At 70.5% G+C, this 57,149-nt stretch carries 48 protein-coding genes and 1 pseudogene (1 of these 49 running past the window's edge); 33 read left to right on the top strand and 16 right to left on the bottom strand.

All coding sequences use genetic code 11. The features are described from left to right. The 4 genes from FMQ63_RS02160 to FMQ63_RS02145 all read right to left on the bottom strand — a co-directional run. Positions 1-975 carry the start of a hypothetical protein gene (locus tag FMQ63_RS02160; RefSeq protein ID WP_011551141.1) on the bottom strand. The gene continues 3,396 nt to the left of window position 1, outside the view, so the window shows 975 of its 4,371 coding nt (coding positions 1-975); it begins with the start codon at positions 973-975; its stop codon lies beyond the left edge, outside the window. A gap of 75 nt (positions 976-1,050) precedes the next feature. Then, positions 1,051-1,770 (bottom strand): hypothetical protein, encoded by a 720-nt coding sequence (locus FMQ63_RS02155; protein WP_011551142.1) that lies wholly within the window; start codon positions 1,768-1,770, stop codon positions 1,051-1,053. 264 nt (positions 1,771-2,034) lie between these two features. Further along, on the bottom strand, positions 2,035-3,729 hold the full coding sequence (locus FMQ63_RS02150; RefSeq protein ID WP_011551143.1) for a hypothetical protein: 1,695 nt from the start codon (positions 3,727-3,729) through the stop codon (positions 2,035-2,037). Between the two features lie 90 nt (positions 3,730-3,819). Continuing rightward, entirely contained in the window at positions 3,820-5,166 is a 1,347-nt protein-coding gene (locus FMQ63_RS02145) for a bifunctional glycosyltransferase/class I SAM-dependent methyltransferase (protein ID WP_011551144.1), read from the bottom strand. A gap of 205 nt (positions 5,167-5,371) precedes the next feature. Here FMQ63_RS02145 and FMQ63_RS02140 point away from each other — a divergent pair, with 205 nt between their 5' ends. From FMQ63_RS02140 to FMQ63_RS02120, 5 genes are read left to right on the top strand one after another with little or no spacing between them, the layout of a single operon-like run. Next, positions 5,372-7,564 carry a polysaccharide biosynthesis tyrosine autokinase gene (locus FMQ63_RS02140; RefSeq protein ID WP_020478169.1) on the top strand — a complete coding sequence of 731 codons (2,193 nt, stop codon included), beginning with the start codon at positions 5,372-5,374 and terminating at the stop codon, positions 7,562-7,564. Further along, on the top strand, positions 7,561-8,811 hold the full coding sequence (locus FMQ63_RS02135; protein ID WP_011551147.1) for a glycosyltransferase: 1,251 nt from the start codon (positions 7,561-7,563) through the stop codon (positions 8,809-8,811). The genes FMQ63_RS02140 and FMQ63_RS02135 overlap by 4 nt, the downstream gene beginning before the upstream one ends. Next, positions 8,808-9,944, top strand: a complete 1,137-nt coding sequence (locus FMQ63_RS02130; RefSeq protein ID WP_011551148.1) for a glycosyltransferase family 4 protein — start codon at positions 8,808-8,810, stop codon at positions 9,942-9,944. The genes FMQ63_RS02135 and FMQ63_RS02130 overlap by 4 nt, the downstream gene beginning before the upstream one ends. After that, complete coding sequence (locus FMQ63_RS02125; RefSeq protein WP_011551149.1) at positions 9,941-11,401, top strand: hypothetical protein; 1,461 nt, start codon at positions 9,941-9,943, stop codon at positions 11,399-11,401. Before FMQ63_RS02130 ends, FMQ63_RS02125 begins: the two co-directional genes overlap by 4 nt. Continuing rightward, complete coding sequence (locus tag FMQ63_RS02120) at positions 11,370-12,512, top strand: glycosyltransferase family 4 protein (protein ID WP_020478170.1); 1,143 nt, start codon at positions 11,370-11,372, stop codon at positions 12,510-12,512. The genes FMQ63_RS02125 and FMQ63_RS02120 overlap by 32 nt, the downstream gene beginning before the upstream one ends. A 13-nt stretch (positions 12,513-12,525) precedes the next feature. Here the strand turns inward: FMQ63_RS02120 and FMQ63_RS02115 are convergent, their stop codons facing one another. The 5 genes from FMQ63_RS02115 to FMQ63_RS02095 all read right to left on the bottom strand — a co-directional run bounded on the left by FMQ63_RS02115 (position 12,526) and on the right by FMQ63_RS02095 (position 18,099). Continuing rightward, entirely contained in the window at positions 12,526-13,677 is a 1,152-nt protein-coding gene (locus FMQ63_RS02115) for a glycosyltransferase family 4 protein (protein WP_011551151.1), read from the bottom strand. A 21-nt stretch (positions 13,678-13,698) separates the two neighbouring features. Further along, entirely contained in the window at positions 13,699-14,934 is a 1,236-nt protein-coding gene (locus FMQ63_RS02110; RefSeq protein ID WP_011551152.1) for a glycosyltransferase family 4 protein, read from the bottom strand. 163 nt (positions 14,935-15,097) lie between these two features. Next, entirely contained in the window at positions 15,098-16,276 is a 1,179-nt protein-coding gene (locus FMQ63_RS02105; RefSeq protein WP_011551153.1) for a glycosyltransferase, read from the bottom strand. Further along, entirely contained in the window at positions 16,273-17,421 is a 1,149-nt protein-coding gene (locus FMQ63_RS02100) for a glycosyltransferase family 4 protein (protein WP_011551154.1), read from the bottom strand. Before FMQ63_RS02100 ends, FMQ63_RS02105 begins: the two co-directional genes overlap by 4 nt. A 9-nt stretch (positions 17,422-17,430) precedes the next feature. After that, the gene (locus FMQ63_RS02095) at positions 17,431-18,099 is read right to left on the bottom strand and encodes a bifunctional 2-polyprenyl-6-hydroxyphenol methylase/3-demethylubiquinol 3-O-methyltransferase UbiG (protein WP_011551155.1); all 669 of its coding nucleotides are present in this window, start codon (positions 18,097-18,099) and stop codon (positions 17,431-17,433) included. Positions 18,100-18,293: 194 nt separating this feature from the next. Here FMQ63_RS02095 and FMQ63_RS02090 point away from each other — a divergent pair, with 194 nt between their 5' ends. From FMQ63_RS02090 to FMQ63_RS02080, 3 genes are read left to right on the top strand one after another with little or no spacing between them, the layout of a single operon-like run. After that, a complete protein-coding gene (locus FMQ63_RS02090; protein ID WP_011551156.1) occupies positions 18,294-19,814 on the top strand; it encodes an oligosaccharide flippase family protein in 1,521 nt (506 codons plus the stop codon). 20 nt (positions 19,815-19,834) lie between these two features. Continuing rightward, on the top strand, positions 19,835-20,785 hold the full coding sequence (locus FMQ63_RS02085; protein WP_011551157.1) for a glycosyltransferase family 2 protein: 951 nt from the start codon (positions 19,835-19,837) through the stop codon (positions 20,783-20,785). A gap of 1 nt (position 20,786) precedes the next feature. Next, entirely contained in the window at positions 20,787-21,701 is a 915-nt protein-coding gene (locus FMQ63_RS02080) for a glycosyltransferase family A protein (protein WP_011551158.1), read from the top strand. Between the two features lie 11 nt (positions 21,702-21,712). Here FMQ63_RS02080 and FMQ63_RS02075 read toward each other — a convergent pair whose 3' ends face one another. Next, positions 21,713-22,258 carry a DUF2780 domain-containing protein gene (locus tag FMQ63_RS02075; RefSeq protein ID WP_011551159.1) on the bottom strand — a complete coding sequence of 182 codons (546 nt, stop codon included), beginning with the start codon at positions 22,256-22,258 and terminating at the stop codon, positions 21,713-21,715. 194 nt (positions 22,259-22,452) lie between these two features. Here FMQ63_RS02075 and FMQ63_RS02070 point away from each other — a divergent pair, with 194 nt between their 5' ends. After that, positions 22,453-23,475 (top strand): ROK family protein, encoded by a 1,023-nt coding sequence (locus FMQ63_RS02070; RefSeq protein ID WP_011551160.1) that lies wholly within the window; start codon positions 22,453-22,455, stop codon positions 23,473-23,475. Between the two features lie 160 nt (positions 23,476-23,635). After that, positions 23,636-25,537, top strand: a complete 1,902-nt coding sequence (locus tag FMQ63_RS02065) for an LTA synthase family protein (RefSeq protein ID WP_225909756.1) — start codon at positions 23,636-23,638, stop codon at positions 25,535-25,537. Here FMQ63_RS02065 and FMQ63_RS02060 read toward each other — a convergent pair. Next, on the bottom strand, positions 25,491-26,621 hold the full coding sequence (locus FMQ63_RS02060; RefSeq protein WP_011551162.1) for an acyltransferase: 1,131 nt from the start codon (positions 26,619-26,621) through the stop codon (positions 25,491-25,493). The genes FMQ63_RS02065 and FMQ63_RS02060 overlap by 47 nt on opposite strands. A gap of 73 nt (positions 26,622-26,694) precedes the next feature. Between FMQ63_RS02060 and FMQ63_RS02055 the strand changes: the two genes are divergently transcribed. From FMQ63_RS02055 to FMQ63_RS02045, 3 genes are all read left to right on the top strand, one after another. Further along, positions 26,695-27,840: a glycosyltransferase family 4 protein gene (locus FMQ63_RS02055; protein WP_011551163.1), complete on the top strand. Its 1,146-nt coding sequence runs from the start codon at positions 26,695-26,697 to the stop codon at positions 27,838-27,840. 128 nt (positions 27,841-27,968) lie between these two features. After that, positions 27,969-29,456: an MraY family glycosyltransferase gene (locus FMQ63_RS02050; RefSeq protein WP_011551164.1), complete on the top strand. Its 1,488-nt coding sequence runs from the start codon at positions 27,969-27,971 to the stop codon at positions 29,454-29,456. 381 nt (positions 29,457-29,837) lie between these two features. Further along, complete coding sequence (locus tag FMQ63_RS02045; RefSeq protein ID WP_011551166.1) at positions 29,838-30,545, top strand: nucleotidyltransferase family protein; 708 nt, start codon at positions 29,838-29,840, stop codon at positions 30,543-30,545. Between the two features lie 200 nt (positions 30,546-30,745). Here FMQ63_RS02045 and FMQ63_RS02040 read toward each other — a convergent pair whose 3' ends face one another. After that, a complete protein-coding gene (locus FMQ63_RS02040; RefSeq protein WP_020478171.1) occupies positions 30,746-33,505 on the bottom strand; it encodes an FG-GAP-like repeat-containing protein in 2,760 nt (919 codons plus the stop codon). A gap of 179 nt (positions 33,506-33,684) precedes the next feature. On the opposite strand from FMQ63_RS02040, the gene FMQ63_RS02035 reads away from it, so the two are divergent. The 3 genes from FMQ63_RS02035 (at position 33,685) to FMQ63_RS02025 (ending at position 37,248) form a co-directional block, all read left to right on the top strand. After that, on the top strand, positions 33,685-34,656 hold the full coding sequence (locus tag FMQ63_RS02035) for a nucleotidyltransferase family protein (RefSeq protein WP_026113882.1): 972 nt from the start codon (positions 33,685-33,687) through the stop codon (positions 34,654-34,656). Between the two features lie 103 nt (positions 34,657-34,759). Next, positions 34,760-36,058: a UDP-glucose/GDP-mannose dehydrogenase family protein gene (locus tag FMQ63_RS02030; protein WP_011551169.1), complete on the top strand. Its 1,299-nt coding sequence runs from the start codon at positions 34,760-34,762 to the stop codon at positions 36,056-36,058. 2 nt (positions 36,059-36,060) lie between these two features. After that, positions 36,061-37,248, top strand: a complete 1,188-nt coding sequence (locus tag FMQ63_RS02025) for an acyltransferase (RefSeq protein ID WP_011551170.1) — start codon at positions 36,061-36,063, stop codon at positions 37,246-37,248. 79 nt (positions 37,249-37,327) lie between these two features. On the opposite strand, the gene FMQ63_RS02020 is transcribed toward FMQ63_RS02025, so the two are convergent. After that, the gene (locus FMQ63_RS02020; RefSeq protein ID WP_011551171.1) at positions 37,328-37,618 is read right to left on the bottom strand and encodes a hypothetical protein; all 291 of its coding nucleotides are present in this window, start codon (positions 37,616-37,618) and stop codon (positions 37,328-37,330) included. A gap of 99 nt (positions 37,619-37,717) precedes the next feature. Here FMQ63_RS02020 and FMQ63_RS02015 point away from each other — a divergent pair, with 99 nt between their 5' ends. Together FMQ63_RS02015 and FMQ63_RS02010 are read left to right on the top strand one after the other, a co-directional pair. Then, positions 37,718-38,335, top strand: coding sequence for a hypothetical protein (locus FMQ63_RS02015; RefSeq protein WP_011551172.1), 618 nt, complete (start codon positions 37,718-37,720; stop codon positions 38,333-38,335). A 102-nt stretch (positions 38,336-38,437) separates the two neighbouring features. Continuing rightward, on the top strand, positions 38,438-41,056 hold the full coding sequence (locus tag FMQ63_RS02010) for an O-antigen ligase family protein (RefSeq protein WP_171452208.1): 2,619 nt from the start codon (positions 38,438-38,440) through the stop codon (positions 41,054-41,056). 21 nt (positions 41,057-41,077) lie between these two features. Here the strand turns inward: FMQ63_RS02010 and FMQ63_RS02005 are convergent, their stop codons facing one another. Beyond that, complete coding sequence (locus tag FMQ63_RS02005; protein WP_171452209.1) at positions 41,078-41,614, bottom strand: aminoacyl-tRNA deacylase; 537 nt, start codon at positions 41,612-41,614, stop codon at positions 41,078-41,080. Between the two features lie 232 nt (positions 41,615-41,846). Here FMQ63_RS02005 and FMQ63_RS02000 point away from each other — a divergent pair, with 232 nt between their 5' ends. Together FMQ63_RS02000 and FMQ63_RS01995 are read left to right on the top strand one after the other, a co-directional pair. Beyond that, positions 41,847-42,416: a TIGR02269 family lipoprotein gene (locus FMQ63_RS02000; RefSeq protein WP_011551175.1), complete on the top strand. Its 570-nt coding sequence runs from the start codon at positions 41,847-41,849 to the stop codon at positions 42,414-42,416. A 31-nt stretch (positions 42,417-42,447) separates the two neighbouring features. Next, positions 42,448-43,173, top strand: a complete 726-nt coding sequence (locus FMQ63_RS01995) for a double-CXXCG motif protein (RefSeq protein ID WP_011551176.1) — start codon at positions 42,448-42,450, stop codon at positions 43,171-43,173. Between the two features lie 28 nt (positions 43,174-43,201). On the opposite strand, the gene astB is transcribed toward FMQ63_RS01995, so the two are convergent. Beyond that, positions 43,202-44,524, bottom strand: coding sequence for an N-succinylarginine dihydrolase (gene astB, locus FMQ63_RS01990; RefSeq protein WP_011551177.1), 1,323 nt, complete (start codon positions 44,522-44,524; stop codon positions 43,202-43,204). A 17-nt stretch (positions 44,525-44,541) separates the two neighbouring features. On the opposite strand from astB, the gene FMQ63_RS01985 reads away from it, so the two are divergent. The 11 genes and pseudogenes from FMQ63_RS01985 (at position 44,542) to FMQ63_RS01935 (ending at position 53,712) form a co-directional block, all read left to right on the top strand. After that, positions 44,542-45,495 carry a lysophospholipid acyltransferase family protein gene (locus FMQ63_RS01985; RefSeq protein ID WP_011551178.1) on the top strand — a complete coding sequence of 318 codons (954 nt, stop codon included), beginning with the start codon at positions 44,542-44,544 and terminating at the stop codon, positions 45,493-45,495. Positions 45,496-45,507: 12 nt separating this feature from the next. Then, on the top strand, positions 45,508-46,059 hold the full coding sequence (locus tag FMQ63_RS01980; protein ID WP_011551179.1) for a hypothetical protein: 552 nt from the start codon (positions 45,508-45,510) through the stop codon (positions 46,057-46,059). Further along, positions 46,056-46,682, top strand: coding sequence for an LptA/OstA family protein (locus FMQ63_RS01975; protein WP_011551180.1), 627 nt, complete (start codon positions 46,056-46,058; stop codon positions 46,680-46,682). Before FMQ63_RS01980 ends, FMQ63_RS01975 begins: the two co-directional genes overlap by 4 nt. Next, positions 46,679-47,422, top strand: coding sequence for an LPS export ABC transporter ATP-binding protein (lptB, locus tag FMQ63_RS01970; RefSeq protein ID WP_011551181.1), 744 nt, complete (start codon positions 46,679-46,681; stop codon positions 47,420-47,422). Before FMQ63_RS01975 ends, lptB begins: the two co-directional genes overlap by 4 nt. A gap of 248 nt (positions 47,423-47,670) precedes the next feature. Beyond that, complete coding sequence (rpoN, locus tag FMQ63_RS01965; RefSeq protein WP_011551182.1) at positions 47,671-49,188, top strand: RNA polymerase factor sigma-54; 1,518 nt, start codon at positions 47,671-47,673, stop codon at positions 49,186-49,188. Positions 49,189-49,251: 63 nt separating this feature from the next. Then, entirely contained in the window at positions 49,252-49,902 is a 651-nt protein-coding gene (locus FMQ63_RS01960) for a GNAT family N-acetyltransferase (RefSeq protein ID WP_011551183.1), read from the top strand. Positions 49,903-49,915: 13 nt separating this feature from the next. Then, complete coding sequence (locus tag FMQ63_RS01955; protein ID WP_216608532.1) at positions 49,916-50,701, top strand: hypothetical protein; 786 nt, start codon at positions 49,916-49,918, stop codon at positions 50,699-50,701. A gap of 18 nt (positions 50,702-50,719) precedes the next feature. Beyond that, positions 50,720-51,028, top strand: a pseudogene (locus FMQ63_RS38630) (SDR family oxidoreductase); the annotation flags it as partial. A 212-nt stretch (positions 51,029-51,240) separates the two neighbouring features. Next, positions 51,241-51,906 (top strand): ribosome-associated translation inhibitor RaiA, encoded by a 666-nt coding sequence (gene raiA, locus FMQ63_RS01945; protein ID WP_011551185.1) that lies wholly within the window; start codon positions 51,241-51,243, stop codon positions 51,904-51,906. Between the two features lie 465 nt (positions 51,907-52,371). Then, complete coding sequence (locus tag FMQ63_RS01940; RefSeq protein WP_011551186.1) at positions 52,372-52,833, top strand: PTS sugar transporter subunit IIA; 462 nt, start codon at positions 52,372-52,374, stop codon at positions 52,831-52,833. Between the two features lie 33 nt (positions 52,834-52,866). After that, positions 52,867-53,712 carry a hypothetical protein gene (locus FMQ63_RS01935; RefSeq protein WP_026113883.1) on the top strand — a complete coding sequence of 282 codons (846 nt, stop codon included), beginning with the start codon at positions 52,867-52,869 and terminating at the stop codon, positions 53,710-53,712. Here FMQ63_RS01935 and dtd read toward each other — a convergent pair. Beyond that, positions 53,709-54,170 carry a D-aminoacyl-tRNA deacylase gene (gene dtd / locus FMQ63_RS01930; protein WP_011551188.1) on the bottom strand — a complete coding sequence of 154 codons (462 nt, stop codon included), beginning with the start codon at positions 54,168-54,170 and terminating at the stop codon, positions 53,709-53,711. The two genes, FMQ63_RS01935 and dtd, sit on opposite strands and share 4 nt — an antisense overlap. A 185-nt stretch (positions 54,171-54,355) precedes the next feature. On the opposite strand from dtd, the gene dacB reads away from it, so the two are divergent. Both dacB and FMQ63_RS01920 read left to right on the top strand, forming a co-directional pair. Continuing rightward, the gene (gene dacB / locus FMQ63_RS01925; protein ID WP_011551190.1) at positions 54,356-56,602 is read left to right on the top strand and encodes a D-alanyl-D-alanine carboxypeptidase/D-alanyl-D-alanine-endopeptidase; all 2,247 of its coding nucleotides are present in this window, start codon (positions 54,356-54,358) and stop codon (positions 56,600-56,602) included. Positions 56,603-56,812: 210 nt separating this feature from the next. Continuing rightward, on the top strand, positions 56,813-57,149 hold a 337-nt coding region (locus FMQ63_RS01920; RefSeq protein WP_141276534.1), incomplete at its 3' end, for a single-stranded DNA-binding protein.

Here is a 57,149-nt window from a genome sequence, read left to right as displayed (position 1 = left end):
GAGCGTCCAGCCCTGACGTGGCGCGAAGCACTCCGCCGATTCCGATTCGTGGCACGACGTCTCGTCGTCGTCCGTGGAAAGGAAGACGAGGTTGCCGATACCCCTGTTGCCATTGAGGGCATGCCGGGGCTCCAGCAGGTTCGGGATGTGCGGGAACAGGCCCTGGTCGCTGAAGTAGGTGTCGATGATGCCGGAGGTGACCGCGCTCTGCTGCAGGTTGTCTCGTCCGTGGTAGGGGTCATACGCGAACAAGGCGCTGGTGAAGTCGCGCACCGCGCGGCCCACCACGCCGCCCGTCGAAGGCCGCGTGGGGTAGTCAGCGCGCCCCTGCCACCTGCGAGGCCCCGTGTTGGCGGTGTAGTTGCTGCCGGAGTTGCACGGGCCCATCAGCAGGTCGGGCTCGCGCAGCGTTACCGTCCCCGCATCGCCCCAGCGCCGGTGGGTGAACGTCCGGTTGGGACAGCGGGGCGCCACGCCGATGTAGCGCGAGGGGTTGATGTTGTAGAGGTCCTCGTGGAAGTCGGGCACGCCGTTGTTGTTCTTGTCCAGCAGGCGGTCGTCATCGGAGTTCTCTCGCGTGCCGTTGTCGTCGATGTATTCGGCGTCGATGAGCTCGTCGTAATAGAACCAGCCCAGCGTGCTGGAGGCGCCGCTGCCCGCGCGGTCATCGACGATGAGCGCGGTGAGCTCCTGCTCGAAGGGCAGGATGATTTTCTCCGGGTCCAGGACGTTGAGGTTGGTGTTGAGCCGCAGCTTGGGCGGGTTGTCATCTGTGACGATGATGGCGCTGGGGATGCCCGCGTCCCTGCTGAAGTCGGGTTGCTTGTCCTGGTCCGTGGTGTCGATGCACAGCGCGAGGCTGCTGGCGCCACCATCTGTGCCGCCACTGCCCGTGTCGCCGCCGGGACTTTGGGCGAGCACGGCTCCCGCGGCGGCCACGGCCACCGCGGCCATCCAGGTTCGAGTCCAGCGCATGATGTCCCCCCTGGCGGCCGGTGCTTCAGGGCCGCCCGATTCAGGTGCAACGGATTGCGGTCGAAGGCTTGGGAATCAGAATGTCGGAAGGCCGCTGCTGGAGGTGCCGGTGCCCCGGCAGCCCATCTTCGTGCCGTAGCTGCACGCGAGCCCTCCCGGGGTGCTGCTGTGCTCCAGGAGTGAGCGGACGATGGTGCGGTAGGGGAGGCCCGGGCCCGGGGGTTGGACCTCGCCCACCGACACCAGCCAGATGCGGCCGTTGGCGTCGGCGTTGCGGTCGGCGTCGTCGTCGTCCTCCACGACGAAGACGCGGAAGGAGACGCTGCGAGCCTCCGGATAGGCGCGGATGGGCTCGCCCTCCACGTCGTTGATTTCGACGGAGGCGCCCGGCACGGTGTCGTCGATGGCCGTGCCACGCGCCAGCGTGTACGGCGTCTGGGGAATGAGCTCTCGCCAGGGCACGCCGCCCGCGGCGACGTCGGGCAGGCCCTGCTCGGCCACGACCTGCAGGCGCTGCAGGACATCCTGGCTGTAGCTGCCAACGCCTCCCGCGACGGGGTTGTTCATCATCGCCAGGACGACGGCGCGCCCTTCGGCCATGCCCGCCTCGGCGGCGAAGAGGGCTTCACGCGAGCGGCGCTCATGGGATTGGAGCGTGCTCTCCGTGGTCACCGCGCGGAGGGACACGAGCACGCCCGCGGTGACGAGCGCGATGAGGCCCAGCGCCAGCAGCAGGGTGAACCCTCTCCGCGCGCCAGAGGCGTGTGCGGGCTTGCGGGTCGGATGACAGCGCACCGGGGACTCCTTGCCCTGAAGGGCAGCAGGGAAGCGCAGGTGTCTGTCTCAGCAATCCTCAGGCCCGCTCTCGCGGTGCAGCCATGTCAATGCATCCAGCCGCTTGGCCAGGGCCCTGGGTAAAGCCTGACACGGAGTCACACGACACGGATTGCGGACCTCGCAAAACTTGCGAGTCAGCGACAAAGTGGGACGGACCGTGAGGCTCATCCCAGAGGGCGAGACGGGTGGATGCTCCGTGACAGTCTCACGGAGCGTCGTGTTTCAGCCGCGCCCGCGAGGCCAGAACGTCACGTCGCGTTCCGGGGCGTTCAACCAGACGGACTTGAGGAAACGCACGGCGTTGCGGTCCGCGGTGTCATGCCGGCTGGTGAAGACATGCGCCGTACCCAGCAGCAGCAGCACCGCCAGGGATGCCCCCAGCGCGGGCGCCGCGGGCCACGTCTGGCCGGGCTTCCGCGCCAGGCTGACGAAGACCCAGGCGGCGGTGCCCAGCAGCAGCCCCGCCAGCACCCCACCCGTCAGTCCCGCCGGCAGCCCCAGGAAGGTCAGCACGCCGGGCGGGAAGTAGCCCGCACGCAGCAGCGGCAGCGCCAGGGCGCCCACCGCGTTGGAGACGTCATCGGGGATGTAGTTGATGAAGGTGGCCACGCCGGTGGTGACGATGGACACCGCGCACAGGAGCGCGGCCACGCCCAGGGCCCACGCGCCCTGGCCGGCCGCGCGCAGGCGCTCCAGGAAGAGGCCGGCGGGCAGCAGGAGGAAGGGCACCAGGCCGGTGAGGTGACGCGGCCCCGTCGTCCAGCCCCACGAGTCGTAGGAGAACGACGAGGTGAAGTACGTGTAGCCCAGGAGCAGGGCCAGGCTCAGCCACGCCAGCGCGCGGGCTTCCGGCGACTGGCTCCGGCGGCGCCACACGAGCACCAGCCCCGGCAGCGCCAGCAGGAGGAAGGGCGCCAGGGTGAACAGGCCCCGCAGCGGGGAGAAGAAGGACAGGGCGAAGGCGCGCGGGTCCGGCGTGCGGATGCCCAGGAAGCCGCCCAGGTGCCAGGGCTGGTAGCCCGCGTCGTTGAGGTACTTGTAGCCGCTCGTCAGCGGGTGGCCGAACGTCACCTGGTGGTAGGCCATCAGCGCCACCAGGAAGGGCAGGGCGCCCAGCGTGGCCAGCCCCGCGGCCCGGCCCAGGCGCGCCCAGCGAACACGCACAGGCGCGTCCTGGAAGGCGATGGTGAGCACCGCGTACAGCACCAGGCCGAGCGCGCCCAGCGCGCCGGTGTACTCGGCGGCCACGGTGGCGCCCGCGAAGGCGCCCGCCAGGACGTAGCCCCGCTCGCGCCATTCGCCACGCGCGCAGCGCCACAGCGCGTAGAAGCTGGCGAAGAGCAGCACCGCCGTCGTCTGGTGGCTCATGAAGAGCAGCGAGTAGCTGAAGGCCAGCGAGCCCAGCCCGTACGTCACTGTGAGCGCGTCCGCGACGAGCGGCTCCAGGGACGCGCGCAGGTAGCGGCGCACCAGCCACAGCAGGCCCAGCGTGGGCAGCACGGTGAGCAGCAGGCGCGAGAAGAAGACCAGGGGCACTTCGGGCACGGCATGCCGGTGGCCGCCGCCCACCGCGCGCAGCGCGGCGTAGAGGGGCACGGCGGCGAACGACAGCAGCGGCGCCTTGCTGGGGTAGTACTTCCCGTCCTTCACGGACAGGTCACCGACCTTGCCGTAGTCGTTCAGCGCCTGGTTGATGTGCAGGGTGCCGTACTCCACCAGCGCGCGCGTCTGCCACAGCCGGCACAGCTCGTTGGGCGAGCGCAGGCCTGGGTGGTACGGGAACAGCAACACGTACAGCGCCGCCAGGGCGGCCCATACGGCGCGCGGCGCGCCTCGGGACGGCAGGGCCTGGCGCTCGGGAGTGGGGGCCGTGGTGGGCTCCGGGGGCGCGTCGGCGGGCAAGGGCGTGGAGTTCATGGCGGCGGGGCCCTGCTCTCGGGCGAGGCCGCCTGGGAAGGCGGCTGCGATTCAATGGACAGCCGGGGTGTCACGCGTGGCGGCGGTGCCTCACGCATCGCCCCCGGTGGCGCGGGCCACGGCGAAGAGGCTCATGCCCACCGGCAGCTTCACGTGCGACTCCGCCCGCGCAATCAGGGGCGCCAGCGTGTCGTAGAGCTTGAGCTGGAGCTTGGGGACCGAGCGGCGGCGCAGCAGGCGGCTGTTGACGAACCATCCCGGCAGGCCGGCCAGGTTCATCCACTCCAGGGTCTCCACCTGGAAGCCGTTCTCCTCCAGCACCGCACGCAGCGTGGAGGGCGTGTAGCGGCGGTAGTGGCCCACGGCCTCGTCGATGGCGCCGAAGAGCTGCTGGAGCGCGGGCACCAGGATGACCACCCGGCCTCCGGGCGCCAGAATCTGCTTGAAGCGCCGGACGGCGGACGCGTCATCCGGGATGTGCTCCAGCACGTTGGAGAGGACGATGGTGTCCAGCCGCTCCGTCTTGAGCGATTCCCAGTCCGCCAGGGCCACGTCGGACAGGTACGGCCGGATGTGCGGCTTGCCGCGGAAGAGGTTCTTCAGGCGGTCCACGTAGAAGCGGTCCACCTCCAGCGCGATGAGCAGCTCCAGGCCCGACTCCAGCTCGCGGGTAATCGTGCCGATGCCGGCGCCAATCTCCAGCACCCGGCGGCCCAGGTGCTCGCGGAAGCGGCGGCCCAGCCACTGGTTGTAGTGGACGGCCCCGTCCATGCGCTCCAGCGTGGTGTAGCCCTCATGCTGGTTGTCCGCGTCGTCGCGCACCGTCGCGTAGCGGACCAGCGTCTTGAGCCGGGACAGGTGCGCCGCGGGCGTCCGGCGAGGCACTGCGCCAGGAGGCAGCGTCACCTCGGTGAGGCGGAACAACTGCGCGGCCAGCTTCACCACCAGCTCCGCGTCCACCGCGTCGTCGTCGCTGGTGAGCGTGACGGAGCGCAGCGCCTCGGTGCGGAAGGCGCGCAGACCGGTGAGCGGGTCCGTCAGCGGCACGTCGGTGACGAAGCGGGTGACGTGGCCCAGGGCCCGGTCCGCCAGCAGCTCCGGCGCCAGCCCCTGCGCCGTGCGCAGGCCGAAGACAGCGTCCGCGGTGTCCGCCTGGATGGGGCGAACCAGCGCGTCATAGACGTCCTGCGAATACGAGGTGTCCGGATCCTGCAGCACCGTCACCGCGCCCGACACCTTCTCCAGCGCGGCGCGGATGGCCGCGCCCTTGCCACCCGGTGCCGTGAGGACGTGCACGTTGGGCGACGAGGCGGCGTCGACGGAGCCCTCTCCAGCGAGGACGACCTCCGCGCCAGGAGGCAACGCGTGGGCGAAGCGGGAAGCGGCAGCCGCGGTCTCGGGCGTGAAGGGGAGGACGAAGGAAAGCGGTGGCGTCACGCCGGGCTGACTAGCACAGGCGGCTCGGCCATGCGCGCCAGCGTCCGCGATGAAGCGTGGATGGAGGGCATCCAGGCGACCGCGGAAGGATGGACAACCCCGCGGGGACACGGCACGCTCGTCGCGGTCCCCAAGCGTGTGGGTGTAGGTCGGCGGAGTGCCGCCAGGCCGTGGAGTCGCTCTGGAGACGGCAGGGAGACGTGACGTGGATGGAACCGGTTTCGACCCGGCCGGCGGCGCCGGTGGCCTGACGCCCGCGGGCCTCATGCAGTATGTGCGCGCGGTGTGGCGCCGCAAGTGGGTCGTCCTTGGCGTGGCGGTGGTGGTGGCGGCGCTCACGGCCGCCCACACGCTGCGCCAGCCCAAGGTGTACTCGGCCAGTGCCTCGCTCATCATCGACGTGATGGCGCCTCGCTTCCTGGATGGGGAAGTGAAGGAGGTGATGGGCGAGGAGCGCAGCAACTACTGGTTCAACAAGGAGTACTACGCCACCCAGAGTCAAATCATCACCTCGCGCGCGGTGGCGGGCCGGGTGGTGGACAAGCTGGGCCTGTCCACGGACGCGGACTTCCTGGGCATGGCGCACATCACCGACGAGAAGACGCGCCTGCAGGCGATGCAGGGCGCGGACGCGGTGGCGCTGGTCCAGTCGCGCATCCGGGTGATTCCCGCGAGGGACTCGCGGGTGATGAACATCGCGGTGGATGACTTCGACGCCAGGCGCGCCGCGCTGCTGGCCAACGAGGTGGCCGCCGCGTACATGGCGGAGAACCTGGCCCTCAAGCTCCGGACGACGGAGGACGCGCGCGACTGGTTGGAGATTCGTCTGGCCGAGCTGGAGTCGCAGTCCAAGACGAGCGAGCTGGCCGTCTACGACTTCAAGAAGGACGCGGACATGCTGTCCACGTCGCTCGAGTCGAGGATGAGCATCGTCAGTGAGCGCATCAACAGCTTCAACCTGAAGCTGACCGAGGTGCGCATCCAGATTGCCGCTCAGCAGGCGCGGGTGGAGGCCATCCACCGGCTGCGCAAGGCATCTCCGGAGGATGAGACGTGGGCGGAGGCGCTGTCGGGCGCCTCGGACGGACCCATCCAGGACCTGCGGCGCAGCTACACCGAGCTGCGCATGACGTGCGCGGAGCTGGGCGAGCGCTACCTGTCCGAGCACCCGAAGCTCCTGGAGTGCAACCGCAAGCTGTCGGTGGTGCGCGAGGACTTCCTCAAGAGCCTGAGCAACGTGGTGCGCAGCGCGGAGACGTCGCTGGCGGAGTCGGTGGCGCAGGAGAAGAACCTGGTGCGCCTGCTGGACGCGGAGAAGTCGGAGGCCTTCCTGGTGAACAAGAAGGCCATCGAGTTCGACCGGCTCAAGCGCGACTCGGACAACAACCAGCGCCTCTACGAGCTGGTGGCCAGGCGCCTGAAGGACATCGAGCTGTCAGGCATGCTGCGCACCAGCAACGTGCGCGTGCTGGACCCGGCGCGGCCCATCCTGGTGCCGGTGAAGCCTCACGTGCGCCGCAACCTGGCGGTGGGGCTGGTGATGGGGCTGCTGGCGGGCCTGGGCGTGGTGCTGCTGCTGGAGCTCCTGGAGAACAGCGTGGCCACGCAGGCGGACGTGGAGGAGCGGCTGGGGCTGGCCTTCCTGGGCGTGATGCCGCGGCTGGACGGCAGCAAGGCGCCGCGCGAGCGGGACCTGCACGTCCACCGCGAACCCAAGTCGACAGCGGCGGAGTGCTGCCGCGCCATTCGCACCAACCTGCTGTTCATGTCGCCGGACAATCCGTTCAAGACGCTGGTGGTGACGTCCAGCGGGCCGCAGGAAGGCAAGTCCACCACCTGCATCAACCTGGGCGTGGCCATGGCCCAGAGCGGCAACCGGGTGCTGCTGCTGGACACGGACATGCGCCGGCCGCGCCTGCACCGCGCCTTCGGAGTGCCCAACGAGCTGGGCATCTCCTCGCTGGTGGTGGGTGAGGGCACGCTGGACGCGGCGGTGAAGAGCACCGAGGTGCCCGGCCTCTTCGTGCTGCCGTGCGGACCGCTGCCGCCCAATCCGGCGGAGCTGCTGCACACCCAGGCCTTCACGGACCTGCTGAAGGCCGCCTCCGAGCGCTTCGACCGCGTCATCCTGGACAGCCCGCCCATCAACGCGGTGGCGGACGCGGCGGTGCTGGCCACGAAGTGCGACGGCGTGGTGCTGGTGCTGAAGGCGGCCAAGACGAACCGCGAGTCGGCGCGGCGTGCGCTGCGCTCGCTGGCGGACGTGCAGGCGCGCATGTACGGCGCCATCCTCAACGACGTGGACCTGTCGGCGCCGCGCTACGGTGATTCGTATCTGGGCTACCAGGGCTACGGGCAGTACGCGGAAGACTCCAAGGATGGGGTGGCGCAGTCGTGAACGCGCCATCAGCGGGCGCGGGTCTGCGGGTGCTGCACCTGGGCAAGTTCTATCCTCCCGCGTCGGGCGGCATGGAGGCCCACGTGCAGACGCTGGCGCGCGCCCAGGCGGCGCTCGGCGCGCAGGTGGAGGTGCTGTGCGCCAACCATGCCGCGGACGGCGCGGGCACCAGCCACGAGTTCCAGGGCCGCAGCCCCACGTGTGAGACGTGGGACGGACCGGTGCGCGTGACGCGCCTGGGCCGGCTGGCCTCCGTCGCGCGCATGGACGCGATGCCGGACCTGCCGCGCATGCTGGGACGCGCGTTGTCGCGGGGCGTGGACATCGTGCACCTGCACACGCCCAACCCGACCTGGGTGCTGGCCCTGGACGTGGTGCGCCGGCTGCCTCCTGTCTTCATCACCCACCACAGTGACGTCATCCGGCAGAGGGTGGCGGGCGCGCTCTTCAAGCCCTTCGAGGCGCTGCTCTACGCGCGGGCACGGCGGGTGCTGGCCACCAGCGAGGCCTATGTCTCAGGCTCACCGCTGCTGCGCGCCTTTCGCGGCAAGGTGCGGGCGCTGCCGCTGGGGCTCGACCTGGCGCCGTACCTCCATCCCTGCGCCGCCGCGCGTGAGGCGGAGGCCCACTGGCGGGCACAGGCCGCGGGCGCGCCGCTGTGGCTCATGGTGGGGCGGCTCGTCTACTACAAGGGCCTGTTCACCGCGCTACAGGCCCTGCGCCGGGTGCCGGGGCGGCTGGTGGTGGTGGGGCAGGGGCCGCTGGAGGCGGAGGCTCGACGCCGGGCGCGCGCGCTGGGCGTCGCGGACCGGGTGACGTGGGCGGGCTATCTGCCTCCGGACTCGCTGGTCGGTGCGCTGCATGCGGCCACCGCGCTCTGGTTCTGTGGCAATGCCCGCAGCGAGGCGTATGGGCTGTCGCAGGTGGAGGCCATGGCCAGCGGTCTGCCCGTGCTGAACACGGCGATTCCGCACTCGGGCGTCGCGTGGGTGAGTCTGCATGAGCAGACGGGGCTGACGGTGCCGGTCGGCGACGCGGAGGCCCTGGCGGCGGCGGCGCGGCGACTCCTGGAGGAGCCCGGGTTGGCGCAGAGGCTGGGGCGCGAGGCTCGGGAGCGGGCCGTGGCGGAGTTCCGGCATGACGTCATGGCCTGGCGCAGCCTGTCCCTGTACTCGGAGGCGCTGGGGCGGCCCGCGCCGGTGATGGCGCCCGACGTGGCGCTGCTGCGCTTGACGGGGAGCGTATGAGCCATCCCCTTCGCGTGCTGCACATCTCCAGCGGCAACCTCTACGGTGGCATCGAGACGCTGCTGCACACGATGGCGCGCGAGCGGAACCTTCGCCCGTCGCTGTCACATGCCTTCGCGCTCTGCTTCGAGGGCCGGCTGGCTCGGGAGCTGCGCGACGCGGGCGTGGAGGTGCATGTGCTGGGGCCCGCGAAGACAGGCCGGCCCTGGTCCGTGTGGCGCGCGCGGAGCGTCCTGCGCGAGCTGCTGCGCGGCGGGCGCTACGACGTCGTCATCTGCCACGCCATCTGGCCTCAGGCGCTGTTCGGGCCCGTGGTGCGCACGGCTGGCGTTCCCCTGGCCTTCTTCCAGCATGACGCACTGACGGGCCAGCATTGGCTGGAGCGGTGGGCGCGTGTCACGCCGCCCGACCTGGTGCTGACCAACAGCCGCTTCGCCGCGGGCACGCTGGTGTCCGTCTATCCCCAGGTGCCTTGGCGTGTGACGCACTGTCCGCTGCCCATGCCACCGCCGGCGCTGGGGGCGTCCGAGCGCGCGCGCCTGCGCACGGAGCTGGGGGCCTCCGAAGGGGACGCCGTCATCTTCCACGCCAGCCGGATGCAGGAGGGGAAGGGCCAGCGCTTGTTGCTGGAGGCGCTGGGCCGGCTGCGAGCGGTGCCGGGCTGGTGCGTCTGGTTCGCTGGCGGCGCTCAGCGTCCGGACGAGGAAGCCTATCAGGAGGGGCTGCGGGCGCAGGCGAAGCACCTGGGGATCGAGGGGCGGCTGCGACTCCTGGGGCAACGCTCGGACGTGCCGCGGCTGCTGCGCGCCGCGGACATCCACTGCCAGCCCAACTCGAGGCCGGAGGCGTTCGGTCTCGTCTTCGTGGAGGCGCTCCAGGCGGGTCTGCCCGTGGTGACCACGCCGATGGGGGGCGCGCTGGAAATCGTGGATGCCTCCTGCGGGGTGTTTGTCCGCCCGGAGCCGGAGTCACTGGCCCTGGCCCTGGGACGGCTCATCGAGGACCCCCAGACGCGTGCCCGGCTGGGCGCGGCGGGGCCCGCGCGTGCCGCGGCGCTGTGCGATGCGGGAGGCTTCCTTCGCGGCATGGAGGAGGCGCTGCGCGCGCTGTCCGAGCAGGAGGTGCCGGTGTGAGGGCGCCCCAGCTTCAGGGCCCCGGCGTGCTGAATCGCCGGTTCGTGCGCCGCGCACCGGGGGCCGCGCTGGAGGCGGTTCCGGAGGGGGCCTCGCCCACCGCGCCCGTCGCTCGCGGTGCGCGCATGGGCGGCGGCCTGCTGGCGTCGAGCCGCCTGGTGCCGCTCTTCGTCTGTCTGCTCATCTGCTGTCAGCTCGCGCTGCTGGTGGAAGCCATCGCGCCGCTCCGCGTGGCGGTGCGCGTGCTGGCCTTCGGCGTCAGTCTGCTGCTGCTGGCGCTGGTGCGGGGACGGAGTCTGAAGCACCCGGCGCTTCCCTTCATCCTGGCCGCGCTGGGCATCACCGCGCTCCAGCTCTTCAATCCTGGCACCGGTGCCCCGTTGGCGGCGCTGGCGCAGTTGGGCATCCAGCTTGCCATCGCCGCGCCACTGCTGTGGGTGACCCGGCTGGCCATCGACCCGAAGACGTTCCGTCGCACGCTCGCGCTGCTCTTCTTCTTCAACACGGCCAGCGCGGGCGTGGGCGTGCTGCAGGTCTACTTCCCCGGACGCTTCCAGCCCGCGCTGTCAGCCGCGGTGCAGGGCCAGGGCGAAGGTTATGTGAGCAGCCTCAAGTTCGAGACCTCGGACGGCGTGCGCGTGTTCCGGCCCATGGGCCTGACGGACATTCCGGGCGGCGCGTCCACTGGCGGCTTCTATGCGGTGCTGCTGGGCGGCGGGTTCCTGCTGTCATCCCGTCGCGGGCTGACGCGCGTGTTGAGCGTGGGCGGCATTCTGGTGGGGCTCTTCGGTATCTACCTGTCGCAGGTGCGCGCCACCGCCGTCATGCTGGTGGTGTGTCTGGTGGCCCTGGCGGCGGTGCTCCTGGTGAGTGGCCGCGTGGGACGGTTCCTGGCCCTGCTGGCGGTGATGGGCACCGCGGGGGTGGCCACCTTCGGTTGGGCCGTGGCGGTGGGCGGCGACGCGGTGATGAGTCGCTGGTCCACGCTCTTCGCGGCCAGCCCCGACGAGGTGTACCACCGCAACCGCGGCTACTTCCTGACGGGGACCTTCGCGGACGTGCTGCCTGAGTATCCGCTGGGCGCGGGCCTGGGCCGCTACGGCATGACGAATGCCTACTTCGGCGACAACAGCGACCGCGAGCGCCCGCCGTTGTGGGCGGAAATCCAGTGGACCGCCTGGGTCTACGACGGCGGCATCCTGGGCGTGCTGTTCTACCCGCTGGGCGTGCTGATGTCGTTGCTGTGGGCCTTTCAGGTCGCGCGCAGCCGTGACGGTCCGCAGGACGAGTTCTGGCTGTGGGGCAGCGTCCTCTTCGCGTACAACCTGGGCGCCTTCGCGCTCACCTTCAGCTATCCGTTCTTCATGAGCCAGACGGGCATGGAGTTCTGGTTGCTCAACGCGGCGCTCTTCGGCGCCCTGGCCCATGCGAAGACCGTACACCCTCATCGCCGGTGACTTCGTGGACACCGGAGGCATGGACCGGGCCAACCTGGCGCTGGCGCTCTGGCTGGCGAAGCAGGGGTACCCCGTCCGGTTGGTGGCACACCGCGTGGCGGAGGTCCTCCTGCGCCATCCCAAGGTGCGCTTCGTGCGAGTGCCCAAGCCCGCCAATGCGTATCTGCTCGGCGAACCGCTGCTGAGCGCGGTGGGCCGGGCCTGGGCGCTGCGTACCCGCGCCGAGGGAGGCCGCGTGGTGGCCAATGGTGGCAACTGCCCGGTGGCGTCCGCCAACTGGGTCCACTACGTCCACGGCGCCTATACCTCCGAGCCCAGCGGCGGCGTGCTGCGCCAACTCAAGGGCCGCGTGAGCCACCGGTACTACGTGCGTTCGGAGCGGCAGGCCCTGCGGCGCGCGCGCGTCATCATCGCCAACTCGGAGCGCACGCGGGATGATGTGGTGGCTGCCACGGGCGTTCCTGCGTCCCGGGTGCGCGTCATCTATCTCGGTGGAGATGCGGAGCGCTTTCGCCCGGTAACAGCCGAGGCGCGCCGTGAGGTCCGCGCGTCCCTGGGGTGGCCGGAGTCTCGGCCCGTGGCGCTCTTCGTGGGCGCGTTGGGCGACCGCCGCAAGGGCTTCGACACCCTCTTCCAGGCGTGGCTGCGGCTGTGTGCACGTGCGGATTGGGGCGTGGACCTCAAGGTCGTGGGCTCCGGCGCGCAGCGGGATGCGTGGGAGCGCGAAGCCGCGGACAGAGGCGTGGGTGAGCGCATCCAATTCCTCGGCTTCCGTGACGACGTGGCGCGCTTGCTGTCGGCGGCGGACGTGCTGGTGTCGCCCACGCGGTATGACGCATATGGGCTGAACGTCCACGAGGCGCTGTGTACCGGGCTGCCTGCGTTGGTGAGCCGCTCGGCGGGCGTGGCGGAGCGCTACCCGGAGGCGCTGTCGGGCCTGCTGCTGGACGCGCCGGATGACGTGGACGCGTTGGTGCGGCGCCTGGAAGATTGGCGCCAGCACGCCGCGGCCTGGGCGCCTCATGTGGCCGCGCTGTCGGAGACGCTCCGGGCGCAGACATGGGACACCATGGCCGAGGCCATCGTGGACACGGTGGAGCGAGAGGGCTGAGGCGCCTGTTTCGTCAGCCGCGCTGCTCCAGGACTTCGGTGAAGAAGTCCAGGTGTGCCTTCGCCACCACCGGCCACGAGAAGCGGGTGACGGCGCGCTCTCGGCCCCGTGTGGCCAGTTCTTCTCTGCGCTGGGGACTCTCCAACAGGTTGGCGATCGCCTGCGTCCAGGCGGACACAGACGCCTCCGGCAGCACGATGCCCGCGTCGCCCATGGTGCGCGGGACTTCGCCCGAGTCACTGCCGAGCACGGGCACGCCACACGCGAAGCCCTCCGCCAACATGCGGCCGAACTGCTCCCGCCATTGGCGCGTCGTCTGACTGGGGGCGCACAGCATGTCCATGGCGTTGAGCGCACGTGGCACGCCTGCGTGGGGCACGCCGGTGAGGACTCGCACCGAGTGGGTGTGCCGGGCCGCCCAGTCACGCAACGCACCTTCCATCGGGCCTCCGCCCACGAAGAGCGCGCGCCACGGAGTGTCGAGCGCGTCGAGCGCATCCATCAGCAGGGGCACGCCCTTCTCCGGGACGAAGCGGCCGAGAAACCCCACCACGGGTGGGCCTGATGTCTCCCACCCGAGCTCGCGCCGCAAGGACTCGCCCGCGGCGCGATCCGGTTGGAACAGGTCCGCGTCCACGCCCATGGGAATGGCGCGCGCGGGACGCTCCGCATAGCCGGGACGGGTGAGGAGGTTGTCCCTCACGGTTTCACCCCAGGCCACCCAGCCGGAAGCGCGCTGGACGACGAAGCGCTCCGCCTGGGCGAAGGGCGGCGGGTAACGCTTGGACAGGTTCTGCGCGGTGCTGAAGACGAGCGGGACGTGACGCGGTGTGAGCAATGCCAGCTCCAGGCCGGCCAGCACATAGGGCTCTTCCCACACGTGCACCAGGTCCGCGCCGCGAGCGAGGTGAGCATGCACCTCCGGACCGTAAAGGAAGGTGTGGAGCGAGCGACTGAAGAAGGCGCGCACGCCTTCCGTCCTGGCGGGCTCGTCCGCTTCGAGTTGCAGGGCGAGCGGGCTCAGGTCGCCGTGGAAGAAGCGGGGTGCCACCGTGGTGACATCCCATGCGCCCGCGCCCACGCGCATCATCTCGTTGGCGAGGCGCCGGTTGAGGCCGACGACATAGGAGTGGGAGAGGGTGATGAGCCGGCGTGACTGCTTCAAGGGATGAGGGCTCCACTACTTTCAAATGGGGGGACTGCTCCGCACGAGCGTGCGGTAAAGGGTGAGCACCTCGCTCGCGTAGCGTTCGCGCGAGAAGCTCGCCGCCGCGGTGAGTCGCGCGGCCGTGCCCAGCCGGGCTCGCAGGGCTGCATCCTCCAACAGCGTTCGCAGCGCCTGGACCAACGCGTGCACATTGCCCGGAGGTATCAGCAGCGCGTCCGTGCCATTCGTGAGTGCCTCCGCCGCACCGCTCGCGTTGGAGACGATGGCGGGCCGCCCGCAGGCGAGCGCCTCCGCGATGGTGAGGCCGAAGGGCTCCCGGCGGGTGCTGGCGTGAACGAAGACGTCCAGGGCCCGGTACACGGAGGCCGGGTGGGGCTGGAAGGGCACCAGGCCCACGCGCTCCGCCAGGCCGCGTGAGGCGATGAGCCGGCGCAGTTCATCCTCGGAGAACTGCGAACCGGGCGTCTGATACAGCGGCGCGCCCACCAGGTAGAAACGCACGGGCAGGGCGGGGTACAGGCGCGTCAGCGTCGCCGCGGCTTCGAGGAAGACGTCCTGGCCTTTCCATCGGGCATAGGTGGCCACCAGTCCCACGCGGAGCGTGCCCTCTGGGGCTTCGGGCAGACCGGCCAGACGGTCCAGTTGCGCGCCGTCCGCGGGGCCGGGGGAGAAGTGCGTGGTGTCCACGCCGTTGTAGACGACGTGCACGGGCACTCGGAACAGCACCTGGCGCGTGTCGTCGCCCACCGCCCGCGAGTTGGCGATGGCCGCCGATGCCAGGGGCGACAGCAGCCTCAGCGCGCGGCGGACCAGAGGCCGTTCGCCCAGGAAGTCGTGAATGTGCCAGACCCGCTTCAAGGGCAGGCCCGCGGTGGCGGCGCTGAGCAGGTGCGTCTTGATGCCGTTGGAATGCACCAGGTCGGGGCTGATGTCGGCGACGTCCCGGCGGAGCGCGCGTCCATGGTCCACCAGCAGTCCGGATGTGGGCGCCAGCCGACGGGCGAAGCGCAGCGCTTCCAGCGGACCGTGGCCTCGCAATGCGGAGTCGCCCAGCGTGGACAGGTGCTCTGGCAATGGCAGCAGCCGAGCATCCACGCCCAACGCGCGCGCTTCGTCGAGCAGCGGCCCCGCCGTTCCGGCCAGCAGGTGGAGCGACAGCGCTGAGTCCTGCTGCTTCAGGCACGCCATCAAATCGAGGAGCGCGCGCTCGGCTCCACCAAGGATGCCCACGGGATTGAGGAAGAGGATGCGCACGGCGGACGGACCGAAGCAAACACCTCTCCTCGGGTCAAGGCACGTTGCTGGGGCTTGAGGCACTGGCAACGCCGCCGCGCACGGTGTTCGCGCGATGACCATGGGCATGTGCGTATCGCCAAGGGCGAGCGGAACGCTCCGGGTCGGGTGGAGCCTGCCGACCTCACGGCGTGGAGGCACCGAGCAGCCGCAGGTAGGCGTCCAGCACCGTCCGCGCATGCGCGGACCAGGTGAAGCGCGAGGCGCGGGTCAGCCGTGCCTCGCGCGAGGGCTGTGTGTCATGGCCGGCGAGCAGCGCGGTCACGGACTCCACCCACGCCGGCACGTCCCCCACGGGGCAGTAGGTGCAGGCTTCTGCTCCGACCTCCCGAAGCACGGGCAGGTCGCTGGCCACCACGGGAGCACCACAGGCCAGCGCCTCGATGACGGGGAGTCCAAAGCCCTCCGCCTCGCTCGTCACCAGCACGGCCGTCGCGCGCCGGTAGAGGCCCGCCAGCGTGGCACGTTCCTGCCGAGGCGGCTGAAGCAACGCATCGCCAATACCCAACGCCTCCACCTGCGCGCGCTGTGTGCCGTTCAGCGCGCCGCCCTGCTGCACCAACCGAAGCTCCGGGTAGCGCGCGCGAAGCGCGGCGAACACGGCGAAGAGCACGTCCAGGCGTTTGCGAGGAATCGCGCTGCCGACGTGGAGCAGGTAGGGCCGGCCCCCCAGCGGTGCGAGCACGGCTTCGCTGGCATCGGGCGCTCCGGGTGTGGGGACCGGGCGGTATTCGGGGGACACGCCATACGGCGCCCAGACGAGCCGCGACTCCGGCACCAGGCCATGCGCGAGCAGCTCCATGCGCACCGCCTGGGTGCTGTGGAACACGATGGCCGCGCGCTCCAGTCCCGCGAGCTGGGCACGGGCCATGGCGCGGAACCACGCTGGACGCGGCTCGCGCCGAGGCTCCAGCACGGAGCGGAACGCATCCAGGTCATGGCAATAGACACCGGTGCGCGACGCGGGCAACGCGTGGACGAGCTGCGCGTAGGTGTGGTCCACCACATGGAAGGCGTCGTGCCGCCCCCGGGCGAGCAGCGCGCGGCCCGGGTAGAGACCGAAGCGGGTGAGGAGCCGGTCCGCGTTGAACGCCGCGTTGCGCGCGCCTGCTCGGGGAAGTCGTCGCAGCACCGCGGGCATGTCTGGCCGCACGGCCGTCGCGTGGACCTCGGAGGGATGCGCGGCAAGTCCCGCCAGGAGGGCCTCGCCCACCAGGTCCATGCTGGGCCAGCCCTCCTCGCGCGGGTCCATCAGCAGCGCCAGCCGGGCCGCGGTCTGGGGTGTCGCGTGGCGGGGCGTCATGTCGGGCCGACGCGCAGCAGCGCTTCCACCGTGCGCTCCAGCGCGAAGTGCTCGCGGTAGATTCGGGCCGCGTGCTGGCCTAGCTCCCGCCGCGTGTCCGCGCTCGACAGCAAGGCCTCCGCGCGCTCCACCAACGCAGCGGGCGCCGTGCCTTCGGCCAATGCGGCGGCGCCGTGTTCGCGCCACACCGGTTCCGTGAGGTGCCCGGTGTTCGTGACGACAGGAAGCCCCAGGGCCAGGCCCGCCATGACCGTGGTGCGTCTTGTGCTCACGCCGTCCGGATAGGGCTGCAGGAGCACGTCACACGTCGTCAGATGCACCGCGATGTCGTCCAGCGCGAGCGAGTCCCTGGCCACGAGCCGGCCTCGCAGCTCGGGGTGGCGCGTCTCCACGCCTTCGACGAAGGCGCGGCTGCCTCTGCCCAGCATCAACGCCCGGCGCGTTCCCTCACCGCGCAGCAACGGCACCAGCGCGGCCTCCAGGGGCTCAGCGGTGAGGCGTCCGAAGGTGCCGAAGTGTCCCAGCCAGGGCCCCTCACCCAACTCCGCGCGGAGCGCGTCCACGGCGGCACGGGAGACATCGACGGGCAGATTGCTGGGAACCGGCAGCCAGGCCGCGTGGGGCCGGACGCGAGCGGGCAGGTGCTCCGCCCACTGGGGAATGGAGACGAACACGCGGTTGGCGGCGCTCGCCACCAGGCGCACCATCAGCCGCGTGGTGCCCGCCAGGATGTGGTGGCGCCAGGGGCCGCGCGGGCTCCACGGATGCACCGCCTCGTGGATGTAGACCCAGCGCGCGTCGTGCCGCCGCGCGGCGAACCAGGCGCAGAAGGGGACGTTCATCGCCCTCAGCCCCAGGGCATGGGGGACGTACTGGAGCAGCAGGCGCCGGGGCCCTGGGCACGCATCCAGCCCGCGCGACAGGCCGGGCAGTCCCCTGGGCGTCAGGAGGTCGGGGGCACGGTGCACGGTGACGCCGTCCTCGTCGCGTACACCGCCTTCACCAGGAGCCCAGACATGGACCTCCTGTCCGGCACGGGCGAGCGCGCGGCTCAGTTGCCGGGTGTAGTCACCGACGCCGCCGGGCTGCGGCGGGTACTCGCCGGTGAGGACATGCCAGGCAGGAGCGGTGCGCGAAGGAGGCATGGCGCGGCGTCAGGACACTTCCATGTCGCGGATGGCGAGGAGCTGGAAGGCGTGACGGGGCCAGCGCGTGGCGAAGGGCTCGGTGAGGATGGACAGGCGGCTGCCCAGCCGGAAGGGCCGGATGCGCGGCAGGGCGTAGTCACCGCGCAGGGGCTTCCAGCCGCTCATGCCGGTGACGTGGTAGCCGCGCAGCTCGAAGTCGTAGACCTCCCAGCCGGAGCGGTGCACCTGGTGGACGTTGTTGTCCCACTCGTCCTGGGGGAGGAAGCCATTGGGCGTGAAGATGATGACGCGCTTGCGCGCCAGCGACTCCATCATCTCCAGCAGCCGGAATCCGCCTGGCTTGTCGAAGTGCTCGATGACGTCCAGCGCGACGACGGCGTCGAAGCTCTTCGGACCGAAGCGCTGGCCCGCTTCCATCAGGTCCATGCAGTGGTACTCGCGGTGGATGCCCGCGGCCCGGCTGCGCTCGATGCTGGTGGGGTGGCCATCCACGCCCACCGTGTGTGGGAGCAGGTTCGAGAAGCTGTGGAGCGGCGAGCGCGAGCCACAGCCGATGTCCAGCACGCTGTCGCAGGTGCCGACCAGCGCCTCCTTCAGCGTGCGGTGGAGCACCTCGTGCTCGCCCACGAGGACTTCGCGCTTCAGGAACTGGAAGATGTTTCCACCGGGACGCATGTGGGCGGACCGTAGCCCCGGCGCTTCGGGAAGGGCAACCCTGGCGCGGTGTCCAGGCAGGCGAGCGGGGCATCCCGCCGTGCGGGGAACGCGCGTTGCTTGTAGGCCCTGCGCGCTGTCGCTAGCATTTCCGTTCCCGCGCGTTCCCGCGCGCTGGCCCTCCCCAGGACACCCGGAGCGGGCCGCTCCGCACCATGAACGCGACCCCAGCGCCCGAAGCCACCGCCGTCGAAGTCAAGGCGCGTGCCCTGAAGGGCATGTTCGTCCTGGCGGCGCGGACCGTGGCGTCCCAGGGGCTGCGCGTGGTGAGCGCGCTGTTCCTCTCCCGGCTGCTCTTCCCGTCAGATTACGGCCTGTTCGGAATCGTGTCCTACGCGGCCTCCCTGGGCGTGTTCCTGGGTGACCTGGGCCTGAGCGCGGCGCTGGTCCGCCAGCCGCACGAGCCCACGCGGGATGAGACGTTCACCATCTTCTGGTGCCACCAGGCGCTCACCGCCGTCGTGGTGGCCTCCGTCTGTCTGCTGGCCCCCCAGTTGACGCGCGGCTATGCGCTGGGCGACGGCGCGGTGCCCATGGTGTGGGCGCTGGCGCTGGGCCTGTTCTTGTCCTCGCTGCGCGTGATTCCGTTGATGGCGCTGGAGCGCCAGCTCGCCTTCCCCGTCATCGCCCGCGCCGAGTTGATTGAAAACGTGGTGCAGGTCATCACCACCATCTCCCTGGCGGCGCTGGGCTTCGGAGCCTGGGCGCTGGCGCTGGGCGGCCTGGTGCGCGGCGGGGTGGGGCTGGTGTGCATCTGGTGGGCGTCCCCCTGGCGTCCCCAGGGGCGCTTCCGCGTGGACGTGTTGCGGCGGCTCCTGGGCTTCGGGCTGGCGTTCCAGCTTCCGCCCCTGGTGGCGGCGATGGTGGCGGGCTGGGTGCCGCTGGTGGTGGGGCACGTGTTGGGCAAGGAGGCGGTGGGGCTGGTCAACTGGGCCTGGGCGCTGGCCTCCACGCCGATGATGCTGAGCGTGGTGCTCAACCGCGTGGCCTTCCCCGCCTACTGCCGGTTGCAGGATGACCCGGAGGGCTTCGCCGAGTACCTGCGCACGTCGCTGCGCCGGCTGGCCTCGGTGTTGCTGCTCGCCATTCCCCTGGCGGTGCTGGCCGTCCCCGTGGCGGTGCCCCTCTTCTTCGGCACGCGGTGGCTGCCCGCGGTGGTGCTGGTGCAGTGGTTCAGCATGGAGTGCATCCTCACCACCCTGGTGGGGCTGCTGGCCACGGCGCAGAACGCGGGCGGCAGGCCCTGGGAGCGGCTGGCCGTCGTCGTGTGCGTGGGTGCGGCGAAGTGGGGGCTGGGGACGTGGGCCATCCAACGCTTCGGCCTGGAGGGCATGGGCCCCGCGGGCGTGGTGGTGGGACTGGCCGAGGTGTGGGTGACGGCGTGGCTGGTGGAGCGGCTCAACCCGTCGATGCGAGGGCTGACGCGGCAGGTGGTGGAGCCCTTCGTCACCCTGGGGCTGGTGCTGCTGGGGGCGTGTCTGGCGGCGCTGCGGCTGGTGGAGGAGGGTGTGGTGGCGCAGGCGCTGGTGGGCGCGGTGCTGTTCGCCATCCTGGTGTGGGCCCGTGAGCGGCTGCCGGGAACGCTGCCACTCCTGGGCGAGCTGAGGCAGATTCTCGAATTCATCCGGGCACGGAGGGCCGCGAGGCCAACTCCGGCGAGTCCGGCGTCGACGTGAGCAGACACGCGGAGGTCCCGATGAAGAAGCCCGACCTGGTCATCTCCATCGTCAATCACAGCAATCCGGAGTTGCTGCACGACTGTCTGCGCACGCTGTACGCGACGACGCGCGACAGCTCCTTCGAGGTCTGGATTGTCGACAACGCCACGGGCGGTCGCGGCGTGGACGCCATGCGGCGCGACTTTCCCCAGGTGCGCTGGCTCTTCAACACGGAGCGCAAGGGCTTCTCCGCCAACCACAACCAGGTGTTGCGCCAGGCCCGGGGCCGTCACTTCTGTATCTTCAATGACGACACCATCGTCCACGAGGGCGCCTTCGACGCGCTGGTGCGCTTCATGGATGACAACCCGCGCGTGGGCATGGCGGGCGCGCGGCTGTTGAACGCGGACGGCACCATCCAGAACTGCACCTTCCGGCCCATGTCGCTGGCCGGGCAGCTCTTCGACATCGTCTTCCTGCCGCGTCCCCTCCACTTCCTCAAGGCGATGGCCATCGACCCGGCGCAGTACGGCCACGACGAGGCCCGCGTGAGCTGGGTGCTGGGCGCCTGCATCGTGGTGCGCGAGGAGGCGCTCGCGGAGGTGGGCCTGCTCGACGAGCAGATGTCCCCGCTGGGCAACACCGAGGACACCGACTGGTGCGTGCGGGCCTGGAAGGCGGGCTGGGAGGTGGCCTTCTGCCCGGAGGCGGTGATTACGCACCTGACCAGCCGCTCGTTCCGTCCGTCCGACACCGGGGCGGACAAGGTGCGCATCGAGCTGTGGCGCACGCGCCTGGCGTACTTCCGAAAGCACCACGGCCGGCTGCACGAGACGGCCATGCGGGCCATCCTGGTGGGGACGTTGCCGTACAACTCGGCGGTGCTGACGCAGACGCTGCTGCGCGGGCGCATGAGCCTGCCGGAGTACCGCAAGCAACTGGCCACCTTCCTGGGCATCTCCCAGATGGGCCTGCGCGCCCGCGTGTGACATGCCGTTCTTCTCCGTCATCATCCCCACGTACAACCGGGCGCGGCTGCTGGAGGCGGCGCTCGCGTCCGTGTTCGCGCAGGAGGAGCGTGACTTCGAGGTGCTCGTCGTGGATGACGGCTCCACCGACGACACGCTGGAGACGCTGGCCCGCTATGGCGAACAGGTGCGCGTGCTCAGCCAGCGCAACGCGGGCCCTGGCGCCGCGCGCAACCTGGGCATCCAGGAGGCCCGGGGCACCTACGTGGCCTTCCTGGACAGTGACGACGTGTGGTTCCCCTGGACGCTGGCCACGTACCGGCGGGTGCTCGAGGCGGAAGGGACGTCGCTGGTGCTGGGCACGGCGGCGCTGTTCTCCCGGGCCGAAACCCTGGCGACCGTGAGCCGCGAGCCGCTCCAGGTGCTGCGCTTCGCGGACTATCTGGCCAGCGCGGAGGACCGGACGCCGCGCACCGCGTGCGTGCTGGCGGTGCGCACGGAGGCGCTGCGGCGCGTGGGGGGCTTCACCCCGCTGCGCATCAGTGGCGAGGACTACGACCTGCTGTACCGGCTGGGCACGGACCCGGGCTTCGCCTGGGTGCGCGCGCCCGTGGTGGTGGGCTACCGGCAGCACGTGGGCTCCACGTCCACGTCACTGGAGTCCGGCTACCGGGGTACGCGGTATCTCCTGGAGCAGGAGCGCCTGGGGCGCTACCCGGGAGGCACGGCCCGCAGGCGTGAGCGGCTGGAGATGCTGCTCTACAGCCTGCGCCACGTGACGCACTGGTTGTTGTCCCAGCGCCGCGTGGACCTGGCGCTGGACTTGTACCGGCGCGGCCTGCCGCTCCACCTGGCGGTGCCGCGCTGGCGCTACATGCTGGGCTTCCCGCCGTGGGCGCTGGCCACCACCGTGCGCCAGCGCGTGTCGGGCCGCTGACGGCGCGGGCGTCAGCGTCCGCCGCCCAACAACCCGCCCAGCATCCCCCCAAGGCCGCCACCGCCGGGCGTGTTGCCACCACCGCCCGCGCCGGCCAGCAGCGGCACCACGGAGAGGATGCGGCCCACGAGCGCGGGGTCCAGGCGCGACTTGAGGAAGTTCAGCAGCAGGGGCGCCACCAAGGACGCCTTGCTCGCGTCGATGTTGAAGCGGCCCAGCAGGGACACCACGGCGGCCACATCACCGGCCTGCCCCGCGACGCCCCCCAGCGCGCTCAGCATGCCGCCCGTGCTGCCCTCCTGACCGGACATGAGGCCGCCCAGCGCGCCCATCAGCCCGCCCCCCGCATCCGGCGCCGTCTGGGGCGCGGACGTGGTGCTGGGGGCCTGCTGCCAGCTCTCCATCTCTGGAATGGCCTGGCCCATCTGGTTCGCGGCGTCGGGGCCCAGCTTCTCCTGCACCGTGCCCTGCACCAACTTCAGCAGCGAGCCCGCCAGCCCCTGGGCCTGCGTTCCATTCACTCCGAGCTGCTGAGAGAGCTGTCCGATGAGGTCCATCCCTTGCCCCTTTCCTGTCGCGCGTCTGTGTGGAGCGCCTTTCTAGCGGGCCCCGCGAGGCGCCGTGGAAGCGTTGGTGGGGAATCGTTGCTCACGGACAGGCCGGGCGGCACGCGGGCCGGCCGCTCCCTTGCCTTCCCGCCGCCTTCACCCGGTCCGTGGCGGACTGCGCATCTTCGTTGGGGAGGCGTGTCATGCGGGAGGCGAACGCGGTGGGCTCGCGAGGGAAGGCGGCGGAGCGCGACACCCTGGAGTGCTGGGGCGGCGTCGACCTGGGCGGGACGAAAATCGAGGCCGTGGTGGTGGACCGCGCCGGCACCGTCCTGGGGAAGATGCGCCAGCCCACGCCCGCCGACGGCGAGCCCGGCGACGTGGTGCGCGCCATCCACGACGCCTTGGAGGGCGCGGCGCACGCGGCGGGCCTGACGTCCCGTCAGCTCCTGGGGGTGGGCGTGGGCGCGCCCGGCGCGGTGAACGCCAACGAGGGCACGCTGGGACATGTCAGCAACGTGGGCCGGGGCTGGAGCACGCCCTACCCAGTGGCGGGGGACCTGGGCGCGCGGGTGGGCCGGCCCGTGGTGCTGGGCAACGACGTCCAGGTGGCGGTGGCGGCGGAGTACCGGCTGGGCGCGGGCCGCGCATTTCGCTCCCTGCTGGGCGTCTGGTGGGGAACGGGCGTGGGCGGTGGGCTGGTGCTGGACGGCGTGCCCTGGCGAGGCCGGGGCGCGGCGGGCGAGGTGGGCCACATGGTGGTGAAGCCGGGCGGTGCCCGGTGTGGTTGTGGCCGGCGCGGCTGCCTGGAGGCCTACGCGGGCCGCGCGTCCATGGAGCGCCGTGCGCACAAGGCCGTGCGCCAGGGCGAGACGACGATTCTCTTCGACTTGATGCGGAAGAAGGGCCGCACCCGGTTGACCAGCAGCATCTGGGCCCGGGCGCTGGCGCAGGAGGACGCACTGGCCACGTGGCTCTTCGGCCGCGCGGTGCGGATGCTGGGCGCGGGGCTCGCCTCCGCCATCAACCTGCTGGACGTGGAGGCAGTCGTCCTGGGCGGAGGCCTGGGCACGCGGCTGGGGCCTGAATTCGCCGGCCGCATCCACGAGGCCATGCGCCCGCACATCTTCGTCCCCGAGCGCCAGCCGCCCGTGCGCGTCGCGGAACTGGGAGAACTTTCCGGTGCCATTGGCGCCGCGCTGCTGGCCCAGCCACCCATGAAGTGAGCCTGGGTACACGGGGCATGGGGCGCTCCGCCGGATGCCCGCCCGCACACAGCGTGGCAGGCGGCAGAACCCCGACCCCAGGCGCATGGAACGCCAGGGGGCCTGTCGGGTAGTCTCCGCGCCCTCCCGCTCCCTGGTCGGCTCCTGGAGGCACCTGTCGTTGGCACGTCGCGCACGGATTCCCAAGACCTTGTTCTTCCAGCGGCCCCCCTCCAACCTGTGGCCGTTGGTGGGCGTCATCCTGGCCTCGGCGGTGCTCGTCGGGGCCATGGAGCTGACCATCGCCGTCTTCTCGTCCTCGGGCCTGGAGGGCATCACCCAGCGCAACGTCTACTCCATGCTCCTCAGCGTGGGCGTCATCTCCGCGGTGACGGGCCTGCTGTGGGCGGTGACGAACCGGGTGGGAATCTCGGGGGCCCTGGTGGCGGCGGCGATGCTCTTCACCGTCACCCTGCACATCCGGAAGGTGCAGCTCATCGACCGGCCGCTGATGCCCTGGGACTTCCTGGAGTGGCGGCAGGTGACATCGCTGGCGCCCACGCTGCTGCCCGGCGGCGGCGCGGTGGCGGCCATTGGCTCGTGTCTGCTGCTGGTGGCCATGCTCGCCGTCATGTGGCGCGCGGTGGCGCGCGGCACGCCCCGGTACCCGTTGCCCAAGGCCGGACGCCGCAACCTGGCGCTGGCGGCGGTGGCGTACCTGCTGGTCATCATCTTCCAACAGCACCTGCCCGTGCGGCGCGTCTTCAACCGCTTCGGCATCTACGACCAGGTGTGGGACCAGCGCTCCAACTTCCAGATGAACGGGCTCACGCTGATGATGCTCTGGAACTGGGAGGGGCTGCGGCTGGAGCCGGGCAGTGAGTACTCCCAGGCGCAGGTGCACGCGGCCCTGGGGGGCCCTCCGGGCGTGGTGCCCGCCGCGCCCCAGGAGCCCGTCGACGTCGTCGTCTTCATGGCCGAATCGCTCTGGGACCCGACGCGGCTGGGCATCCCCTTCAGCGAGGATCCGCTGCCCTTCGTGCGGTCGCTCATGGAGCGCCACAGCTCGGGCAACCTCATCAGCCCGGCCTTCGGTGGTGGCACGGCCAACGCGGAGTTCGAACTCCTGACGGGCATGTCCTCGTCGTTCGCCCCGGACGGCGCGTTTCCCTACCAGCACTATGTGATGCGTCCCGTGGACGCGCTGCCGTCGCTGTTCCGCCGCGCGGGCTACCAGACGCTGGCCATCCACCCGTTCCACGCGTTCTACTGGAGCCGCGACGTGGTGTACCCGTTGCTGGGCTTCGACACGTTCCAGTCGCTCACGGACTTCACTTCCCCCCGGCTCGAAGGGCCCTGGGTGTCGGACGAGGAGGTCGTCGACCACATCCTCCACGAGCTCTCCGACGAGCGTCAGCCGCGGTTCATCATGGCCGTGACGATGTCCACCCACGGGCCCTACAACCTGCCGCTCACCGGCGAGGAGCGGATCGAGGTGCAGGGCGAGAAGCTCTCGCCGGACAACCGGCTGCTCTTGAAGAACTACGTGCACAAGCTGCGGCAGATGGACTCGGCCGTGGAGCGGCTGGTGCGCAAGCTGGAGGCTCGCAAACGCAAGACGCTGCTGGTGCTCTTCGGGGACCACCTGCCGATGCTGGGCTCGGACTACGCGACCTATCGCGAGGCCGGCTACTTCCAGGAGCCATGGACGGACGCGCAGCGCGAGCGCATGGCGGAGGTCCCCGTCGTCCTCTGGACGAACTTCCCCGTGCCCCGGCAGGACATCCACCTGAGCATCAGCATGCTCACCCCGCGCATCCTCGAGACGGCGGGGCTGCGGCCTCCGGGCTTCTTCGCCTTCGTCTCCGAATTGTCCAAGGTGCTGCCCGTGGTCCGGGGAGACCTGCTGCGCAACGCCTCCGGCGAATACCTGCCCGCGGGCGACAAGGTCCCCAAGGCCCAGGAGCCGGGCTCATGGGAGGACTGGATGCGGCGCTACCGCCTGCTCACGTATGACCGGCTGGCGGGCGACAACTTCAGTGCGGCCCAGCCGGCCGGGACGGCGTCTTCGGAACCGCTGTGACGGAGACCGCCGGACGCCTCACCCACGCGGGGAGCCTGTCCTTGCGCCGCAAGGCGGGCTGCTCCACCCACCGCCACGACAGCGCCGCCAGCAGCAGCACACAGGGGAAGGCCACCGCTGCGTTCACCCACCACGCCGTGGGCCCGCCCAGCAGGGTGGTGACGGCCTGCTGCACGGGGAAGGCGTAGAGGTAGACGCCGTAGGACAGGTCGCCCCGGCGCCCGAAGTCCGCCAGCGCCCCCATGGGCCGGAAGGCGAGGTACAGCACGACGTATCCGCCCAGCAGGCCGGTGGCGATGCGGCAGCCGTATCCGAGCCGGGCCGTGATGAGCCACCCCACCACGCACGCCGCCGCCACCCAGGGGCTCATGCGCACGTGTTCGCGCCACTGGTACAGCGCCACGCCGCCGCCGAAGTACAGGTACAGCTCCGGCCAGAAGCCCAGCCGTCCGGTGACGAAGGTGGCCACCGCCGCGCCGACGAGGCCGAAGATGACCATGCCCTTGCGCAAGAGGCCCGTCAGGCCCAGGCCCAGCGTCAGCAGGTAGAAGCCGACCTCGTACTTCAGCGTCCACAGCGAGCCGTTGACGGCGTGGGGGTAGGCGTTCGCCTCGAAGACGCCCGGCAGGTGCCACTGGGGCCAGTTCAGGGCGAAGTTGCCCAGCAGGTACAGGGCCGTGTCCGGGGCCGTGAAGTAGTCGCCCAGGGACAGCCGGGTGAAGGCCGGCCCCAGCACCCCCACCGTCAGCAGCAGCATGGCCCCCAGCCCGGGGAAGATGCGCAGCACCCGGGCCCAGATGAAGCGCGCCGCGTCGGGCGTCCGCTCCCAGCTCCGGGTGATGAGCACGCCGCTGATGATGAGGAACACCGCGACGCCCAGCCGTCCCAGGGAGAACTGTCCCCGGGTGAAGGACTCCAGCGGCTCCACCGTCCCCTTGCCCTCGCCCAGGGGGAAGGCATGGCTGAGCAATACGCACGTCGCCGCGGCGAAGCGCAGGAAGTCCAGGTTGTTGCGACGCGAGTCGAGGCTCGCCTGCAACGTGGGAGCGGAATGCAGGGACATGGGGATGGGGAACGGTGCCATTCTCGCCCACGCCGCTCATCCATGAAAAGCAGGCAGGCCCCCTCCGGGTGTTCTAGAAGTCCGCCACCTTCTCATGCGCATCCTGCTTGGCATCCACCATCCCCTGAACCCGGACATGGGGGCGCCGGGGGTGACGCTCGCGCTGGGGCAGGCGCTGGCGGCGCGGGGCTGCCAGGTGGACTACTTCAGCTACGACGACGCCTATCCCGGCCTGCGGCACCACACGACGGTGCACGAGCTGCGGTTCCCCTGGATGCTCACCGCACACCTGCTGCGGGCCGCGAGTCGGTACGACGTGCTGGACATCACCACTGGGGATGCGTGGCCCTGGATGCGCTTGGGCCGTCCGGGGGCGCGGGCCCGCCATGCCCTGGTGACGCGCAGCCACGGCCTGGAGCACACCTTCTCCGAACGGCTGCGCGCCGACGCGCGTGCGGGGCACCTGGCGCTGAGCTGGAAGTACCCGCTGTACCATGGCGGCTATCGCCTCTGGGAGGTGCGCCAGACCCTGCTGCGCGCGGACCATGCGGTGCTGCTCAACACGCAGGATGCCGCCTACGCGACGGAACGGCTGGGCGTGCCCGCGCGTCAGTTGAGTGTCATCCCCCATGGGCTGGATGTGGCCTTCCAGGGGCTGCCTTCGCCCACGCCTTCCGCGCCTGGTGCGCCGCTGCGGATAGCGTGTGTGGGGAGCTGGCTGGCGCTCAAGGGGCGCGCGGAGATGGTGGCCGTCGCCACCCACCTGCATGCCGAAGGCGTGTCCTTCACGCTGACGTTGTACGGCACGGGCAACCCGGAGGCGGAGGTGCTGGCGGCGTTTCCCGCTGGGGCGCGCGAGCACGTGCGCGTGGTGCCTCGTTATCCACGCGCCGAGCTGCCGCGCCTGCTGCGGGACGAAGAGGTGCTGTTCTTCCCCAGCCATTCGGAGGGCTTCGGGATGGCGCTGGTGGAGTCGATGGCCAGCGGGCTCACGCCGGTGTCTACGCCGGTGGGCGTGGCGCCCCAGGTCGTGCGTGACGGTGAGACGGGGTGGTTGGTACCGATGGGAGACGTCGCCGCGCAGGTGGTGGCGCTGCGCTCGCTGGCGGAGGACCGCGCTCGCCTGCTCCGGTTGCGTGAAGCCGCGCAGGCCGCGGTGCGGGACATGACGTGGCGGGACATTGCCGAGCGCACGTCAATCCTTTACGAGTCGCTTCTCCGCTCGCCGCGGACCGTCTAGAAAGGGCGCTTGCCTGGTTGGACTGCGGGCGGACGCAAAGGCCCATTGCTTCACAAACCTATCGTACTCCCGCGTGCATTGACGCGTGGAGCCGCCGGCCGCCACGATGCGCGGACGGTGCACGCCCCATGATTACGCTTCTGGTCGCCTTCTTCGTCTCGCTGCTGGTGGCACTGGCACTGACGCGACTGGTGCGCGACCGGGCCCTGGCGTGGGGATGGCTGGACCAGGCGAATTCCAGCCGGAAGGTCCATGTCCGGCCGATTCCCCGGCTGGGCGGGGTGGGCATCGTCGGTGGATTTTTCGCGCCGCTGTGCGCGTTGTTCCTGGTGGACTCTGGCGTGGGGTACCACTTCCGCTCCCACACGGAGCTGGTGGTGGGCCTGTTCCTGGGCGGCGCGGCGATTGTGGCGCTGGGCCTCTACGACGACCTGCGGGGCGCGGGCGCCCGTCTGAAGTTCGCTGTCCAGTTCGCGGTGGCGTTCGGCTTGTATGCCATGGGGTTCCGCATCGACGTCATCGCCAACCCATTCGGCCCGGAGTTGGTGTTGGGCGCGTTGAGTCTGCCTTTCACCGTGTTGTGGGTGGTGGGCGTGGTCAACGCGCTCAACCTCATCGACGGCCTGGATGGGCTCGCGGGCGGCGTGGCCTTCTTCGGCGTCGGCACCAACTTCATCCTCGCGCTGTCGCGAGGCGACGTGCTGCTGTCATTGCTGTTGGCGGCGCTGGCGGGCGCCATCCTCGGGTTCCTGGTGTTCAACTTCAACCCGGCCTCCATCTTCATGGGGGACACCGGGAGCATGTTCCTGGGCTTCGTGCTGGCCGCGGTGTCCATCAAGACGAGCACCAAGAGCGGCACGGCGGTGGCCATGCTGGTGCCGGTGATGGCGCTGGGGCTGCCCATCATGGACACGCTGCTGGCCATGGTGCGGCGCTCGTTGCTGGGGCGGCCGATGTTCAGCGCCGACCGGGAGCACATCCATCACCGGCTGATGAGCCACCTGGTGCTCAGCCACCGCGCTACCGTGCTGGTGCTGTATGGCCTGTGTGGCCTCTTCATGCTGGTGGCGCTGGCGCTGAACTTCGCCAACAGCGCACAGAGCGCCATGCTGCTGTGTGGCATGGGCGTGCTCATCGTGCTGCTGATGCGGCGGCTGGGTTACCTGGACCTGGGCCGCGCCAGGGGCATGCACCAGGTACGTCAGCGCAACCTCTGGCTGCGGACCATGGTGAAGGACGTCACCCGCGCCGTGCGCGCGTCGCCTTCGCTGGAGGTGGTGTGGAACGCGGTGCGCCCGCTGGCGGATGCCCTGGGCTTGTCGCGCCAGGAGTTGCACTTCCAGCGCGTCCGTCCCACGGGGCTCGCGGACAACGTCGTCTTCGAAGCCCAGCGGCCCGCGGGCTCGGGGGTGCCATTCGAGGTCCGCATCACGCTCGAGGCCGACGGCGAGGTGCTGGGTGCGATGCTGCTGGTGTGGCGAGATGGCCGGGCCGCCATCAACCGCGATGAGGAACTGGCACTGGAGCAGGTGGCGGACGCGGTGGCGGAGGTCGCCGGGCGGCTCCGGCCCCGGGCCGACGCCGAGCCCGGACGCCTGGTCGCGATGAGGAAGTGATGCCAGACGGGCGAGCGCCGTCTCGCGCCAGTCCGGGTGGTTCGATGCCCCCGGGGGCAAGCGCGCTCCATGCGCTGCTGCGGGCGTGGCCGGACGCCCCGGTGCGCGCCGCTCCGGAGGGCGCGGAGGCGGACGGACTGGTCCACACGGCGGTGGGGCACGGGCTGGTGGGCTTCGTGGCGCACGCGGTGGAACGGGCGGGCTGGGCGCTGCCCGAGCCCGCGAGTGCGTCCCTGCGCCGGGAAGCATTGGGGAACGCGGCGCGGGCGCTGCGCGTGAAGATGCTGCTGCTGCGAAGCCTGGACGCACTGGCGACGGTGGGGCAGGTACCGGTGCTGCTCAAAGGGGTATGGGCTGGCGCTGCGGCTGTATCCGGACCCGTTGCAGCGAGCCACCACGGACGTGGACCTGCTGGTGGCACGCGCGGATGTGGGCGCCGCGGTCCAGGCGCTGGCCCGCGTGGGGCTCTCGGTGCGGCGGGACGACGGCGCCCGGCACGGGGAAGAGGACTCTCACCACTTGGAGCTGGCCGGGCCGGCGGGGCTGGTGGAGCTGCACTACCGCGCGCTCGCGGGATGGGGCGAGGCGCTGGAGGGCGACGCGCTGCTGGCGCGGGCGGAGACGGGCGCGGTGGATGGCCGGGCGGTGCGGTGGCTACGGCCCGAGGACGAGGCCGTCTACCTGGCGTTGCACGCGAGCAACCACGCGTTGCAGCGGTTGGCGTGGCTCTTCGACTTGAAGCTGCTGGCGCTGGCGGATACGCGGCTGGACTGGCGGATGGTGGTGGAGCGGGCACGCGGCACGGCCTTCCCACATGCGGCCTGGTATGCGTGGGCCGTGGCGCGGCGGCTCCTGGCGGCGCCGGTGCCGGACGAGGCGCTGGCGCCGCTGGCTCCGCCTCGCTGGCAGCAAGTGCTCGCACGGCGTTTTTTCTCCGACGCGCGGCTGCTGGGGGCGTCGCTGCTGGATGGCCGGACCGGGTGGATGGCGGCGAAGCTGCTGCTGGCGCCACGGATGGGCTCCGTGGCGCGATATGGCGTCCGGCGAGCACGGAACGCCGTGCGGGCGAGGCTGCGCCGTCCAGGCTGAGCTGGGTGCGCGGCATGCCTCCGCCGCAGCCAGCCAGGCCCTCCCACCGCCAGCACGCCAGGCAGCGTCTTCATGCGAACCTGCCTCATGAAGGAGACGCCACACTTCCCGCCGTGCGGGACCCGCGTCGCGGCGCCTGATGCGCGGGGCGGAAGCGGGGCGGTGGAGCGACGCCGCTCCACGCCCCTGCCTTGCTCACCTCACGGACACAGCGGGCTGCCGCCCAGGCCCGGCGCGCAGCCCTGGCCCACGCAGTACTTCGGACCGCTGTCGTGCACCTGCTGGCCGGCCGAATCCCGCGGCACCTCCACGGTGCAGCGCCCGTCGGCCCGGTTTCCGGACGGGTCCTCCACCACGTAGTGCACCGTGTAGACGCGGCCATCCCCGGTGTCGTCGCGCTCTGCGCGCAGTTGGACGGAGGTGGCATTCACCCGCACGTCGATGTCGTCGCAAGTGGTGCCGTCGCAGATGCCCGCGACGTCCTCGGACTCATCCGACGTCACCCGGACGATGCGGCCGTACCGCTCCAACGACAGGTCTCCCATGCATGCGTCCTTCGCGGGCGCCGCGCACTCGGCCAGCGTCACCGTGCGGTACTGGTGGTCCGCCGGCCACAGCCGCTTGCCCAGGGACGCGCCGGGCACGGGCGCCCGCGTGTCCCGCACCGTCACGGAGAAGGCGCAGCCGCACGCGTTGCCGGAGCCATCCACCGCGTTGCAGTCCACCACCGAGCGCCCCAGCGGGAACCGGGAGCCATCCGGCGGCGTGCACGTCACCGACACCGGCCCGCAGTTGTCCTCCGCCCGAGCGGTGTAGGTCGCCTCCGCGCCGCCCGCCACGCACTCCAGCACCTGCGGCGCCGGACAGAGGATGGACGGCAGCGTCGTGTCCACCACCTTCACCGTGGCCTGGCACACCGCGCTGTCTTCGCCGTCGTGGGCTGTCAGCGTCACGGCATGTCGCCCCAGGCCGAAGGGCCCGGGCGCCGTCTGTGTCAGCGTGAAGGGGCCCGGCTGTCCGTCCGGGTCATGGCTGCCGTGGTCCACGTTGGCCGAGGCCCGGCACTGCGCGTCCGCCTCCACGACGACGTCCCGGCACAACGCCACTGGAGGCTCGTTTGGTGCGCACGCCAGCTTCAGTTGCGCCGACGCGGCGTTGTTGTCCTCGCGGCACTCCAGCTCGCGTCCGGTGCCGGTGCCGTCGTCATCCACCACCGCGTAGACCAGCACCCAGCCACTCTCCGGGGTGTCGAGCGCCAGCTCCACGGACGTCTCTTCGCCCGCTTTCAGCTTGTGGGGCACGGTGGCCACGCCCAGGAGCGTGCCGCCTTCGCCCACCGCGTCCTGGTAGAAGGCCACCTGGACCCCCGCCGAGGCCGCCGAGTCCCCCTGGTTGCGCACCCGCGCGCCGAGCATCACCGCGCCCTCGCCCGTGCACGTGGCCGTCACCTGCCCGATGGCGAGGTCCGGCGCCGCGAAGGGCCGCACGGTGCCCGTGCCCTGGCTGTTGGTGCGGAAGGTGTTGAGCCCCGGCGCCAGCCAGTTGCTCACGGGGCGCGCGGGCAGGGTGCCGTCGTCATTCACGTTGGTGACGGAGTAGGCGTGCTGGTTCCAGATGCGCCGCGTGTTCACCCAGCCGTCCTTGCGGTCCCGGTACACGCGGATGCCCTGGAAGTCGCCGTAGCCGCAGGCCGTGTTCTGCGCGACGATGATTTCGGCGTTGCCATCACCGTCCACGTCCGCGACCACCGGATTCTCATACGCGGTGCACGAGCTGTGCGGCGCCTCGAAGCGGACCTGACCTGTCACGCCGTCGTAGATGCGCAGCGCCGTCTCGTCCGCGTAGACGACCTCGGCGCGGCCATCGCCCTCGAAGTCGAAGGTGGAGGAACCGGTGCGGTTGGAGCTGTGGTCCTGCGTGGGGCTCAGCCACTTCACCGTGCCGTTCGACTCGAACACGGCGTAGTGGGACGCACCCGCCACGCCAATCTCCGGCTGCCCGTCCCCGTCGAAGTCCGCGATGTTCGGAGGTCCACCCACGCCGCCGCCCAGGTGCTGCACGGTCCACTTCACCTTGCAGTTCGCGTCCATCAAGGACACGTGGCCGCCCCACACCACGACGATTTCGCCCTCGGGGCCCGCGTCGAAGTTGCCCACGCCCGCGAGCCCGTGGCCCAGCTCCGCCGCCTTGCACTTGAGCGTGCCGTCATGCCGGTAGATGGCGCGGCCATTCACCACCTCCTGGAGCCCGTCCCCGTCCAGGTCCACGGCGAACGCCAGCGGTCCGGTGTCGTTGGCCGGGCTGCCCACGCCGTCGCTCCCCACCCACCGGAGCGTCCCGCTGCTGTCGTAGACGTGGTTGCCGGCGATGATTTCCACCGACCCGTCCCCGTCCAGGTCGGCCAGGGACACGCCGCCCCAGTCGAGCGGGGGGCCGTCCGCGCGGAACTTGAAGGCGCCGGTGTGCTCGAAACAGATGATGCCCTGGGCGCTCTCCGGCACGGTGCACAGCTCCACCTTGCCGTCGCCGTCGATGTCGCCCGCGGCGACGCTGGCGGAGCCCCGGGTGCGGTACGCCGGGTCCGTCACCGCCCACAGGTCCGAGCCGTCCGCGCCGCTGATGGCGCGCAGCACGCCGTTCGTCTTGAAGTTCCAGCCCTCGAAGCTGTTGAACACCACGTCGGGGACGCCATCCGCGTTGACGTCCACCACCACGGGCGTGGCCTGCGCGTTGGTATGCGTGGGCATGAGGGGACTGGCCGTCCACGCCCACTCCACCTCGGGCTCGAAGTGGGGCTCGAAGGGCGGCCGCATCTCGCACCGGGCCTCCGACTCCACCGCCGTGGTGTTGTCGAATGCCGGAGGTTCCGCGGGTGTCGTGCCTGTGCACGCCACCCATCCGAGCGCTCCGAGCGTGAGCCAACGGCCCGGACGCCCGTCCGACCATCCCTGCTGCGACATGCCGCCTCCAAGAAAGCCTGCCCGGCCCGCGACGTACCGGGCGGCCCAGGTATTCACTCGGACCGGTTTGGGGACCCACCCTGAAAGGCCGCCCAGTGTCGGCTGTTCACCCTTGGCGCTCGGGCGTGACGCCATCCGGACGTTGCAGGCCATGCGTCCGGACCGTTAAAGGGGGGCCCATGTCCGCCGGTCTTCTCGATACCTTCCGAGTTCTCTCTTCGTTCGACCCGCCGCGTGGCGCGCTTCGGGGGGCGCCCTGGGAAGAGTATGTGGACTGGGCCATCATGCAGGGCCTGGCGCCCCTGGCGGCCTACAACCTGGAGTACCGGCTGGGCGCGGGCAACGCGCCGGAGTGGGCTCGGGACAAACTGCTCAGCATCTATCAGGGCTCCGTCAACGACAACGTGATGAAGCTCGTGAACTTCAAGCGCATCGTGGGCGCGCTGGAGGGACGCAAGCTGGTGCTGATGGGGGCCGCGTCCTTCGCGGACTCGCTCTATCCGCACGTGGGCTTCCGGCCCGTGCCGGAGCTGCAAATCCTGATGAAGCGCCTGGACGTGGACGGCTTCTCGGGCTTCCTGTCCCACCACGAGTTCGCCCCAGAGCCCGACACGGAGAACAGCGGCGCCACGAAGGTGGTGTCCGACGGGCGCACGGTCATCCTGCTCTATTCGGACGTGCTGGGCCCCCAGCGCCGCGAACAGACGGCGGGCATCCTCGAGCGGGCGAAGCCCATGCGCGTGTATGGCCCCTCCCTCTACCGCCCGGAGCTGGAGGACGCGGTGCTGCTGGTGGCGCTGGAGCATGCGCGCCATGGATACGCGGTGCCGTGGTTGTCCTTCATCGACCTGCGCGAGCTCGTCACCGGCGCGAAGTGGATGGGCGGCGTGTACTCGCGTCCGTTGGATGTGCCGGTGCTGCTGGCCCGGGCCGCGGAGTGGCGCCTGGAGCGGGCCCTCTACACGTCCCTGTCGATTGTCGCGCGCTTGTTCCCGGACGCCGCCGCGGACGCCACCGCCGCGCTGCCGCCGCTGCGCCGGGCGACGCGGGAGCTGTTGGAGCGGACGGTGGTGGGTCCTGTATGCACCCCCGGCCGGACCTCGGCCCTCAAGGGGATGGAGCGGGTTCGCCGCCTGCTCACGGGCCAGTAAGCCCGGCTGCTCACAGAGGAGCCCCAGTGACGGGGATGGGCTTTCTTTCGGACTCCCTCCCGGCGTATGAGTCCTGCAAGAGACATTCACTGGGGCTCCCTCAATGCGTATTGCCATCATCGGAACCGGCTACGTCGGACTGGTCGCGGGCACCTGTTTCGCGGACTCGGGTAACGACGTCACGTGCGTGGACATCGACGAGCGGAAGATCCGCATGCTCCAGGCGGGCGAGGTGCCCATCTACGAGCCCGGCCTGGAGGAGCTCATCAAGAAGAACGTGCGCGAGAAGCGCCTGTTCTTCACCCGGGACCTGACGGAGGCCGTCACCAACGCCCAGGTCGTCTTCATCGCCGTGGGCACGCCGGAAGGTGAGAGCGGCGACGCCGACCTCCAGTACGTGCTGGCCGCCGCCGAGCAGATTGGCAAGGCGATGAAGCAGTACACGGTGGTGGTGGACAAGAGCACCGTGCCGGTGGGCACCGCGGACAAGGTGCGCGAGGCCATCCGCAAGGTGACGGACATCGAGTTCGACGTCGTCTCCAACCCGGAGTTCCTCAAGGAAGGCGCCGCGCTGGACGACTTCCTCAAGCCCGACCGCGTCGTCATTGGCGTGGACTCCGAGCGCGCCCGCAAGGTGATGGCGGACCTGTACTCGCCCTTTGTGCGCACCGAGAACCCGGTGTTGTTCATGGACACGCGCTCGGCGGAGCTGACGAAGTACGCGGCCAACGCGATGCTGGCCACGCGCATCTCCTTCATGAACGACATCGCCGCGCTCTGCGAGAAGGTGGGTGCGGACGTGGACTTCGTGCGCAAGGGCCTGGGGTCGGACAAGCGCATCGGCTATCCGTTCCTCTTCCCGGGCGTGGGCTACGGCGGCTCCTGCTTCCCCAAGGACGTGAAGGCGCTGGTGGCCACCGCGCGTGACTACGGCCTGGAGCTGGACCTGCTGCGCGCGGTGGAGCGCACCAACGAGCGCCAGAAGAAGCTGCTGGTGACCAAGGCGGCCAAGCACTACGGCTCGCTGGAGGGCCGCAAGTTCGGCGTGTGGGGTCTGGCCTTCAAGCCGAAGACGGACGACATGCGCGAGGCGCCGTCCATCGAGGTCATCGAGGGCCTCATCGGCAAGGGCGCCCAGGTGATTGCGCACGACCCGGTGTCTCCGCACACGGCCAAGCGCGTCTTCGGTGATCGCATCCGCTACGCCTCCGTGCCCTACGAGGCGCTGGAGGGCGTGGACGGCCTCTTCGTGGTGACGGAGTGGAACGAGTTCCGCCACCCGGACTTCGAGCGCATGAAGACGCTGATGAAGTCGCCCGTCGTGTTCGACGGCCGCAACGTGTACGACCCGGCGCGCATGCGTGAGCTGGGCTTCACGTACTACGGCATCGGCCGGCGGTAGCGGTGAGCGGGAGCAGGGCCCTCGACGCGCTGACGGGGCTGCGCTTCGTCGCGGCCCTGCACGTCGTGTTGTTCCACTTCGCGGCGCCGTGTCTGGGCACGGCGCCAGAAGCGCTGCGGAGCTGGGTGGGCGCGGGTTATGCCGCGGTGGGCGTCTTCTTCGTCCTGTCCGGCTTCGTGCTCGCCTGGAACTACCTGGACGCGGACGGGCGCATGGAGACGTCGCCCAGGGCCTTCTGGGCCGCGCGCGTCGCCCGCGTGTACCCCGTCTACGTGCTGACGTTCCTCCTGTCCGCGCCCACCACCATCGCCGCGTCCGTGGCGGATAACGGCTGGAAGGTGGCCGCCGCGAAGCTCGCGGTGGGCGGGGTGGCGACGCTGGCGCTGCTCCAGGCCTGGGTTCCCCGGCTCGCGCTGTACTGGAATCCGCCGGGCTGGTCCGTGGCGGTGGAGGCCTGCTTCTACGGCCTCTTTCCCCGGCTGGCGAAGGGGCTGCCCCGGCTCAAGCCCGCGTGGCTCCCCGTGGCCCTGGGCGGCGCGTGGGTGCTGGGGTTGCTGCCGCCGCTGCTGTACCTGGCGCTCCTGCCGGACGGCCCGGGCCCCGTGGACGTGCATGCGTCGGGGCCCTGGCTGATGGCGCTCAAGTTCAACCCGCTGGCGCGGCTGCCGGAGTTCCTCTTCGGCGTCCTGCTGGGCTGGTGCTTCGTGCGCGAGCGCGCGGCGGGAGGGGCGAAGGGCTCCGGCGCGGTGCTGGCGGCGCTGGGGACGGCACTGCTGGTGGCGGCGGGCGCGGCGGGCTCGAGGGTGCCGTACCCGCTGATGCACAACGCCCTGCTGGCGCCCGCGTCGGGGCTGCTGGTGTACGGGCTGGCGCGGGGCGGAGGCGCCCTGGGCTGGCTGCTGTCACGGCCCACGCTGGTGAAGCTGGGAGGCGCCAGCTACGCGCTCTACCTGCTCCAGTACCCGGTGTCGGAGGCGGCCAAGGGCCTGGGGGCTTGGGTGTCGCCCTGGGTGGAGCTGCGCACGCCCGAAGGACTGCTGGCCACCGTGTTGTTGCTGGGCGTGCCCGCGTCGCTGTGGGTGCACCGCGCCGTGGAGACACCGCTGCGCTCACGCATCCGCGCCGCGCTGACGCCCTGGGGGGAGGGGGCGTCGCGCGAGCCCGTGAAGCCGGTGGTGTCGGGGACCTGAGCGGCGTGCGGGCGCCGTCAAGCGAGACGGGCGGCGTCCGGGGCACAGGCACCCGGAGCCTCCGGTCAGGTGGGCCGCCTCAGCGGGAGAGGCCGCAGGCGCGCTTGCCTTCGTCGGTCTCGATGGCGCGGCAGTCGCAGCCGGCCAGTCGCTCCTCGCACACGGCCTCATCCTCGGCGGTGGGCTCCACGCGGTTTTCCTCCTGAGAGGCGCGGCGAAGGCACAGCTCCTTCTCCACCGAGTTGATGGAGCAGTCGCACAGCTTCTCGGACAGCTCGCGGCAGGCGCCCTTGCAGCCGGTGAGGCCGGACAGGGCGGAACAGAGGAGGGCGGCGGTGACGATGAAGCGGCGCATGGCTGCGGCGAACATGCCAGAAGGTCCCCTGGATGCAAGCTGGCTTCGAGCCCTTCGTGCCTGGGCGGATGCTAGGGTCGCCCGCCTGCTCCACACCTGGGGGAAACGCCACACATGTTGTCAATCGTCGCCGCTGCGTTGCTGGCCACCGCGTCCACATCGACGTCCCACTCACTTCTGACGCCCGTGTCCGAGCGGCCCGTGTCCACCCGGCTCCTCGTGGCCCAGGCCCCGGCGGAGGCGCCGGACGTCTCTGGGACGTCCACGCCGCCGCCCCTGCCGGAGGACCTGGACGCCCGCGCTCGCGAGCTGACGCAGCAGATCGCGATGCTCCAGAGCGAGATTCGCTCCGTTGACACGAACTGGCCCGCGGGGTCGTTGGTGATGGCGTACTCGGGCTACGTGCTGTCCCCGTTGCTGCTATTGGGCATTCCCCTCATCATCGTCGGCATGAGCTCGTCGAATGACGACGACGCCGGCACCTTGCTGGCCCTGGGGGTGGGCACGACGCTGGGCGGAGTCGCGGGGGTGGGGCTGCTCATCGCGGGCATCGTCACGGGTTCCAAGCAAGCGGGTATCAACCGGGCCCACCGGGAAAGCCTGGTTCGCGAGCGCATCCGCCTGGAGGATGAGTTGCGCGACGTGAAGGCCCGCCGGGACGCGCGAGGGGCCATGCAGACGCGGCAGTGGACGCCGCGCGCTGGCATCCCGCTGGTCGCCTTCGCCTTCTGATGTCACCTTTCGCGCACGTCCGGTCTTCTGGCGGCTCGTCCTGGTGGCGGGGTGGCGGGCGAGGGGCGCGGGTGCTGTGATACTCACCCAGCCAATCCCCGCATGCCTCGCGCTTCCCGCAGTGCCTCTCGATTCACCCTGTTCGCCGAGGCGGCGCTGGCGGCGCTCGTCGTGGTGTGTCCGCTGGCGTTGGGCGGCGCCGCGGGGTGGCTGCTGGGGCCGCTGGTGCTGTTGTCCGGCGCCGCGGCGGTGCTGGCGGCGATAGGGGCGAAGCGGCAGGGCCAGTCGCTGCGCGTTCCGCTGCTGGCAGTGCCCCTGGCCCTGGGGGCGGGCCTGTGCGCGGTGCAACTGGTGCCTCTGCCGGACGGTGTCCTGCGCCTGCTGAGTCCGGAGGCGGCCGCGCTGCGGGAGTTCGCGCTGGTGCCGCTGGGGCTGGAGCGGGCGCGGCCGGTGTCGCTGGACCCGTCCGCCACCTGGCGCGAGCTGGCGAAGCACCTGGCCTACCTGCTGGCCTTCCTCGCGACGGTGCAGGTGAGTCGCTCGCGGGGCAGCCGGGAGCGGTTGCTGGCGGCGGTGGTCTTCACTGGCGCGGGCCTCACGGTGGTGGGGCTGGGCCATGCGTTGCTGGGCGTGAAGTCCCTCTTCGGGCTGATGCACTGGATGCACGCGCGGCCCACGCTGGTGACGCCCTTTGGCAACCCGAACCACCTGGCCGGCTTCCTCGCGCTGGCGTCCACGCTGGGCGTGGGGCTGGCGCTGACGCGCGGACATCAGTCGCGGGCGTTGCCATACGCGCTGGCGGCGGGCGTGTCGGGGCTGGGCGTGGTGCTGTCGCTGTCGCGCGGGGGCATTGCCTTCTTCGCCTTCGGACAGGCGCTGCTGGCGCTGTTCCTGCTTCGCAATCGCCGCGCGTCCGGTGAAGGGGCGCCCCCGGTATGGGCCCGGAGCGCCGCGGCGCTGCTGGGGCTGCTGGGCGTGCTGATGGTGGGTGCGTACACGGCGGCGGACGGCCTGTGGGCGGAGGCGCGCACCGCGGACAGCGTGGAGAAGCTGCGCCAGTCCAAGGTGGCACTATGGCCGATGCTGGCGGACGCCGCGCGGGCGTTTCCCGTGCTGGGCATGGGGCGCGGCGCCTTCGAGGCGGCGTTTCCGCGCTACCAGTCGGAGCCCAATCCCAACACCTTCACGCACCCGGAGAACGCGGTGTTGCAGGTCGCGGCGGAGCTGGGCGCGCTGGGGCTGGTGTTGCTGGCGGTGGCCGTCTGGGGCTTCTTGCGGCTGCTGCGCCGTGAGGGGTTGGAGACGGTGGACCTGGCGGCGCTCGCGGGCGTGGCGGCGCTGGCGCTGCACGACCTCTTCGATTTCAGCTTGGAATTGCCCGCGTGCGCGGTGGCGGCGTTGGTGGCGCTGGGCGCGGTGGCGCGTCCCCGGGAGCGGGCCGTCGAGGAGAAGGCGTGGTGCGCGCGGCCCTCGGGCGCGGTGCTGGGGACGGGGTTGGCGCTCACGGCGGTGGCGCTGGTGGCGCTGGTGCCCGGCCGTCATCGCCTGGGCGACGCGGAGGCGGAGCTGGCGCGGCTCGTCACGTCGGGGGCATCCGCGCGGGAGGTCCACGCGCGGGGACTGGCGCTGGTGGACCGGCACCCCTCGGACTACCTGTTGTACCGGCTGGTGGCGTCGGCGCACGCGGCGCGAGGGCGTGAGGGGGCAGGGGAGGCGCTGGCCCTGGTCAACCGGGCGCTGTACCTGGCACCGCTGGATGCCAGCTCCCACCGGGTGGCGGCGCGGGCGTTGCTGGCGTTGGGCCGGAGCGCCCAGGGCTTCCTGGAGTACCGGCTGGCGCACGAGGCTGGGGATGCCACCGTGCTGCTGGGCGAGGCCCTGCCGCAGGCGGAGACCCTGGCCTCGCTCACGGTGCTGACGCCGCGGTCGCCGGCGACCGCGGTGCGGTTGCTGGACGCGCTGGCCAACACGCCGGGGCGGTTGGCGCTGGCGCTGGACTACTCGGGCTGGGCGCGGGAGCACTTCGCGGGTCAGCCGGAAGCCGCGGCGCTGTGGGCGCGCGAGGCCCGGTTGCGAATCCTGCGAGGGGACCTGGAGACGGCGGAGGCCGCGCGGGCGCAGGTGGAGCGCCTGGCGCCGGACGCGCTGGACACGCACCTGTTGCGCGCGGAAGTGTTGCGGGCGCAGGGGAAGCGGGAGGAGGCCCTGCGTGTGTTGGAGCAAATGTTGGCGCGCTTCCCGGGCAACGTGGCGCTGTCCTTCCAGTTGGCGGCGCAGCAACTGGATGCGGGGTTGACTCGGCGGGCGAAGGACACGCTCCAGGCGCTGGCGCCCTTCATCACGGACTACGCCCAGCGCGCGCGGTTGCTGGCCATGGAAGCGGCGTGCCTGGAGCGCGAGGGGCTGCTCTCCCACGCGCTGGAGCGGCGGCAGACGGCGGCCCGGCTCGTGCCTGGCGCGGATGCGTTCTTCGCGGTGGCGCGGACCCAGGAGGCGCTGCGTCGCTATGACGCGGCGGCGCGTTCGGTCCACGAGGGCATGCGGCATCTCCCCGCGGGCGCGCGGGCCGAGGCGCGGGCCTGGGTGGCGCGGCTGGAAGGCGCGGAGCGCGAGCGCGTGGATTCGCGGCGCAAGACGTTGTCGGAGGACCCGCGCGAGGCGGAGCTGGAGTACCTGCTGCGTGGCCCGGATGTGGATGGCGAGGCTCGGGACGCGCATTAGTCGCCCGGGCCTCGCTCCGGTTCAGACGTGGGCGTGTGCCTCCTCACGGGGGCGGCTGGGCGCGCCGGTGTTGTGGATGGCTTGGAGTTGCTGCTCCTCCTCGATGAAGGAGGCCACCAGGGGCCACTCCAAGATGGCGAAGTCCTGGAAGCGCAGCTCGAGCGACTCCTCGTGGGAGCCCGCGCGGAAGAGCAGCCGTTCCGCCAGGCTGAGGGATTCATCCACGGCGACAGGCAGGCCGTAGAGCTCACCAAAGGGAGGTTCCGCGCCCACCTCGCAGTCGGGAAAGTGGCCGGAGAATTCCGGCTCGGTCGCGAGCCGGACGTGCCGGGCACCCAGCATGTCTCGGACCTGGTCCAAATCGACGGTGCCCGCCGCGGGGACGACGACAATCCATGGCTGCCGGTCCGCCATCACGATGACGGACTTGGCCACGCGCCAGCCGGAGACGTGCAGCGACTCGGCCACTTCTTGAGCGCTGACGGCACGCGGGTGCCAGTACCGCTCGAAACGCACCCCGTTGCGGCGCAGATAGTGCTGTATCGCTTCGGGAATCATGGGGAATCTCACCTCCTCTAGAAAGAAGGTGATGACCGCCAGCGCGTCCGACTACGGGCGCCTGCCACACTCGGGCTTGCAGCCGGCCACGGAGCGCCCGTCCGCCCGTGCGTAGGGCGGCCGGGCGCTCGGATAGGCTGTGCCGCCATGAACGGGTCGCTACGGCTCCTGACGCTCTGCTGCCTTCTTCTGGGCGCGCTCGCGTGCAGTACGGCGTCCTCCCCCGTGATGCGTGAGTGGGAAGCCGCGAAGTGGCAACCGGTGCGAGGACGTGGCGGACGACGTCGTAGCGCATGCGCCGATGGCAGGGACGGTCGAGAAGGCGACGGGCAGCCCCGCTTTCCGTGGGACGGGCACCTACCGAAACTGGTGGCAGCGCCGTACAGGGGTTCGAGCGGACGCACGGCCTCTCGCGACGGCTCCGCTGGCGCGGCGCTCTCCCGTCTTCATCCCCGCGATCCCCCGGCCGCACGGCAAGCTCATCAAACATCACCTCTTTCCGCAGGAACCCCGGCTCGCGGCGTGGTTTCGGGCGGCGGGCATCGACATCCACCAATTCACCCTGGTCGTCCCCGAGCACGTCCACCGGAAGATTCACAGCGGGAAGGGCATGGGGCCGGGAGGGGCGTGGAACAACGCATGGCGGCAGTTCGTGGTGGCCAATCCCCGGCCCCCATCGCGGGACGTCATCATGCGGCACGCGGTCGAACTCGCCTTTCGTTTCGAGCTGTCCGGCCCGGTCGTGCCCTACAACATGCCCATTGCCCCCGGAATGCGTGGGCCTCGGATAGAAGCCTTATGACGGCGGTTCTCAGGAGAAGGAGTGCGAGGGCGTGAGGTTCTACCGAGTCGAAGCGAGCACGACGTCGCGCTTCACGGGCAACCTGAGTCGCGCCGCGCACAAGTGGGGCCTCCCAGGCGTGGAGCCCTGCACGGAGTGTGGGGTGGGCGGCGGCTGGGCGGGCTTGCAGTATCCGTGTGTCGACCTGTCGAGCTTCTCGAAGGCTGAGCTGAAGCCGTTCTCCGACCCCTGGCCCGTTCCCTTCGAGGTCTTCGCGCGGCTGCGCGAGCGCGTCAGGCCCCTGGCGCCCGAAGGCGCGGTCCTGGAGCCCGGAACCCGGCTCGGCCCCCTGTCAGGCGTGGCGACAGGGGCATTCGGGCACCTCGCATTGCAGGACTGGACGCTCGTCATTCGCGACGAAGCGCTGGAGGTGTTGCAGGGCGAAGGCGTCCGGGGACTCACCGGGTGTCGTCTCGACGTGACCTTCCGAGGGAAGAACCCTCCGGTGCTCCGTGAGTTACAACTGGCGCTTCATGGCCGGCTGCATCCCGACTGCTTCGTGCATCCCCGTGCGCCCACCTGCGCGAAGTGCGGAAGCGAGGCCAGTGAGCGCCTGCCAGATACATACTGGCTCGCTCGGGAGACGCTGCCCGTCGAGGTGGACCTGTTCCGGCTGAGGGATTACCCCGCCCTCGTCATCGCGACCGAACGCATGGTGGTCGCGGCAGACCGGCTGAAGCTGGAGGGCGTCACCTTCCAGCCCCTGGACGCGCGCTGAGCCGGAAGCTCAGCGGCCGTTGTACGCCTCAGCGTTGGAAGTCGTAGACGCTGCCCAGGTTGAGAATCCGGGTCAGCTCATCCAGCGCCGTCATCGTCTCCCGCGCCAGCTGCGGGTCCTGCAGGTCCTTGGGCCGCAGCACCTCGCGGTAGTGCCGCCGCACCCAGCCGGCCAGCGAGTCATGCAGCGCGGGCGTGTAGAAGACGTCTGCCTTGATGGCCCCGCGCTCCTCGTCCGTGAGCCACACCCGCTGGCGCAGGCAGGCCGGTCCGCCGCCGTTGTTCATCGACTGGCGCACGTCCAGGTAGTGCACGGCCTTCACCGGCGTGTCCTCGGCCACCACGCGCTCCAGGAACTGCCGCGCCGCGGGCGTCTCCCGGCTCTCTATCGGCGCCACAATCGCCATGGTGCCGTCCGGCAGCGTCAGCACCTGCGAGTTGAACGGGTACGCCTTCACCGCGTCCTTCGCCGGCAGCTCCGCCTTCGTGGCCACCACCGCGCGGAAGTCCTGGCCCAGCTTCTCGCGCAGCACCGCCAGGAGCCCCGCGTGGTCCACGAAGGCCAGCTCATGCAGCATCAGGAACCGCTCGTTGCCCACCGCCAGCACGTCCGTGTGGAAGGCCCCCGCGTCGATGCCCTCGGGGTGTTGCTGCGGGAAGAGCACCGACTTCGCGTCCAACTGGTGGAGCCGCGCCAGCGCCTGGCTGGCCTCCAGCGTCTGCCGCGCGGGGAAGCGGCTGGGCCCCTGCACGTCCTGCCACGCGCTGCGGCCCCAGGCGAGCAGATGGACGCCCGCGTGCCCGGGCGTGGCGAGCCGCGTGTGGTTGGCCGCGCCCTCGTCCGCGAAGTGCCCGCTGCCCGGCAGCGGCGCGTGCACCGCGAAGTACTTCTCATTGGAGAAGATGGCGCGCAGCACCGAGTGCGTCGTCTCCGCCTCGATGGCCCGGTGGTACATCTGCGACAGGTTGGCCGGTGTCAGGTGCACCCGGCCATCCGCCGTGTCCGCGCTGGGCGCCACCGTGGCCGCGTTGGCCGTCCACATGGAGGACGCGCTGGACGTCAGGCGCAACAGGTGTTCGGCCTCGCGCGCGGCCCGGGTGATGACCTCCTCGTCCGAGCCCGTGAAGCCCAGCGCCCTCAGCGCGTGCAGGGACGGGCGCGGCTGGGGCGGCAGGACCGCCTGTCCCACCCCCAGGGCGGACACAAAGCGCATCTTTTCCAGCCCCTGGAGGGCCGCGTCCCGGGGGTGGCTGGGCTCACCGACATGGCTCTGCGATGCCAGGTTGCCGGGCGAGAGGCCGCCGTAATTGTGGGTGGGCCCAACGAGCCCGTCGAAGTTGTATTCGCGCATGGGATATTGAACGCCTCGTGGAGCGTCCACCCTTAGCAAAGCGCCTCAAGCGTTTCCTCCGCTACGTGCTCATCCGTGGCGTCCTGTTGCTCCTTCAACCTCTTCCCCTGGGCGTCGCCCGGAGCCTGGGTGCGCGTCTGGGCGCCCTGGCCTACACCCTGGCCGGAGGGGAACGCCGCAAGGCCCTCAAGTCCCTTTCCGTGGCCTTCCCGGAAAAGTCGGATGCGGACCGGCAGGCGCTGGCCCGCGACGCCTTCCGCCACCTGGCCGCCGCCGCGCTGGAGGTGGCCTGCACGGGCGCCCTCGACGAGGCCCTGGAGCGCCTGGTCGCCTGGCCGGACGCCGACCGGCAGGTGCTGGAGACGGCCCTGGCCCGGGGGCGCGGCGTCGTCTTCGTGTCCGGGCACGTGGGGAACTGGGAGCTGCTCGCCCGCCGCGTGGCTCGCGCCGGCTACCCCAGCCAGAGCATCGCGAAGGAGACCACCGACCCCCGGCTGACGGAGCTGGTGGGTCAGTTCCGGGCCCGGGGCGGGGTGCGGAGCATCTGGCGCGGCCAGGAAGGCGCTGCCCGGGCCATGCTGCGCGCCCTGCGCAACGGCGAAATCCTCGGCATCCTCATCGACCAGGACACGAAGGTGCAGTCCCTCTTCGTGCCCTTCTTCGGGCAACTGGCCGCCACACCACGCGCCGCCGCTGACCTGGCCATCCGCACGGGCGCGGCGGTGGTGACGGGCTTCTGTCACCGCGAAGGGGCGGGGTACCGCCTGTCCATGGAAGAGGTCCCGGTGCCCCAGGACACGGACCGCGAGGCGGCCGCCCTGGCCCTCACGGCCGCCCTGTCCAGCCGAATCGAAGCCGCCATCCGGCGGACGCCGGAACAGTGGGTGTGGATGCACCAGCGCTGGAAGACGCGTCCGCCGGTGAGCGAGGACGTCCCACTTCCGGAGGCGGCGCCCGCATCCGCCGGGTGATAAGGAAGCCCTGTGTCTCGCCTGCTCGCTGCCAGCCTTCTCATCCTGGTGTTCGCCCCCGGTTGCAAGCCGGGCTCCGGCGAGGGTGCGTCTGGCGGCCAGCCTCCCCCGGAGGTGGTGCTGCACGGCGCGCGCCTGGAGTCCTTCGAGGGCGACCGGCTCATCCGCTCCGGCACGGCCCGGCAGGTGTCCTACCAGCGCACCACCGGCGAGGTGTGGGCCACCGACGCCACCATCCGGATTCCGCCGGGTTCCTCTTCCCAGGGCGCGCCCCCCGGGACGGAGGGAGGCGTGGAGGTGAGCGCCCCGAATATGGAGGGGAGCCTCGCGTCCAAGCAGGTGGTGGCCTCGGGCGGTGTCATCATCCGCACCGGGAAGGGCATGGAGGCCCGCACTCCCCGGTTGACGTACGACGCCACCACGGAGCGGGCGCATGGAAACGAGGGCGTGACGGTGAAGGGACCTGACTATCGGCTGAGGGCGGACCGCTTCGAGCTGTTCTTCCCGGACGAGACGTTCAACTTCGCGGGCTCGGTGGAGTCCGTGCTGGGAGCGCCAGAGTGATTGAGTTCCTCGTGATGGCCTTCTTCGTCGCGCAGCCCGCGCCCGCGGTCGCCGCCACCCCCGCGCAGGGCACGCCTCCCGCCGCCGTGGGGGGCTCTGCCCCCTCCGCTGGGACGGGGACCCGCGCCCCGGGCCCCCTGGGCGGCAAGGAGCTGACGGAGCCCGTTCAAATCAACGGCGACAACGTCACCTTCCAGAAGTCCCAGGCCACCCTCACCGGCAACGTGAAGGTGAAGCACCGCACGCTCGACCTGAAGTGTGACCGGATGACGGCCAACTACACCCCTCAACGCGAGGTGACGCGTGTGGTGTGCACGGGCGGGGTGCATGCCGTGGACGGCGACCGCATGGCCAAGGGCGAGCGCGCTGAATACGACGTGCCCAGCGGCGTGCTGGTGGTGACGGGCTCGCCCGAGGCCCGCCAGGGCACCACGCACATGCGCGGGACGAAGGTCCGGCTGACGCTGGGCAACGAGCGGCTGGAGGTGGAGAACGCCGTCATCGTCTTCGAATCGCTGCCCTCCAACCCCACCCCGGCCAGGCGCAAGGGGCGGCAGTCCGCGCCCCGTCCGGCCCCGTCCTCCGGGACGGCCCCCTCCGCGCAGGGAGGCACGGCTCGATGAGCGCGAGGCTGATCGCCGAGGGCCTGGAGAAGAGTTTCCGCGGCCGCAAGAAGGTGGTGGCCGGCGTGTCCTTCAGCGTGGCCGCCGGGGAAGTGGTGGGCCTGCTGGGGCCCAACGGCGCGGGGAAGACGACCAGCTTCAACATGGTGGTGGGATTGGTGTCTCCGGATGCGGGACGCGTGCGCATTGGCGACGAGGACCTCACGCACCTGCCCATGCATCGCCGCGCTCGCCGGGGCGTGGGCTACCTGCCCCAGGAAGCCTCCGTCTTCCGCAAGCTCACGGTGCGCGACAACTTCCTGGCCGTGCTGGAGCTCCAGAAGGACCTGGACGCCAAGGCCCGCGAGCAGCGCGCCGACACCCTCCTGGACGAGTTCGGCCTCACGCACGTTGGGGAGTCCCTGGGGGGAGACCTTTCGGGCGGCGAGCGCCGGCGTGCCGAGATTGCCCGCAGCCTCATCCCGCAGCCCCGCTTCATCCTCTTCGACGAGCCCTTCGCCGGCGTGGACCCCATCAACGTGGGCGACCTCCAGCGGCAGATCTTCCTCCTCCGCGAACGCGGGTTGGGCGTCCTCATCACCGACCACAACGTCCAGGACACCCTGGGTATCTGTGATCGTGCGTACATCATCGCACAGGGGCGAATCCTGGAAGAGGGCACCCCGGCGGAGATCGCCGCGTCCCCCAAGGCCCGCGCCGTCTACCTGGGGGAACGGTTCCGCCTCCAACAAGCGCTCTGAGCACGGCTGGCCACCTGTCAGAGGAGTGCTTAGAATGGGTTGGCCCCGCTTTTGCGTCGACCTGTCAACGCGCATGTGACACACTGAGTGGTCTTAAGCCCCTGGATTCCTTGTGGAATTCTGAGCATGCAAGCAAGGGACCCTCGTTTCGGGGCTAGACGAAGTCAGGGCTCCTTGTTACGTTGGCACGGTCTTTGATGGTGGTCCTCTGTCCAGAGGGACCGAATCAACCCGGGAGACCCCGTCTCATGGCGATGGAACTGAAACAAAGCCTGAAGCTTGCCCAACAGCTGGTGATGACGCCGCAGCTGCAGCAAGCCATCAAGCTCCTCCAACTGTCTCGCATGGAACTGCTCGAGCAGGTCCGCGAGGAGATGGAGCAGAACCCGCTGCTGGAGCAACCAGACGAGCAAGCGCCGGGGGATGTGGGAGACAAGGAACCCGGGGAAGCCTCCCTGGAAGCAGACAACATGGAGGTGCCGCGGGACGTGGATCTGCCCGCGGCCACCAGCGACACCGCCACGGAGTTCAAGGCGGACGGGGAGGGCCCCCCGGAAATCGACTGGGAGCAGTACCTCAACAGCTACCAGTTCAATGAGCCCACCACGGCCTCCAACAAGGGCAACGTGGCCACGGACGACATGCCGTCGTTCGAGGCCAACCTCGTCAAGAAGGCGGACCTGGTCGACCACATCCAGGAGCAGCTGGGCACGCTGCGCCTGAATGACGCCGAGCGCCGCATCGCCATGCTCATCCTGGGCAACCTGGATGACGACGGCTACCTCAAGCTGCCGGAAGTGGACGGGGATCCGCTCATCCGCCTGGCCAACGAGGCGGACGTGCCCATGCACGTCGCGGAGCGCACGCTGCGGCGCATCCAGATGTTGGATCCGCGCGGCTGCGGCGCCCGTGACTTGCAGGAGTGCCTGCTCATCCAGCTCCAGGGCATCAGGGAGCCGCACGCGCCGCTGTTGGGCCTCATCATCAAGCGGCACATGAAGTACCTGGAGAGCAAGAACCTGCCCGCCATCGCCAAGGACCTGAAGGTCACCTTGGAAGAGGTGGTGGGGGCGGTGCGGCTGCTCCCGAAGCTGGACCCGAAGCCGGGCCGCAACTTCAGCGGGGACGACGCGCAGTACATCTCCCCCGACGTGTTCGTCTACAAGATGGGGGACGACTACACGGTGGTGCTCAACGATGACGGCCTGTCCAAGCTGCGCATCTCCGGCACCTACCGGAACGCGCTGAAGACGGGCGCGGTGGGCCCGGGCCAGACGAAGGACTTCATCCAGGACAAGCTGCGCAGCGCGATGTGGCTCATCCGCTCCATCCACCAGCGGCAGCGGACCATCTACAAAGTCACCGAGAGCATCGTGAAGTTCCAGCGGGACTTCCTGGACAAGGGCATTGCCTACCTCAAGCCGCTCATCCTCCGGGACGTGGCCGAGGACATCGGCATGCACGAGTCCACGGTGAGCCGCGTCACCACCAGCAAGTACGTGCACACACCGCAGGGCATCTTCGAGCTGAAGTACTTCTTCAACTCGTCCATCGCCCGCGTCTCCGGTGAGGACACCGCGAGCGAGGCGGTGAAGCACCACATCAAGCAGTTGGTGGCGCAGGAAGACGCCCGCAACCCGTACTCGGACCAGAAAATCGTCGAGCTGCTGCGCTCGCAGGGCACCGAGATTGCCCGCCGCACGGTGGCCAAGTACCGCGAGGTGCTGGGCATCCTCCCCAGCAGCAAGCGCAAGCGGTACTACTGAGTCAGGGCTGTTCGGGCGCGCCGCTTGTCGTCGGCGCGCCCGGGGGGGCAGAGTGGGCGTCCCATGAGCGCCACCCTCCCTCCCGATTCCGCCGTGCACCGGCGTGACTGCGTCCCCCTCGTCGTTCCGCCCGTCACGCTCGAAGGGCACGACGTCCGCCTGGAGCCGCTGCGTCCGGAGCATGCGCCGGCCCTGGCCGCGCTGTGCGAGGACGACATCTTCACCTGGTTCTCGAGCGTGCTGCGGACCGAAGCGGACGTCGCAGCCTTCATCGACAACGCCTGCCAGGCGGCCGAGCGAGGGAGCGAGCGCCCCTTCGTCATCATCGAGCGGCGGACGGGCGCGCCGGTGGGCACCACGCGCTTCCTCGAAATCCAGCGCGACCACCGGACGCTGGAGATTGGCTACACATGGCTGGGCCGCCGCGTGTGGCGCACGCGCATCAACACGGAGTGCAAGTACCTGCTGCTGCGGCACGCCTTCGAGTCGCTCGGCGTCATGCGGGTGCAGTTCAAGACGGACAAGCACAACGCGCGTTCGCGGGCGGCCATCGAGCGGTTGGGCGCTCGCTTCGAGGGGGTGCTGCGCCACCACAAACTGGTGCGCGGCGGTGTGGTGCGTGACAGCGCGTACTACAGCGTCGTCGACACGGAGTGGCCGGAAGTGAAGGTTCGTCTGGAAGGGCTGCTCGCGGACGGCGGTGCGCGGGTATAGGGTGCGGCGCCGCATGAATCCCATTCTTCGTCGCAACCTTCTTCACATCCCGGCGGGGGCCTTCGTCGCGGTGGGCCTGTTGTCGGGTTGTGGCAGCAGCCTCACTTCGGAAGCCGTGGACCTGGCGGGACTCTCCGGCCGGACGCTGATGCTGTCCCAGTCGGACGTGGACATCTTCGAGGGCGTGGATGAGCCGGGCGCCCACCGCGTCACCGTCACCTTCTCGCCCGCGGCGGAATCGGACCGGTGCACCGAGCTTCGCGAGGGCGTCACGGCCACCTTCAACGGCCAGCCCATGGCACTGGAGCGGGGCGGGGTGGACGGCACCGCGGGCCGCGACGTGTGCGTGCCCACGCGGGCCTACTACGACTTCGACCCCAACGTCTGGGTGCGGCAGCCCATGGAGGACGCCCGCATCGTCCTCCAGGACGGGACGCACACCATCACCCTGGTGATGAAGAACGGAAAGGCCAAGCGCCTCTTCTCCTTCCAGGGCCCCGGCGCCGAGGACCGGCTCACGCGCGGCCAGGAGTATTCGTTCCGGTGGCTGCCCGAGGGCGAGGTCCCCAGCCGCGCCGCGGCCACCCTGCTGCGCGAGGGAGGGAGCGCCACGGCCACCATCCCCACGGAGCAGGAAGAGGCGGTCCTCCGCTTCACCCTGCTGCCGACGACGCCTGTCGCCGCCCACCTGCTCACGCTGAGCGCGACCGCGCCCGGCGAGGTGCTGGAGTGCACGGGCGTCGCCACGTGCGAGGCGACGGTGTTCCACTCCGAGGAGCGGGTCGTCAACGTGCAGTGAGGGGCCAGGGGGCCCGCTCCCTCGCCCGCCATCCTCCACTACGCCGTCACCAAGAGCGCCATCGTCAACTTCACCAAGGGCCTGGCGCGGGAGCTCATTGAACGGGGCATCCGCGTCAACGCCGTGGCGCCGGGCCCCGTGTAGACGCCGCTCATCCCCCAGTCGTTTGACGCGGAGAAGACGTCCAAGTTCGGCAAGGACTCGCCCATGGGCCGCCCCGCGCAGCCCGCGGAGCTGGCGCCGTCCTACGTGTTCCTCGCCTCGGATGAGTCCCGCTACGTCAACGCGGAGGTGCTGGGCGTGACGGGCGGGCGGCTGCTCGCGTGAGCTGACGCGGCGCGTGATGTCAGCGGGCGCGTCCTGGCATGGTTCCAAACAGGGGGCCATTGCCAGTGACGCGAGGTGCAGGCGGGATGTCCTGCCTCGGACGGGCGGTGTGTCCGGGAACAGGCAACCTGGTGGGGCGGGTTGCTTTCCAGGGCTGGGAAAGTTTCAGATCCGTCACGGAGCTCACCTCTCACCCTAGGAGGCAGCCACGCATGCAGTTCAACATCACCTTCCGTCAGTTCGGAGCGTCCGATTCCCTCAAGGAGTACGCACGCGAGAAGGTCGAAAGGGTGAACCGGTTGCTGGACCGAGCCGGCGAGGCCCATGTGGTCCTGTCGTTGGAACGCCACCTCCACCATGCGGACATCACCATCCACTCCGGCGCGTGGGTCCTGCGGGGCCGCGACAAGAGCGATGACATGTACGCGTCCATCGACCTGGCGATGGACAAAATCGAGCGCCAGCTGCGGCGCTACCGTGACAAGCTGAAGTCGCACCATGGCCGTGAGCGCGTCCACCACCGGCATGATTTGGTGGAGCAGCTCCGGGTCCGCCACGCCGTGTTCGAGCTCCCGGACGTGGACGCGCTGACGTCGCTGGCCGAGGCCTCCGCGAGTGAAGATGCGCCGAAACCCGCCGTCGTGCCCGCGCAGCCCGCGGCCCCGTCGCAGGCTGCGCGCGAGGTGCGTGCCACCCACCTCACCGTCAAGCCACTCACCGTGGATGATGCGGTGATGCAGATGAACCTGATGAACAACGACTTCTACGTCTTCCACAACGTGGAGTCGGAGTCGCTGTGCATTGTCTACCGGCGCAAGGATGGCCAGTACGGCCTCATCGAGCCGCACGCCCCGGCGATCGCCGCCACGGGGACCTGAGCCGTCGCTGACCGCTGACTTCCGCGCGCCGTCACCCGGTGAAGCAGGGTGACGGCGTGTGACGGCGGGAAGTCCGCCGCGTCACGCTGTGGCGGTCGACGCGTTGGGCGGTCCACCAATCGAATGCCTCCGCGTGCTGGAGGGCGTCGGTGCGGGTTCCCATGGGGCCCCGCGCCCACGTCCCGCCGAGGGGGGCGGTCCACCAGGCTGCTCCCGAATGGGGGCCTGGACGCGGGTGGGGGCCACCCCGGCGAGCATGCGCCGGTCGCCCTCGACGCGATGTCGATGACAGTCGACAGGAACAGACGCTTCATGGGAAGTCCCTACGTCCCGTGGGACGGGTTTCCCTTCCGCGTCATGATGCGCAGTGAGTGCGGAGAGCGCGCATCCAGACAGGCCACCCTTGCGCTAAAGAGGGGTGGGGAGTAATTGCCGCCAACCAGGAGCGCCAGCGCGGGAGCGTCAGTGAGAATCGCCGAGTTCCTCAGCCCCCAAGCCGTCATCGCCGACATGCAGTCGCGGACGAAGCCTGAAGTCCTGCGAGAACTGAGTGCCACGCTGGTGCGCGCCCATCCGCTGCTGACCGCGGACCGGCTGGTGGAGGTGCTGCGCGAGCGCGAGAAGCTTGGCAGCACGGGCATCGGCGAGGGTGTGGCCATCCCGCACGGCAAGCTGCCGGGCATGGGGCAACTCCAGGCCGCCTTCGGCGTGTCGCACGCGGGCGTGGACTTCGAGGCCATTGACGGCAAGCCCACCCACCTGTTCTTCGCCCTGGTGGCGCCAGAGAACAGCGCGGGGGTCCACCTCAAGGCCCTGGCCCGCATCTCCCGTCTCTTCAAGAACCCGCGTTTCCGGGCCGCCATCCTCGAGGCGCCCACGGCCGCGGACATCCACGCCCTCATCGTCCAGGAAGACGCACGGCCTTGAGTGGGCGTGCGTTCCGGGGGGAACATCCGCACCATGGACGTCGTCCTGAGACCCATCAGCGACCGCTTCTTCCACGAACACCTGCTGCCTTTCTTCCAGCGGGCCATGGGGGATGCCCCCGGCGCGCTGGAGTCCCTGCAGGAGCAACTGGGGGACGGTCAGGCGCGCATGCTCTGCGAGCGGATGCTCGCCACGGCGCTGCCCGGCGGCGTGGGCTCCGTGGACGCGGACCCCTGGGCGGACCTGGTGGACCGGCTCGTCTTCCTGCACTGGACCGAAGGCCCCGCGGGCTGGGAGGTCGGTGAGGCGGAGGCGGGCTACGCGGACGGCTGGGACGAGGCCCTGCACCTGGCGCTGATGGTGGAGGAGGCGGACTATCCCTACTGGGACGCGCGGGGCTCGCGCGACGTCAGGGATCGCTTCCGTTTCCGGCCGCGTGAGGACGTGGGCCTGGCCTCGCTGCTCGCTGGCTTGTGGGAGCCCTTCCCGGAGTTCCCGCCGGACCAGGTGTTCACCACCCAGGGCCGGGGCGAATACTCCCCCGTCACACGCTACGCCTTCGCGGACTGGGCCTGGCGCCCGGCGAAGAAGGTGGCGCACTGGCAGGTGAACCTGCCGCGCAAGCTGGAGCGGCTCCTGACCCGCGAGCAGGCGCGGATGAAGCTGCCGTCGCTGCCGGAGAAGGAGGAGGTGCTGGCGTACTGGCTGGGCAAGCAGCCGCAGCCGCCGCCGCTCACGGTGGCCTTTTCCGGCTTGGGGCCCCGCGCGGCCAACTGGATTCGCGAGCTGGGTGCCCTCACCGCGCACCTTCGCGGCGCGGCGCTGGCGAAGCAGGGGCTGGCGGCGCTGGTGACGAAGGGCTCCGGCGTCCGAATCTAGCCTTTGGGCGCGGCCGGCCCGGGGCTCTCCAGCAGCAGCGTGACGGGGCCGTCGTTGACGAGCGCCACCTTCATGTCCGCGGCGAAGATGCCGGTGCCCACGCTCAGGCCGCGCTGGCGCAGCAGCTCACAGGTGCGCTCATAGAGGGCCTTGGCGCTCACGGGCTCCATCGCGTCGATGAAGCTGGGCCTGCGCCCCTTGCGCGCGTCGCCGTAGAGCGTGAACTGGCTGACGACGATGAGCTGCCGGGACGTCTCCTCCAGCGACAGGTTCATCTTCCCGGCGGCGTCCTCGAAGATGCGCAGCGTGGCCAGCTTCTCCACCATCCACGCCACGTCCGCCTCCGTGTCGCCCTTGCCCACGCCCAGCAGCACCAGCAGGCCCGGGCCGATGTCGCTCACGCGCTGGCCCTCCACCGTCACCGACGCCTCCAGCACGCGCTGCACCACCGCTCTCATCGAAGTCACCTCGTGGACAAGCGTGTCTGACCGGGGGCTCGCGTCAGTCACGCCGTTACAGTTGGAATGTCAGGTTTCCGCCTGCTGGAAGAGCGAGCGCCCAGACGTGGACTCACGCAGCCACTCACCCTTGCCCGTCTTTTGCCCCGTTCCGCATAATGGCACCTGACTTCCCCGGAGAGAGTGTGCAGGTCCATCGAGCCAGCTCCATCTTGGCCGTGTCGGCCATTATTTTCCTGTCGCTTTCTCACGCAGCGCACGCCGCGCCCGCTCCAGCGGAGAAGCGTGCGGACCGCGAGGCCCTCAAGTCCGCGCTGCTGCAGGTCCTCCAGCGCGCGCCACTGAAGGCCAGTCGCATGGGCGTGCTCATGCAGAGCCTGGACGACGGCGCCGTGGTGTTCAGCCACAACGCCGACGAACTGCTCAACCCCGCCTCCAACGTGAAGCTGGTGACGTCCGCCGCCGCGCTCGCGTCGCTGGGGCCCGAGTTCCGCTACGACACCGAGTTCCTGGTGGAGCCGGAGCTGGGCGCGGACGGCAAGGTGAAGACGCTCTACGTGCGCGGCAAGGGCGACCCGTCCATGACGACGGAGCGCCTGTGGGGCATCGTCGCGGAGCTGTGGCACGCCGGCGTGCGTGACGTGGGCGAAATCGTGGTGGACGACTCGTGGTTCGACGCCGAGCGCACGCCGCCCGGCTATGACCAGGAGGACACGGACCGCGCCTACATGGCGCCCACCGGCGCGGTGAGCCTCAACTGGAACGCGGTGGCCATCTACCTGCGGCCCGGCAACGCGCCGGGCGCCAAGGGCGTGGTGGAGATGGATCCGCCCAGCGACTACTTCGTGGTGGAGAACCAGCTCACCACCGGGCCGCGGCGCGCGCGCCGGGTGTCCGTCACGTCGGACCCCTCGGGCCTCCAGCAGAAGATTGTCGTGCGCGGCCAGCTCCCGGGGGAGCGCGGCGGCGCCGTCAGCGTCTGGAAGAAGATCGACAACCCGCCCATGTACTTCGGCCAGTCGCTCAAGCAGATGCTGGTGACGCGCGGCGTGAAGATGAAGGGCAAGGTGAAGCTGGGCAAGACGTCCACCAAGGCCCGCATGCTGCACGTGTCGCAGTCGGACACGTTCGACGTGCTCCTCAAGCGCCTCAACAAGCTGTCCAGCAACTTCGTCGCCGAGCAGCTCCTCAAGACGATGGGCGCCGAGCTGCGCGGCTCGCCGGGCTCCTTCACCAAGGGCGTGGACGTGGTGGAGCAGTTCCTGGAGCGCGACGTGGGCATCCCCCGCGGCACCTACGTGATGAAGAACGGCAGCGGGCTGAACGACGCCAACCGCTTCTCCGCCACGCAGCTCAACCAACTGCTGCGGCACATGGTGCAGCGCTTCCCCTTCTCGCCGGAGTACCTGTCGTCGGTGCCCATCGCGGGCAAGGACGGCACGCTCAAGTACCGCTTCGAGGGCAGTGACGCGGTGGGCCGGCTGCGCGCCAAGACGGGCACCCTGGAGAGCGTGTCCGCGCTGAGCGGCTACGTGACGAGCGCGGGCGGAGAGCGCTTCACCTTCTCCATCATGGCCAACGACTTCGCGGGCCGCGCCGGTCCCATCGTCGCGGGCCTGGACGCGCTGGGCGCGGCGGTGGCCGCCACCGGCTCCAGCCTGGGGCCGTCCACGGCGGTGGCCGCGCTGGCGGACAGCGGGCGGCCCTCGGGCGCCGTGGACGACGTGGCCGCTCGCATCAAGACGTACCTGGAGCTGGGCGCGCAGCGCGACCAGCGCAACATCGGCTTCCTGCGCACCGCGTGGCGCAGCGAGAGAGACCCGGCCGTGCGCGCGGTGCTGGCGGAGAGCCTCTACCAGTCCAACCCGCACGACTACCTGGGCGCGCGCACGCTGCTGGACAGCTATTCGGCCACCGCCGAGGTCTACGGCCGGCTGAAGGACGTGGCGCGGGTGCTGTCCGTGGAGGTGCCGGGCGTCAGCAGCATGGTGGAGCTGGCGGCGGGCGGAAACGCCGAGGCGCTGGCCCGGGTGCTGGAGTTGGCGGGCGCGGCGGGTACGGACGCCCAGGCCCAATCGGAGATGGCCGAGGCCCTGAGCGAGGTGGCCCGCACCGCGCCGGAGGAGCTGGTGGTGGCGCTTCGGGCCGCCAGCGCCGGTGACCGGGACGCGTGCACCACGTTGCTGGCGCGGGGGCTGGTGCAGGCGGGGCAGGCGGACCACCCCTTCTGGAAGTCGCTGCGCCGCACGCTGGGCGCTTCGGATCCACGGCTGGCGTCCTTCGCCAAGGGACTGGACTCCACGCTGTCGCAGAAGGTGGCGGAGGCCAAGGCCCCGGCGAAGACGCCGGAGGGCTTCACCCCCGTGCAGATGGTGGCGCCCGCGGGCAACGCGCCCGAATCCTCCTCCGCCGACAACCGCCCGGGGGGGTAGGCCGGAATCCGTTGTGTTTCTCGCGAGTTCCCTCCGGCCGGGCATGCCTCCCTGGCCGGGTGGCAGGCGGGCGTACGACACCCAGGAAGAAGGCGGCTTTCTGGCTGGGTGTCAGTACCCACTGCTATAGGTGGGAATCAAACCCGGCGGGTGCGTCCGGGGTGTAACCGGTCCTCGGTGGACCGGTTCTCGTGAGAAAGGAATGCAGTCATGGCTGGAGGCGTGAACAAGGTCATCCTCATCGGCAACCTCGGGGCGGACCCGGAGGTCCGGTTCACTCCCGGCGGTCAGGCGGTGGCGAACTTCCGCATCGCCACCAGCGAGAGCTGGGTCGACAAGAATGGCCAGAAGCAGGAGCGGACCGAGTGGCACCGCATCGTCGTCTGGGGAAAGCTCGCGGAGCTCTGCGGCGAGTACCTGAAGAAGGGACGGCAGTGCTACGTCGAGGGCCGCCTGCAGACGCGCGAGTGGACGGACAAGGAGAACCGGAAGAACTACACCACCGAGGTGGTGGCCAACGCCGTGACGTTCCTCGGCGGTGGTGGCC

The sequence above is a fragment of the Myxococcus sp. CA005 genome (assembly GCF_006518205.1).
GTDB lineage: Bacteria > Myxococcota > Myxococcia > Myxococcales > Myxococcaceae > Myxococcus > Myxococcus xanthus.
Note: the sequence above shows the minus strand (reverse complement) of the source record. Positions and strands in the feature narration are given on the sequence as shown.

What these genes read in the sequence shown, in the direction of transcription:
- lptB (WP_011551181.1), top strand. Translation starts at nt 46,679, where the DNA reads ATGAGCGCGAGGCTGATCGCCGAGGGCCTGGAGAAGAGTTTCCGCGGC.
- astB (WP_011551177.1), bottom strand. Translation starts at nt 44,524, where the DNA reads ATGCGCGAATACAACTTCGACGGGCTCGTTGGGCCCACCCACAATTAC.
- FMQ63_RS02100 (WP_011551154.1), bottom strand. Translation starts at nt 17,421, where the DNA reads ATGCCTCCTTCGCGCACCGCTCCTGCCTGGCATGTCCTCACCGGCGAG.
- FMQ63_RS01935 (WP_026113883.1), top strand. Translation starts at nt 52,867, where the DNA reads ATGGACGTCGTCCTGAGACCCATCAGCGACCGCTTCTTCCACGAACAC.
- FMQ63_RS02035 (WP_026113882.1), top strand. Translation starts at nt 33,685, where the DNA reads ATGTCCGCCGGTCTTCTCGATACCTTCCGAGTTCTCTCTTCGTTCGAC.
- FMQ63_RS02095 (WP_011551155.1), bottom strand. Translation starts at nt 18,099, where the DNA reads ATGCGTCCCGGTGGAAACATCTTCCAGTTCCTGAAGCGCGAAGTCCTC.
- FMQ63_RS02070 (WP_011551160.1), top strand. Translation starts at nt 22,453, where the DNA reads ATGCGGGAGGCGAACGCGGTGGGCTCGCGAGGGAAGGCGGCGGAGCGC.
- FMQ63_RS02060 (WP_011551162.1), bottom strand. Translation starts at nt 26,621, where the DNA reads ATGGCACCGTTCCCCATCCCCATGTCCCTGCATTCCGCTCCCACGTTG.
- FMQ63_RS02020 (WP_011551171.1), bottom strand. Translation starts at nt 37,618, where the DNA reads ATGTTCGCCGCAGCCATGCGCCGCTTCATCGTCACCGCCGCCCTCCTC.
- FMQ63_RS02150 (WP_011551143.1), bottom strand. Translation starts at nt 3,729, where the DNA reads ATGAACTCCACGCCCTTGCCCGCCGACGCGCCCCCGGAGCCCACCACG.
- FMQ63_RS02010 (WP_171452208.1), top strand. Translation starts at nt 38,438, where the DNA reads ATGCCTCGCGCTTCCCGCAGTGCCTCTCGATTCACCCTGTTCGCCGAG.
- FMQ63_RS02075 (WP_011551159.1), bottom strand. Translation starts at nt 22,258, where the DNA reads ATGGACCTCATCGGACAGCTCTCTCAGCAGCTCGGAGTGAATGGAACG.
- FMQ63_RS02085 (WP_011551157.1), top strand. Translation starts at nt 19,835, where the DNA reads ATGAAGAAGCCCGACCTGGTCATCTCCATCGTCAATCACAGCAATCCG.
- FMQ63_RS02120 (WP_020478170.1), top strand. Translation starts at nt 11,370, where the DNA reads ATGCGAAGACCGTACACCCTCATCGCCGGTGACTTCGTGGACACCGGA.
- FMQ63_RS02130 (WP_011551148.1), top strand. Translation starts at nt 8,808, where the DNA reads ATGAGCCATCCCCTTCGCGTGCTGCACATCTCCAGCGGCAACCTCTAC.
- FMQ63_RS02015 (WP_011551172.1), top strand. Translation starts at nt 37,718, where the DNA reads ATGTTGTCAATCGTCGCCGCTGCGTTGCTGGCCACCGCGTCCACATCG.
- FMQ63_RS02055 (WP_011551163.1), top strand. Translation starts at nt 26,695, where the DNA reads ATGCGCATCCTGCTTGGCATCCACCATCCCCTGAACCCGGACATGGGG.
- FMQ63_RS01960 (WP_011551183.1), top strand. Translation starts at nt 49,252, where the DNA reads ATGAGCGCCACCCTCCCTCCCGATTCCGCCGTGCACCGGCGTGACTGC.
- dtd (WP_011551188.1), bottom strand. Translation starts at nt 54,170, where the DNA reads ATGAGAGCGGTGGTGCAGCGCGTGCTGGAGGCGTCGGTGACGGTGGAG.
- FMQ63_RS02050 (WP_011551164.1), top strand. Translation starts at nt 27,969, where the DNA reads ATGATTACGCTTCTGGTCGCCTTCTTCGTCTCGCTGCTGGTGGCACTG.
- FMQ63_RS02030 (WP_011551169.1), top strand. Translation starts at nt 34,760, where the DNA reads ATGCGTATTGCCATCATCGGAACCGGCTACGTCGGACTGGTCGCGGGC.
- FMQ63_RS02090 (WP_011551156.1), top strand. Translation starts at nt 18,294, where the DNA reads ATGAACGCGACCCCAGCGCCCGAAGCCACCGCCGTCGAAGTCAAGGCG.
- FMQ63_RS02080 (WP_011551158.1), top strand. Translation starts at nt 20,787, where the DNA reads ATGCCGTTCTTCTCCGTCATCATCCCCACGTACAACCGGGCGCGGCTG.
- FMQ63_RS02040 (WP_020478171.1), bottom strand. Translation starts at nt 33,505, where the DNA reads ATGTCGCAGCAGGGATGGTCGGACGGGCGTCCGGGCCGTTGGCTCACG.
- raiA (WP_011551185.1), top strand. Translation starts at nt 51,241, where the DNA reads ATGCAGTTCAACATCACCTTCCGTCAGTTCGGAGCGTCCGATTCCCTC.
- rpoN (WP_011551182.1), top strand. Translation starts at nt 47,671, where the DNA reads ATGGCGATGGAACTGAAACAAAGCCTGAAGCTTGCCCAACAGCTGGTG.
- FMQ63_RS02005 (WP_171452209.1), bottom strand. Translation starts at nt 41,614, where the DNA reads ATGATTCCCGAAGCGATACAGCACTATCTGCGCCGCAACGGGGTGCGT.
- FMQ63_RS02105 (WP_011551153.1), bottom strand. Translation starts at nt 16,276, where the DNA reads ATGACGCCCCGCCACGCGACACCCCAGACCGCGGCCCGGCTGGCGCTG.
- FMQ63_RS01955 (WP_216608532.1), top strand. Translation starts at nt 49,916, where the DNA reads ATGAATCCCATTCTTCGTCGCAACCTTCTTCACATCCCGGCGGGGGCC.